55 protein-coding genes (2 of these 55 cut by a window edge) are annotated in these 57,671 nt (G+C 33.5%); 33 read left to right on the top strand and 22 right to left on the bottom strand.

The genetic code is table 11. The annotated features are described in order from the left end of the window. Nucleotides 1-196: the 5' end (the start) of an aldo/keto reductase gene (locus V6624_RS11420; RefSeq protein ID WP_111287255.1), read on the bottom strand. 680 nt of this gene lie to the left of the window's left edge; 196 of the gene's 876 nt are visible here — the first part of the coding sequence; its start codon is at nucleotides 194-196; the stop codon falls past the left edge of the window. Nucleotides 197-408: 212 nt separating this feature from the next. On the opposite strand from V6624_RS11420, the gene V6624_RS11415 reads away from it, so the two are divergent. From V6624_RS11415 to V6624_RS11380, 8 genes are all read left to right on the top strand, one after another. Continuing rightward, a complete protein-coding gene (locus V6624_RS11415; RefSeq protein ID WP_091494435.1) occupies nucleotides 409-1,413 on the top strand; it encodes an AAA family ATPase in 1,005 nt (334 codons plus the stop codon). 79 nt (nucleotides 1,414-1,492) lie between these two features. Further along, on the top strand, nucleotides 1,493-2,356 hold the full coding sequence (locus V6624_RS11410) for a DUF58 domain-containing protein (protein WP_338841800.1): 864 nt from the start codon (nucleotides 1,493-1,495) through the stop codon (nucleotides 2,354-2,356). A 64-nt stretch (nucleotides 2,357-2,420) separates the two neighbouring features. Then, nucleotides 2,421-4,058 (top strand): hypothetical protein, encoded by a 1,638-nt coding sequence (locus tag V6624_RS11405; RefSeq protein ID WP_338841799.1) that lies wholly within the window; start codon nucleotides 2,421-2,423, stop codon nucleotides 4,056-4,058. Continuing rightward, the gene (locus tag V6624_RS11400) at nucleotides 4,058-5,059 is read left to right on the top strand and encodes a VWA domain-containing protein (RefSeq protein ID WP_338841798.1); all 1,002 of its coding nucleotides are present in this window, start codon (nucleotides 4,058-4,060) and stop codon (nucleotides 5,057-5,059) included. The genes V6624_RS11405 and V6624_RS11400 overlap by 1 nt, the downstream gene beginning before the upstream one ends. A 79-nt stretch (nucleotides 5,060-5,138) precedes the next feature. After that, nucleotides 5,139-6,173 carry a VWA domain-containing protein gene (locus V6624_RS11395; protein ID WP_338841797.1) on the top strand — a complete coding sequence of 345 codons (1,035 nt, stop codon included), beginning with the start codon at nucleotides 5,139-5,141 and terminating at the stop codon, nucleotides 6,171-6,173. A gap of 39 nt (nucleotides 6,174-6,212) precedes the next feature. Beyond that, nucleotides 6,213-6,983 (top strand): tetratricopeptide repeat protein, encoded by a 771-nt coding sequence (locus V6624_RS11390; RefSeq protein WP_111287448.1) that lies wholly within the window; start codon nucleotides 6,213-6,215, stop codon nucleotides 6,981-6,983. Between the two features lie 99 nt (nucleotides 6,984-7,082). Continuing rightward, nucleotides 7,083-8,831 carry a BatD family protein gene (locus tag V6624_RS11385; RefSeq protein WP_338841796.1) on the top strand — a complete coding sequence of 583 codons (1,749 nt, stop codon included), beginning with the start codon at nucleotides 7,083-7,085 and terminating at the stop codon, nucleotides 8,829-8,831. An 89-nt stretch (nucleotides 8,832-8,920) separates the two neighbouring features. Further along, entirely contained in the window at nucleotides 8,921-9,667 is a 747-nt protein-coding gene (locus V6624_RS11380; RefSeq protein ID WP_338841795.1) for a tetratricopeptide repeat protein, read from the top strand. Between the two features lie 82 nt (nucleotides 9,668-9,749). On the opposite strand, the gene V6624_RS11375 is transcribed toward V6624_RS11380, so the two are convergent. The 3 genes from V6624_RS11375 to V6624_RS11365 all read right to left on the bottom strand — a co-directional run bounded on the left by V6624_RS11375 (nucleotide 9,750) and on the right by V6624_RS11365 (nucleotide 13,340). Continuing rightward, entirely contained in the window at nucleotides 9,750-11,300 is a 1,551-nt protein-coding gene (locus V6624_RS11375; RefSeq protein WP_422389341.1) for a vWA domain-containing protein, read from the bottom strand. A gap of 506 nt (nucleotides 11,301-11,806) precedes the next feature. Beyond that, nucleotides 11,807-12,376, bottom strand: a complete 570-nt coding sequence (locus V6624_RS11370) for a 5-formyltetrahydrofolate cyclo-ligase (RefSeq protein WP_111287269.1) — start codon at nucleotides 12,374-12,376, stop codon at nucleotides 11,807-11,809. Continuing rightward, nucleotides 12,363-13,340 carry a succinylglutamate desuccinylase/aspartoacylase family protein gene (locus V6624_RS11365; protein ID WP_111287271.1) on the bottom strand — a complete coding sequence of 326 codons (978 nt, stop codon included), beginning with the start codon at nucleotides 13,338-13,340 and terminating at the stop codon, nucleotides 12,363-12,365. The genes V6624_RS11370 and V6624_RS11365 overlap by 14 nt, the downstream gene beginning before the upstream one ends. Before the next feature lie 138 nt (nucleotides 13,341-13,478). On the opposite strand from V6624_RS11365, the gene uvrC reads away from it, so the two are divergent. The 14 genes from uvrC (at nucleotide 13,479) to V6624_RS11295 (ending at nucleotide 31,372) form a co-directional block, all read left to right on the top strand. Continuing rightward, on the top strand, nucleotides 13,479-15,272 hold the full coding sequence (uvrC, locus tag V6624_RS11360; protein WP_111287450.1) for an excinuclease ABC subunit UvrC: 1,794 nt from the start codon (nucleotides 13,479-13,481) through the stop codon (nucleotides 15,270-15,272). A 172-nt stretch (nucleotides 15,273-15,444) separates the two neighbouring features. Beyond that, nucleotides 15,445-17,637: a patatin-like phospholipase family protein gene (locus tag V6624_RS11355; protein WP_239455676.1), complete on the top strand. Its 2,193-nt coding sequence runs from the start codon at nucleotides 15,445-15,447 to the stop codon at nucleotides 17,635-17,637. A 317-nt stretch (nucleotides 17,638-17,954) separates the two neighbouring features. Continuing rightward, nucleotides 17,955-19,112 (top strand): homogentisate 1,2-dioxygenase, encoded by a 1,158-nt coding sequence (locus tag V6624_RS11350; protein ID WP_111287273.1) that lies wholly within the window; start codon nucleotides 17,955-17,957, stop codon nucleotides 19,110-19,112. 233 nt (nucleotides 19,113-19,345) lie between these two features. Next, on the top strand, nucleotides 19,346-20,506 hold the full coding sequence (gene hppD / locus V6624_RS11345; protein WP_111287275.1) for a 4-hydroxyphenylpyruvate dioxygenase: 1,161 nt from the start codon (nucleotides 19,346-19,348) through the stop codon (nucleotides 20,504-20,506). A 298-nt stretch (nucleotides 20,507-20,804) separates the two neighbouring features. After that, nucleotides 20,805-21,575, top strand: a complete 771-nt coding sequence (locus V6624_RS11340; protein ID WP_111287277.1) for a DUF3108 domain-containing protein — start codon at nucleotides 20,805-20,807, stop codon at nucleotides 21,573-21,575. Continuing rightward, on the top strand, nucleotides 21,575-22,516 hold the full coding sequence (locus V6624_RS11335) for a tryptophan 2,3-dioxygenase family protein (RefSeq protein WP_111287279.1): 942 nt from the start codon (nucleotides 21,575-21,577) through the stop codon (nucleotides 22,514-22,516). Before V6624_RS11340 ends, V6624_RS11335 begins: the two co-directional genes overlap by 1 nt. Before the next feature lie 25 nt (nucleotides 22,517-22,541). After that, entirely contained in the window at nucleotides 22,542-23,762 is a 1,221-nt protein-coding gene (locus V6624_RS11330; protein ID WP_111287281.1) for a M23 family metallopeptidase, read from the top strand. Nucleotides 23,763-23,814: 52 nt separating this feature from the next. Beyond that, nucleotides 23,815-24,423, top strand: coding sequence for a hypothetical protein (locus V6624_RS11325; protein ID WP_111287283.1), 609 nt, complete (start codon nucleotides 23,815-23,817; stop codon nucleotides 24,421-24,423). 9 nt (nucleotides 24,424-24,432) lie between these two features. Beyond that, nucleotides 24,433-25,053 carry a hypothetical protein gene (locus V6624_RS11320; protein WP_111287285.1) on the top strand — a complete coding sequence of 207 codons (621 nt, stop codon included), beginning with the start codon at nucleotides 24,433-24,435 and terminating at the stop codon, nucleotides 25,051-25,053. A 6-nt stretch (nucleotides 25,054-25,059) separates the two neighbouring features. Further along, a complete protein-coding gene (locus tag V6624_RS11315; RefSeq protein ID WP_111287287.1) occupies nucleotides 25,060-25,392 on the top strand; it encodes a hypothetical protein in 333 nt (110 codons plus the stop codon). Nucleotides 25,393-25,503: 111 nt separating this feature from the next. Beyond that, complete coding sequence (gene pgi, locus V6624_RS11310) at nucleotides 25,504-27,147, top strand: glucose-6-phosphate isomerase (protein WP_338841794.1); 1,644 nt, start codon at nucleotides 25,504-25,506, stop codon at nucleotides 27,145-27,147. Between the two features lie 333 nt (nucleotides 27,148-27,480). Continuing rightward, nucleotides 27,481-30,258 carry a TonB-dependent receptor gene (locus V6624_RS11305; protein WP_317048482.1) on the top strand — a complete coding sequence of 926 codons (2,778 nt, stop codon included), beginning with the start codon at nucleotides 27,481-27,483 and terminating at the stop codon, nucleotides 30,256-30,258. Nucleotides 30,259-30,366: 108 nt separating this feature from the next. Beyond that, nucleotides 30,367-30,789, top strand: a complete 423-nt coding sequence (locus V6624_RS11300; protein ID WP_111287293.1) for a hypothetical protein — start codon at nucleotides 30,367-30,369, stop codon at nucleotides 30,787-30,789. Between the two features lie 91 nt (nucleotides 30,790-30,880). Next, nucleotides 30,881-31,372, top strand: coding sequence for a septal ring lytic transglycosylase RlpA family protein (locus V6624_RS11295; protein ID WP_111287295.1), 492 nt, complete (start codon nucleotides 30,881-30,883; stop codon nucleotides 31,370-31,372). A 30-nt stretch (nucleotides 31,373-31,402) separates the two neighbouring features. On the opposite strand, the gene V6624_RS11290 is transcribed toward V6624_RS11295, so the two are convergent. After that, the gene (locus V6624_RS11290) at nucleotides 31,403-31,858 is read right to left on the bottom strand and encodes a DinB family protein (RefSeq protein WP_111287297.1); all 456 of its coding nucleotides are present in this window, start codon (nucleotides 31,856-31,858) and stop codon (nucleotides 31,403-31,405) included. A 79-nt stretch (nucleotides 31,859-31,937) separates the two neighbouring features. On the opposite strand from V6624_RS11290, the gene V6624_RS11285 reads away from it, so the two are divergent. From V6624_RS11285 to V6624_RS11255, 7 genes are all read left to right on the top strand, one after another. Then, entirely contained in the window at nucleotides 31,938-32,285 is a 348-nt protein-coding gene (locus V6624_RS11285) for an arsenate reductase family protein (RefSeq protein WP_111287299.1), read from the top strand. A 95-nt stretch (nucleotides 32,286-32,380) separates the two neighbouring features. Then, nucleotides 32,381-33,241: a YicC/YloC family endoribonuclease gene (locus tag V6624_RS11280; RefSeq protein ID WP_111287301.1), complete on the top strand. Its 861-nt coding sequence runs from the start codon at nucleotides 32,381-32,383 to the stop codon at nucleotides 33,239-33,241. Between the two features lie 31 nt (nucleotides 33,242-33,272). After that, complete coding sequence (locus V6624_RS11275; RefSeq protein WP_111287303.1) at nucleotides 33,273-33,677, top strand: hypothetical protein; 405 nt, start codon at nucleotides 33,273-33,275, stop codon at nucleotides 33,675-33,677. A 69-nt stretch (nucleotides 33,678-33,746) separates the two neighbouring features. After that, complete coding sequence (gmk, locus tag V6624_RS11270; RefSeq protein ID WP_111287305.1) at nucleotides 33,747-34,322, top strand: guanylate kinase; 576 nt, start codon at nucleotides 33,747-33,749, stop codon at nucleotides 34,320-34,322. Nucleotides 34,323-34,361: 39 nt separating this feature from the next. Then, nucleotides 34,362-34,721 (top strand): four helix bundle protein, encoded by a 360-nt coding sequence (locus tag V6624_RS11265; RefSeq protein ID WP_111287307.1) that lies wholly within the window; start codon nucleotides 34,362-34,364, stop codon nucleotides 34,719-34,721. Nucleotides 34,722-34,753: 32 nt separating this feature from the next. Next, complete coding sequence (nadD, locus tag V6624_RS11260; protein ID WP_111287323.1) at nucleotides 34,754-35,335, top strand: nicotinate (nicotinamide) nucleotide adenylyltransferase; 582 nt, start codon at nucleotides 34,754-34,756, stop codon at nucleotides 35,333-35,335. Then, nucleotides 35,336-36,040, top strand: coding sequence for a hypothetical protein (locus V6624_RS11255; RefSeq protein WP_111287325.1), 705 nt, complete (start codon nucleotides 35,336-35,338; stop codon nucleotides 36,038-36,040). Nucleotides 36,041-36,362: 322 nt separating this feature from the next. Here the strand turns inward: V6624_RS11255 and V6624_RS11250 are convergent, their stop codons facing one another. The 10 genes from V6624_RS11250 to V6624_RS11205 form a co-directional block, all read right to left on the bottom strand. Further along, entirely contained in the window at nucleotides 36,363-37,832 is a 1,470-nt protein-coding gene (locus tag V6624_RS11250) for a nicotinate phosphoribosyltransferase (protein WP_338841793.1), read from the bottom strand. A 7-nt stretch (nucleotides 37,833-37,839) separates the two neighbouring features. Further along, a complete protein-coding gene (locus tag V6624_RS11245; protein WP_338841792.1) occupies nucleotides 37,840-38,778 on the bottom strand; it encodes an ADP-ribosylglycohydrolase family protein in 939 nt (312 codons plus the stop codon). A 3-nt stretch (nucleotides 38,779-38,781) separates the two neighbouring features. Next, nucleotides 38,782-39,513 (bottom strand): metallophosphoesterase family protein, encoded by a 732-nt coding sequence (locus tag V6624_RS11240; protein ID WP_338841791.1) that lies wholly within the window; start codon nucleotides 39,511-39,513, stop codon nucleotides 38,782-38,784. A gap of 2 nt (nucleotides 39,514-39,515) precedes the next feature. Continuing rightward, entirely contained in the window at nucleotides 39,516-40,355 is an 840-nt protein-coding gene (locus V6624_RS11235; RefSeq protein WP_338841790.1) for an ADP-ribosylglycohydrolase family protein, read from the bottom strand. 19 nt (nucleotides 40,356-40,374) lie between these two features. Continuing rightward, nucleotides 40,375-40,923, bottom strand: a complete 549-nt coding sequence (locus V6624_RS11230) for an RNA 2'-phosphotransferase (protein ID WP_338841789.1) — start codon at nucleotides 40,921-40,923, stop codon at nucleotides 40,375-40,377. A gap of 48 nt (nucleotides 40,924-40,971) precedes the next feature. Then, entirely contained in the window at nucleotides 40,972-41,499 is a 528-nt protein-coding gene (locus tag V6624_RS11225) for an NADAR family protein (protein ID WP_111287337.1), read from the bottom strand. Continuing rightward, the gene (gene prs, locus V6624_RS11220) at nucleotides 41,496-42,329 is read right to left on the bottom strand and encodes a ribose-phosphate diphosphokinase (protein WP_111287339.1); all 834 of its coding nucleotides are present in this window, start codon (nucleotides 42,327-42,329) and stop codon (nucleotides 41,496-41,498) included. The genes V6624_RS11225 and prs overlap by 4 nt, the downstream gene beginning before the upstream one ends. 74 nt (nucleotides 42,330-42,403) lie before the next feature. Next, nucleotides 42,404-43,096, bottom strand: coding sequence for an NUDIX hydrolase (locus tag V6624_RS11215; RefSeq protein WP_111287341.1), 693 nt, complete (start codon nucleotides 43,094-43,096; stop codon nucleotides 42,404-42,406). Between the two features lie 113 nt (nucleotides 43,097-43,209). After that, nucleotides 43,210-43,566, bottom strand: a complete 357-nt coding sequence (locus V6624_RS11210; protein WP_111287343.1) for a PKD domain-containing protein — start codon at nucleotides 43,564-43,566, stop codon at nucleotides 43,210-43,212. 44 nt (nucleotides 43,567-43,610) lie between these two features. Next, entirely contained in the window at nucleotides 43,611-44,516 is a 906-nt protein-coding gene (locus tag V6624_RS11205; RefSeq protein ID WP_111287345.1) for a LysR family transcriptional regulator, read from the bottom strand. A gap of 85 nt (nucleotides 44,517-44,601) precedes the next feature. On the opposite strand from V6624_RS11205, the gene V6624_RS11200 reads away from it, so the two are divergent. The 3 genes from V6624_RS11200 to V6624_RS11190 all read left to right on the top strand — a co-directional run bounded on the left by V6624_RS11200 (nucleotide 44,602) and on the right by V6624_RS11190 (nucleotide 48,267). Beyond that, nucleotides 44,602-45,372, top strand: a complete 771-nt coding sequence (locus V6624_RS11200; protein ID WP_162614964.1) for a type 1 glutamine amidotransferase domain-containing protein — start codon at nucleotides 44,602-44,604, stop codon at nucleotides 45,370-45,372. A gap of 399 nt (nucleotides 45,373-45,771) precedes the next feature. Continuing rightward, a complete protein-coding gene (locus tag V6624_RS11195; RefSeq protein WP_111287349.1) occupies nucleotides 45,772-46,929 on the top strand; it encodes an iron-containing alcohol dehydrogenase in 1,158 nt (385 codons plus the stop codon). A gap of 342 nt (nucleotides 46,930-47,271) precedes the next feature. Further along, nucleotides 47,272-48,267: an NAD(P)H-dependent glycerol-3-phosphate dehydrogenase gene (locus V6624_RS11190; protein ID WP_111287351.1), complete on the top strand. Its 996-nt coding sequence runs from the start codon at nucleotides 47,272-47,274 to the stop codon at nucleotides 48,265-48,267. A 129-nt stretch (nucleotides 48,268-48,396) separates the two neighbouring features. Here V6624_RS11190 and V6624_RS11185 read toward each other — a convergent pair whose 3' ends face one another. From V6624_RS11185 to V6624_RS11170, 4 genes are all read right to left on the bottom strand, one after another. Then, nucleotides 48,397-48,804 (bottom strand): hypothetical protein, encoded by a 408-nt coding sequence (locus V6624_RS11185; RefSeq protein ID WP_111287353.1) that lies wholly within the window; start codon nucleotides 48,802-48,804, stop codon nucleotides 48,397-48,399. 79 nt (nucleotides 48,805-48,883) lie between these two features. Then, nucleotides 48,884-49,903 carry a phenylalanine--tRNA ligase subunit alpha gene (pheS, locus tag V6624_RS11180; protein ID WP_111287355.1) on the bottom strand — a complete coding sequence of 340 codons (1,020 nt, stop codon included), beginning with the start codon at nucleotides 49,901-49,903 and terminating at the stop codon, nucleotides 48,884-48,886. 84 nt (nucleotides 49,904-49,987) lie between these two features. Beyond that, nucleotides 49,988-50,437: a hypothetical protein gene (locus V6624_RS11175; protein ID WP_239455677.1), complete on the bottom strand. Its 450-nt coding sequence runs from the start codon at nucleotides 50,435-50,437 to the stop codon at nucleotides 49,988-49,990. 152 nt (nucleotides 50,438-50,589) lie between these two features. Continuing rightward, complete coding sequence (locus tag V6624_RS11170; protein WP_111287358.1) at nucleotides 50,590-50,946, bottom strand: hypothetical protein; 357 nt, start codon at nucleotides 50,944-50,946, stop codon at nucleotides 50,590-50,592. A gap of 243 nt (nucleotides 50,947-51,189) precedes the next feature. On the opposite strand from V6624_RS11170, the gene V6624_RS11165 reads away from it, so the two are divergent. Next, nucleotides 51,190-51,735, top strand: a complete 546-nt coding sequence (locus V6624_RS11165; protein ID WP_111287360.1) for a CvpA family protein — start codon at nucleotides 51,190-51,192, stop codon at nucleotides 51,733-51,735. 378 nt (nucleotides 51,736-52,113) lie between these two features. On the opposite strand, the gene V6624_RS11160 is transcribed toward V6624_RS11165, so the two are convergent. From V6624_RS11160 to V6624_RS11150, 3 genes are all read right to left on the bottom strand, one after another. After that, nucleotides 52,114-54,510 (bottom strand): glycoside hydrolase family 95 protein, encoded by a 2,397-nt coding sequence (locus V6624_RS11160; protein ID WP_111287362.1) that lies wholly within the window; start codon nucleotides 54,508-54,510, stop codon nucleotides 52,114-52,116. 285 nt (nucleotides 54,511-54,795) lie between these two features. Then, on the bottom strand, nucleotides 54,796-56,742 hold the full coding sequence (locus V6624_RS11155) for a sialate O-acetylesterase (protein WP_111287364.1): 1,947 nt from the start codon (nucleotides 56,740-56,742) through the stop codon (nucleotides 54,796-54,798). A gap of 114 nt (nucleotides 56,743-56,856) precedes the next feature. Then, nucleotides 56,857-57,671, bottom strand: the 3' portion of a protein-coding gene (locus tag V6624_RS11150) for a cellulase family glycosylhydrolase (RefSeq protein WP_111287366.1). Its footprint extends 676 nt past the window's final position; 815 of the gene's 1,491 nt are visible here — the last part of the coding sequence; the start codon falls outside the window, past its right edge; its stop codon occupies nucleotides 56,857-56,859.

Below are 57,671 nucleotides of genomic sequence, written 5' to 3'. Positions count from 1 at the left end.
TACTTGCGTGAAAGGCTTTTCCAAAATCGGCTTCGGTCGTATACGAACCGTAAATATCCGCGTGATCAAAAGTCGTAATTTTGTTTTCGATACACATTTGTATCATGTTTTCCATTTCTTTAGTTGTAAGGTTTTTATCCCAAACTCCCCAATTCATAGTGCCCGAAATTATAGGCGATAAGACTGTTTTGCTCATAATAGTTATGCGTTATTTTTGGTAATAATTATGCTTTCGTAAAACATAATCATCAAAGTTCTTAAAAATATAAAAATAGATTCACAATTAGTCCTTAAAATTAGGTTGTTGGTCGAAGTTTTAACCATTCTTTAACATCTTACTTCTCAAAAAATATTCAATTTGCACTCTCAAAAATTAGGCGTAAAAATCAAGGTTTTAAAAATATTTATATGGAAGAAAATACAACGACTTTAGACATTAGAGCGATAAATGAAAAAATTGAAAGAGAAAGTGCTTTTATAGACCTTCTTACAATGGAAATGAACAAAGTTATTGTGGGTCAGAAACATATGGTCGAGCGTCTATTGATCGGATTACTTGGACAAGGGCATATTTTATTGGAAGGAGTTCCTGGGCTGGCAAAAACTTTAGCCATCAATACGCTTTCACAAGCGGTTCAAGGATCTTTCAGCCGTATCCAGTTTACGCCAGATTTACTGCCTGCCGATGTTATCGGAACCATGATTTACAACATTAAAGCAAACGAGTTCTCTATTAAAAAAGGACCAATTTTCGCCAATTTCGTACTTGCCGATGAGATTAACCGTGCTCCAGCAAAGGTTCAATCAGCACTTTTAGAGGCGATGCAGGAGAAACAAGTTACTATTGGTGATTCTACTTTCAAATTAGATCGTCCATTTTTAGTATTAGCAACTCAAAACCCTGTTGAACAAGAAGGAACTTATGCGCTTCCTGAAGCACAGGTTGACCGTTTTATGTTGAAAACTGTTATTGATTATCCAAAAATTGATGAAGAGCGTTTTGTAATTCGTCAAAACTTAAAAGGGACTTACGAAAAAGTAAATCCAGTAGTTTCTGTAGATCAGATTTTACGTGCTCAGGAAGCTGTTCGTGAAGTTTATATGGACGAAAAAATTGAGAAATACATCTTAGATATTATTTTCGCTACGCGTTACCCAGAAAAATACAAATTAGCCGATTTAAAACCACTTATCAGTTTTGGAGCTTCTCCTCGTGGAAGTATCAACTTGGCTAATGCTGCTAAATGTTATGCTTTCATCAAACGTCGTGGTTATGTAATTCCAGAAGACGTTCGTGCAGTTGTTCACGATGTTTTACGTCACAGAGTTGGAATCACTTACGAAGCAGAAGCAGAAAACATTACTTCTGTAGACATTATCAACAAAATCGTTAACGAGATTGAAGTACCTTAAAAAGTTGATGGTTGATAGTTTTTTGTTGATGGTACATTCGCCATCAACCAACAACCCTAAACCATAAACCAAACAAAAAATGGATACAAAAGAGCTTTTAAAAAAAGTACGGAAAATAGAAATCAAAACGAAAAGACTGAGTAATCATATCTTTTCGGGAGAATACCACTCTTCATTTAAAGGACGAGGAATGACGTTTAGCGAGGTGCGTCAATACCAATACGGAGATGATATTCGTAACATCGATTGGAATGTAACCGCACGCTACAACGAAGCTCATGTTAAGGTATTTGAAGAAGAACGCGAATTAACCATGGTTTTAATGGTCGATATTTCGGGTTCGGAATCTTTTGGTTCTAAAAATCAATTCAAGAAAGACATCGTAACCGAAATTGCGGCAACGATGGCTTTTTCGGCTACACAAAATAATGATAAAATTGGTTTAATCTTATTTTCTGATACTGTAGAATTATATATTCCGCCAAAAAAAGGACGTTCGCACGTGCTTCGCATCATTCGTGAATTAATCGAATTTGAACCAAAAAGTCACAAAACAGACATTGCACAAGCTTTAAAGTTTTTGTCTGGAACTCAAAAAAAGAAAGCCATAATTTTTATGATTTCAGATTTTATGTCTGATTCTTACGAGCAAACTTTAAAAATTGCTTCTAAAAAACATGATATTACTGGAGTTCGCGTTTACGATATGCGTGAAGAAAAAATTCCAAATTTAGGAATGGTTTCTATGCTGGATTCGGAAACAGGAAAAATACAATTGGTTGACACAAGTTCTAAAACAGTTCGTCTGAATTACGAGAAACATTATCAAGAAAAATTGAATTATTTTAAAGATACATTCCGTAAATCTGGAGCAGGAATTGTCAACACCAGAGTTGACGAAAATTATGTAACTAAACTATTAGGCTATTTCAAATCACGATAAAAATCTGGCAATTTTGATTAACAAATCAAAAATCGTTAATCTAAAATCAACAATCGTTAATCAAATGAAATTTAAACTTTATATATTTTTATTGCTTTTTTCTACTATGATTTTTGCTCAGCAGAAACAAGTAGAAACGAGTATTGACACCACCAAAAATAAGATTGGTGCTGAGTTCAAACTGACCCTTAAAACAGTTGTGACTTCAACAGCAAAAGTTGAATTTCCAAAACTTAAAAACATTGGCCCGTTAGAAGTTATCCAGTCTTATCCAATTGACACGGTTAAGAAAGATGCCACTAATTACGAACTTATAAAAAAATATGGTCTAACTCAATTTGATTCTGGCCGATATACAATTCCGAGCATCAAAATTTTAATTGATAAAAAACCTTTTTACTCTGATTCTATTAAAGTTGAAGTTGCCGCTGTGAAAGTCGATACTTTACAGCAGAAAATGTACGACATCAAAGATATTTCTTCTGTTGATGAAGGAATGGGAAATTGGTGGATTTACGTTTTAATTGCTTTAGTTATTATCGGAATTGGCGCTTTTGTTTATTGGTACGTTAAAAAACGTCAATTGAAAAAGATTGAAGAAGAGGTTTATAAAACTCCAATCGAAAAAGCCACAAGTTTATTAAACAACTTAGAGAAAAAAGAACTAGTTCAAAAAGGTGAAATCAAAGAATATTATAGTGAATTAACCGATATAGCCAGAAATTATATCGAAGAAGCAATTCATATTCCGGCGATGGAAAGTACGACTTCTGAGTTAATTGCTGCAATTAGAGACGCTTCTACTAAAAAGAAAATGACGCTTACACCAGAAACCGTTGAAAATCTGGAACGCGTTTTACGTCAGGCCGATTTAGTAAAATTTGCAAAATCTAAACCGCTTGATTTTGAAATTAAAGAAGATAAAAATAAAATTCAAAAAGTAATTTTAACTCTTGACAATGCTATCCCAACTGAAGTTCCAGAAGACATTGAAGATCAGTTATTGAACGAAGCGCAAAGACAAAAGCAAATTCAGGCACAACTAAAAAAACAGCGTAATGCAAGAATTGGTTATTCTGTTGCAGCTATCATACTTTTATTGTTTGCTACAACAACTTTCTTTGTTGTTACCAAAGGTTTCAATTACGTAAAAGACAATATTATTGGTCATCCGTCTAAAGAATTATTAGAAGGCGAATGGGTAAAAAGTGCTTACGGAAATCCAGCTGTTCTTATAGAAACACCAAAAGTTTTAAAAAGAATGGATGCAGAAAAAGTACTCCCAAAACAAACTATGGCATTAATTAAAGAAATGCAGCTGTTTGCATACGGAAGTATGATTGATAATTTCTACATTACGGTTTCTACAACTAAATTTAAACAGCCAACTGATATAGATTTAGCTAAAGCTCTTGAAGGATCTTTAAAAGTAATGGAAGCTCAAGGGGCACAAAATATAATTGTAAAACAAGAAGATTTTCAAACTAATGAAGGTATTCAGGGTGTAAAAGGTTACGGAACAATGTCTATTTTGAACCCAGCGACTAAAACGAGCACGAAAGCATATTATGAATTACTTCTTTTCAAACAAGATCAAGGTTTACAGCAAATCCTGATTTTACATGAAGAAGGTGACACTTATGCAAATGACATCACAACCCGAGTATTAAATTCTGTTGAACTTCAAAGAGCAGGCAACTAATGAGCAAGATCAGTTTTTTAAATCCAGAATTTCTTTGGTTGTTTCTATTAATTCCGATTGCGATAATCTGGTTTTTCTGGAAACGCAACCAGCAGTCGGCTACCTTAAAAATGAGTTCGACAACAGGGTTCCAAAATAGCGAATCGTTTTGGACAAAGTTCAAACCTGCTCTATACGTTTTCAGAGTTCTTGCTTTGTGTTCGTTGATTATAGCATTGGCAAGGCCAAGAACAGTTGATATTAGCAACCAAACTAAAACTACAAAAGGAATTGATATCGTTATGGCAATTGACGTTTCTGGATCTATGCTGGCAAAAGATTTAAAGCCAAATCGTATGGAAGCTCTGAAAAGAGTTGCTGCAGATTTCGTTGAAGAAAGACCAAACGATAGAATTGGGTTAGTTTTATATGCTTCTGAAGCCTATACAAAAACTCCCGTTACTAGCGATAAAGCAATTATTTTAGAAGCTATAAAAGGAATCAAATACGATAACGTTTTACAAGATGGAACTGGAATTGGAATGGGATTGGCAACTGCTGTAAATCGTTTGAAAGACAGTAAAGCAAAAAGCCGCGTTATCATTCTGCTTACCGATGGTGTAAATAATGCTGGATTTATCGAGCCAGAAACCGCTGCTGACATTGCAAAACAATACGGCATAAAAGTTTACACAATTGGTCTTGGAACAAACGGAATGGCAGAATCTCCATACGCATATGCTCCAAACGGAGGTTTTTTATTCAAAATGCAAAAAGTTGAAATCGATGAAAGACTGATGAAAAGTATTGCCCGCAAAACAGACGGAACATACTTTAGAGCCACAAGCAACGATAAATTAGCAGAAATATACAACTCGATTAATAAACTGGAAACAACAGAAATTCAAGAATTGAAATTCTACGATTATGATGAAAAGTACAGAGCTTTTGTTTTATTTGCAGGCTTTTTGCTGTTATTAGAAGTTGGATTAAGAAATACGGTTTATAGAAGCTTTATTTAATATTTTAGTCGCAGTCACATTTACAGTTAACAACCGAAAACTGAGACTGAGAACCGCGACTGAGAACTAGAATTAAAAAATGGAATTAGACGAAAAAAAATATTTATATCTCTTACTACTTGTCCCGATTGTGGTGTGTATTTTTCTTTTCAATATGTATTGGAAAAGAAGAACGCAACGCGAGTTTGGTGATTTGGAAATGGTAAAAAGGCTGAGTCCTGAGAAATCAGTTTTTAAACCTGTTTTAAAAATCGTAGTAATTCTTTTGGCACTTATCTGCTTGATTATCGGTTTGGTAAATCCAAAGATTGGAACTAAAATGGAAACCGTAAAACGAGAAGGTATTGATATTGTTTTTGCTGTCGACGTTTCTAAAAGTATGCTTGCAGAAGACGTTGCTCCTAGCCGTCTGGACAAAAGTAAACAGTTGGTTTCTCAGATCATTAACAATTTAGGAAGCGATAGAATTGGAATTGTAGCTTATGCAGGAAGTGCTTTTCCCGTTTTACCTATTACATCAGATTATAGCGTTGCTAAAATGTTCTTGCAAAGCATGAGTCCAGGAATGGTTTCATCTCAGGGAACATCTTTGGATGAAGCGATTAGATTGTCTTCGACTTATTTTGATGAAAAAAGTAAAACTAGCAAATTATTAATTCTAATTTCTGATGGAGAAGATCATTCTGAAGGTGCAGCTGCTGCGGCAGAAGAAGCTAATAAATTAGGAATGAAGATTATTACAATTGGTGTTGGAACAGAAAAAGGGGGAACAATTCCGTTAAAGGAAAATGGCGTTGTAAGAGGATATCAAAAAGATCAAAACGGAGAAACGGTAATCACCAAATTAAATCAAGAAGATTTAAAAACGATTGCCAAAGCAACAAAAGGCGGTTACGTTTACGGCGGAAGCACTAAAGAAGTTTTAGAATATGTAAAAAATGCTTTAAACAATATTCAAAAAACAGAGTTTGAAGCTACACAAATGGCCGAATTCCAATCGCAGTTTCAATGGTTTATTGGGTTTGCCTTTTTATTACTGTTCCTAGATATTTTCTTATTAGAGAGAAAAACAAATTGGATCAAAGAGTTGGATTTATTTAACGAAAAGAAATAAATGTTCAGATTAAAATTCGGGACAGAAAACAAAATTAGAATGAAAAATTTACTTCTTTATATTTTACTAACGGTTTCTTTTGCAGTTTCTGCGCAAGAAAAAGACAAAACATTGCCCGCTGGTAATGAAGAATATAAACAGAATAAATTTGTTGATGCTGAGGCAAACTATAGAATTTCGGAATCAAAATTTCCTAAACGATCAACAGCGCCATATAATTTAGGAAATACTATTTATAGACAAAATCAAGTTTCGGAAGCGAAATACGCTTACGCGAAAGCGATAAAAAATGCCAAAACAAGACCTGAAAAACACAAAGCTTTTCACAATCTTGGAAACGTTTTCATGAAAGAGAAAGATTATACGCAAGCAGTTGAAGCTTACAAACAGGCATTACGTAATGATCCAACCGATGATGAAACGCGTTACAACTATGCTTACGCAAAACAAAAATTAAAAGAAAATCCTCCGAAAAACGACCAAAATAAAGACAAGAATAAGGATAAGGACAAAGACAAGGATAAAAATAAAGACAAAAACAAAGATCAAAATAAAGACAAGGATAAGGATAAAGATAAAAAAGACGACAAAGGCGATAAAGACAAGGATAAAAAAGATGGTAAAAACGATCCTAAAAAAGACGACAAGTCTGATAACCAAGGAGAGCCAAAACCACAGCCTGGAGGAATATCAAAAGAACGTGTTCAGAATTTGTTAGATGCGGTTAACAATGAAGAAAAGAAAATTCAGGACAAAGTAAACGCTCAAAAAGTAAAAGGTAATCCTAAAAAAACAGAAAAAGACTGGTAAAATAATTTGAATCGTTTAATCGTTAATTTGTTTATTAGAAGAAATATTCAAAAGACGATTAAACGATTAAACAGTTAAATAACAACGATTAAACATTAAATGAAAAGATATTTAATTCTATTTCTACTCACTTTTCAAGGACTTATGGCTCAAGTACAATTTGAAGCCAGAGTCAGCAAAAACACGCTTGGAGTAAACGAAAGACTTCGCATAGATTTCATCATGAACGTTGACGGAGACAATTTCGAACAACCTTCTTTTGAAGGTTTCAAACTTGTTGCAGGGCCAAGTCAGCAGATTAGTCAGTCTTGGATAAATGGACGAAGCTCTTTTCAAAAAATCTATTCGTATATCTTACAGCCTGAAAAAAAAGGTGCTATCACTATTAAACAGGCGGCAATAGAATTCAATGGTCAAGTTTACAAAACAAACCCAATAAAAGTTACGGTAACTAATGCCGTGGCTCAAGAAAGAGATCCAAACGACAGACCTCCAGGATCTGGAAATGAGTTATTGACTCTTGTTGCTGAAATTTCAAAAACAAATCCGTACCTAAACGAACCAATTACGGTTGTCTACAAATTGTATTTTAATAATATTGGAGTAACTGGTTTTAAAGAACTGGCAAAACCAAAATACAATGATTTTTGGAATCAAAACATTGAGATCAAACAGCTTGCAATTGAGGAAGGTAATTTCCAAGGACAAAGATGTTATTATGTGATCTTGAAAAAAGCGATTTTATATCCGCAAAAATCTGGAAAACTAACAATTGAACCTCTTTCACTCGATATTGGGGTGCAATTACCAACAAATCGTCGCGACATGTTCGGCCAGATGATTACTGTTGAAGACAATAAAGTAGTTTCTGCTGGAGCAAAAACGATCAATGTAAGACCACTTCCTGAGAGCACAAAACCAGAAGGATTTACTGGCGCTGTCGGCAGACTTAATTTTACAGTTACACCTTCGAAAACAACACTAAAAAATGGCGAAAGTCTGGATTTAATTGTTAGTGCTCAAGGAACAGGAAATATGAAGTTATTTACGCTTCCAAAACCTGTTGTGCCAAATGCGCTTGAAATGTATGATCCAGTTCATGACGAAAATGTAACAACGTCATTGAGTGGAATGTCTGGAAGAATTACAGATAAATACACGATCATTCCGCAATACAGAGGAAAATATGCAATAAAACCAATGCAGTTTTCTTATTTCGATTTGAGTACAGGTACTTATAAAACCATTACTTCTAAGGAAATTATGGTTGATGTTTTAGACGGACCAACACCTGCAGAAGCAAATACGGGAGAGAAAGCTTCTAAAAATGCAATTGCAAAAACAGATCAGTTTAGACACATCAGAACTAGAACGGCTTTAATTCCTCTTGCAAAAAACGATTTCTATGGCTCGAATTTGTATTTAGGTTTACTGCTTGCTCCATTTGTTATCATTCCGCTAATTATTTTAGCTAGAAAAAGAAAAGAAGCTATTGATAGTGATGTTACTGGAAATAGAATTAGAATGAACAATAAGCTGGCGAAGAAATACTTATCGCAAGCGAAGAAACATCTTAACAATAAAGAGCCTTTCTATATCGCACTGGAGAAAGCAATGCATAATTTCTTGAAAGCAAAACTGCATATTGAAACTTCAGAAATGAGTAAAGACAATATTAGAGAATTGCTGTTATCTAGAAAAGCTAATACAGAAACCGTTCAGAATTTTATTGCCCTAACTGAAAACTGCGAGTTTGCACGTTATGCACCAGCATCAAGCGCTTCGATTCAGCAGGATTATGATAAAGCGGTTATGATTATTTCTGAATTAGAAAAACAGATTGCTTAATTTTTTTTACCGCAAAGTTCGCTAAGAAAATTGATTTAGATTGAGTCGAATTTAAGTTCGCAAAGTTTATAATCTTATTATAATAGAAAATGAAAAACATATTATATCTCTTTTTATTAATTTCGCAGGTTTTCTTTGCGCAAGGGCGCTTTGAATCGGCTAATGCGTTGTACCAAAAGGGACAATATAAAGAAGCTGCGCAGGTTTATGAAAACATTATAACAGAAGACAAATTACATTCTGCTGAAGTGTATTTTAATTTGGGTAACTGTTATTACAAACTAAATCAGGTTGCGCCTTCGATTTATAATTATGAAAAAGCTTTGGTTCTTAAACCAAATGACCCAGAAACTTTAAACAATTTAAAATTTGCTAAAAAGCTAACGATTGACGAGATAAAAGAAGTTCCTAAAGTGGGGTTTGCAAAACTAATTCAAAACTTTACTTCTATTTTTGATTACAATACTTGGGCTAAAATTTCTATTGCGCTTGGTTTTGTATTCTTATTGAGTTTTATTGGTTATTATTTTTCAAACGCTACACTTGCAAAAAGAATTTATTTTGTTGGGATGTTTATTGTTTTAGTTGCTTTTGCTTTAAGCATTTCAGCTGGAATGTCTGAAAAAAACCATTTTGATAATGATCGTGTTGCTATCGTTTTTTCTGAATTAAGCCAAGTTCGACATGAACCTCAAAAATCTTCAAATGGAATTATTTTATTGCACGAAGGAGCAAAAGTTTATGTATTGGAAAGTGTTGCAGGTTGGAAAAAAATCGAATTAACAGATGGAACTCAAGGCTGGATAGAATCTTCGACAATCAAAGAAGTAAAATAAAGTTTTAAAATATTTAAATATAGAAATCCCAAATTCCAATCTTACTTTGGAATTTGGGATTTTTTCATTTTTGAAATTTGAATTAATTTACGGCATCAACCAATCTTACAAACTCAGATCTATATCCTTCTTCGTCATTCGACAAACCAGATTTTGCTAATCTTTTGATATCCGAACTTGAACTGTTTGCTATATATTTTGATTCACGTAATTTTAATCCGAACCAAGAAACAGCAGTTGTAAATTTGAAATCTTGAGAACTATTTTCTAAGTCCGTTTTCTTATCTGCAATAATATTTACAATTTCAATACTTTTGTTGCCATCAGGTTTTTTATATCTAAATTTTACTGTAGCTAATTCATCACTATGATTTCCAGCCACTTTCTCCGTTTTAGTATATTTTAAATCTGAAGGAACATAATCACTCTCTACACCAATCGGAACAATCTCGTACAAAGCCGTAACCGAATGTCCGCTGCCCAATTCTCCTGCATCAATTTTATCATTTTTAAAATCTTCTGCATTTAATTTTCGGTTTTCATAACCGATCAATCGATAAGCTTGAACATGATTCGGATTAAATTCGATTTGGATTTTTACATCTTTCGCGATAGCAAACATTGATCCTTTAAATTCTTTTCCAAGAAAACGATTTGCTTCTTGAATGTTATCGATGTAAGCATAATTCCCATTTCCTTTATCAGCAAGAATTTCCATTTTACTGTCTTTGTAATTCCCCATTCCAAAACCTAGAACAGTTAAGAAAACACCCGATTCTCTTTTTTGTTCAATCAATTTCAGCATATCATCATCAGAAGAAGCTCCAACATTAAAATCACCGTCAGTAGCTATCACTACTCTATTGTTTCCTTCTTTGATAAAATTCTGCTGTGCTAGTTTGTATGCTAGTTCAATTCCTTCTCCTCCTGCAGTGCTTCCGCCTGCGTGTAAATCATCAAAAGCATCCATAATTTCGTCTTTATTATCACCAGAAGTTGGTTCCAAAACTACTCCCGCAGATCCTGCATAAACCACAATCGAAACTTTATCAATGCTTCTAAGTTCTTTTACCAAAACTTTCATCGATTCTTTCAGCAACGGCAATTTATTCTGTTCATCCATCGAACCAGAAACGTCAACTAAAAAAACCAGATTAGAAGCCGGCAAATTTGCCATTGGAATGTTTTTTCCCTGCAAACCGATCTTTAACAATCGGCTGTTTTTATTCCAAGGACAATCACTGTATTCTGTGTTAATGGAAAACGGATGCTCACCATCTGGCTGTGGATATTTGTATTTAAAGAAGTTGATCATTTCTTCAACACGAACTGCGTCTTTTGGAACTTTCTGTCCTTCGTTTATAAATCGGCGGATATTGGTATACGATGCATTATCAACATCGATAGAAAAAGTAGATAAAGGTTCTTTTAGCGGAGATTCAAACGGATTCTCTTCTAATTCTGCGTAGCTTTCTGTATTGGCCTCTGGAATGTAATTTTCCTCTTCGACTAAATCTGTTGTTACTGCAACCGCAGTAGAATCTGCAGTCTCCACTGCAGAGTAATCAGCTTTCTTACAGCCGAAAATAGTAAATACGAGGAATGCCATCATAAAGAAATTAAGATTTCTCATAAAGTAAGTTTTTAAAAAATTAATAAAAGGTTATAGGCTTCAAATAAGGACTAGCATTCCGGATTTACTAGAGGCGATTATTTGCATTTTGTCGAGTATCAAAATCGTGCCAAATTTTTTACAAATATTTTTCTTACCTGAAAATAAAATGAGAAACCCTTATTTTAAAGGTGTTTCTAGCTGAAAATATTTTTTTGATTTCTGTAAAATGAGAAATGTGAGAAGTGAAATGTAATCCTATCTTTTTGTCCATACAGAATTGTAGAGACGCACCGCAGTGCGTCTACGTCCAGCATATCCACAACGATTGTATTAGATGTACTGAAATGAATATTTATTTTTTGCCACAGATTTTAAGGATTAATCATTTGGAATCTTTTTAATCTTTGGTATTGTTTTTTACATCCAATTAATCGGCAAACGTTGTGTTAGACGCACTGCGGTGCGTCTCTACAGTCTCTACAGTAAAATGAGGTGTAAAAAAAATGTGTTTTTTTGCAGTTAAATTAAAACTGATAAATCTTCTCTGGCGTAACGCAATAATCCAATTTGATATCAGATTCAAAAACATCATCAATCTGGTTTACCGCTTCAAAGAATGAAAGTCCAATTTTGATAGTTTCAGGTTTGCATTCGGCAAGGAATTTATCATAAAAACCTTTTCCGTAACCAATTCGGTTTCCGTGAATATCAAAAGCTAAAAGCGGTGCAAAAACCACTTCCACTTTAGACGAAGGAACTTCAATTCCGTCAACTGGTTCAGGAATATTGTATTCGTTTTTTCTGATTTTAGTATTATCCGTTAAAAGAAAATGCGTCATTTTTCTGGTTTCGAAATCACTTTTAGAAACTAAGATTTCTTTATCTTTTCCAGAAAGCAAATGCAGAACAAATTCTGTATTGACTTCTTTATGCTCTTCGATAGGAAGAAAAACATGGTAATAAATTTTATTCCAAATGGGCATTTGGATTAATTGGTTTGCAATTGCCAAACTCTTTTCTTCTACTTCATCAAAAGAAAGAGCTTTACGGAAATTTTTATATTCTATTCGAAGTTCTTTTTTACTCGTCGGCATTGTCTGGGACTTTAGATAAATGATAAATTGCATCGCCTTCGTAAACAATTGGCGAATGATTGGCATTAATTACAAAACCATCATGTGGAGCTTTGACTTTTTGCTCAAATTTCCCAAACGGATCTGTAATAATAGCCAAGATAGTCCCTTTGGTTACATATTTTCCAACCAAATTAAAATCGTGCAGCAATCCCGAACATTTTGCGCGAAGCCAAACCGATTGTTTAATGTAAATTGTAGGAGTTAAGGCAGGTTCCATAATTTGTTTAGAATCGAGCATTCCTAAATAATCAAGCAAACGTTTAGTTCCCAAAACGCCTTGATTTGCAATTTCGTTATTGATATCTAAAGATTTTCCCCCTTCAAAAAGCAGCATATTCACGTTGGCACTTTCAGAAGTTTTTCTAAAAGACCCATTTATGTTTTTAGAATAAAGCGTAAAAGGCGCATTAAAAATATCAGCCAGAACTTTCAGTTCAGGATTATTTTCGGTGATTCTGATTTGCGGCGCGTTAAAACGGCTTGCGCCACCGGCATGAAAATCGACAGCATAATCTAAAATTGGCAGAATTTCTTCTACAATATGATACGCAAATCGACTGGCAAGCGAACCTTTTTTACTTCCTGGAAAAACACGATTCAAGTCGCGTCCGTCTGGAAACTCGCGAGATTTATTCACAAAACCGTACATATTGATCACAGGAATGCAGATTATTGTACCGCGAGCTGGTCTATTTATTTTTTTACTGATTATCTGACGGACAATTTCAACACCATTAATTTCATCACCGTGAATTCCCGCAGAAAATAAAACAGTTGGGCCTTCATGCTTGGAACGGCGTACAATAACAGGAATATTTAGTTTTGTTGTAGTATGAAGCCGAGCAATTTCGACGTTTATGGTTCTGTGTTCTCCCGGCAAAATCGATTCGCCGAAAATAACCAATGGAGCACTATTTTTCATGTAGAATTATAAAATCTAAATATAGAAATTATTCTTTTGATTTTGTAAATTTGAAACTAATTCAATGTTAAGCTTCTTTTAGAAATCGGAATGGTTTTTGAAAAAAGCTTTTCGAGTATCTTCAGACATAAAAAAAGAATGCAAAAACCAGCCTTAGATCTTCAAATTTTAACTTTACCAGATAATCCTGGCGTCTATCAATATTATGATAAAGACGGGAAAATCTTGTATGTGGGAAAAGCTAAAAATTTAAAAAAAAGGGTTTCTTCTTATTTCAATAAAATTCATGATACTGCCAAAACTAATGTATTGGTAAAAAAAATCGTGACTATAAAACACATCGTAGTCCCAACAGAAACCGATGCGCTTTTATTAGAAAATAATTTAATTAAAACACTTCAGCCGAGATACAATGTTTTGCTGCGCGATGATAAAACGTATCCATGGATTTGTATCAAAAAAGAACCTTTTTCTAGAATATTTTCAACTCGAAGAATGGTCAAAGACGGCTCGGAATATTTTGGCCCGTACACCAATTTCAAAACGGTACATACGATTTTAGATTTAATCAAAGAATTATATCCGCTTCGAACTTGTAATTTCGACTTGAGTCAATCGAATATTAATTCAGGAAAATTTAAAGTTTGTCTGGAATATCATATTGGCAATTGCAAAGGTCCTTGTGAAGGTTTAGAACCTTTGGAGGAATACCAAAGACAAGTCAATGCGATTCGCGAAATCCTGAAAGGAAATTTCAAAGAAAGTTTAAAGGATTTCAAAAAATTGATGAACAATTATGCGCAGAATCTTCAGTTTGAAGAAGCGCAAAAAATAAAAGAAAAGATTGAGGTTTTAGAAAACTACCAATCCAAATCGACGATCATTAATCCGAAGATTACCAATGTTGATGTTTTCTCGATCGTTTCTGATGAAAGTGCGGCTTTTGTCAACTTTCTTCAGATTTCGCACGGTTCGATTATTCGTTCGCACACTTTAGAAATGAAGAAAAAGCTGGACGAAAGTGACGAAGAATTATTAGAATTGGCAATTGTAGAACTTCGTGAGCGTTTTCAATTATTATCAAAAGAAATTATCGTACCTTTTGAAATGGATTTGGGAGAAAATATCAAAACCACAGTTCCTCAGCTTGGAGACAAAAAGCAGATTTTAGATTTATCGATTCGAAATGCCAAATTTTATCGAATAGAACAATTGAAGCAATTGCAAATTGTAGATCCAGATCGTCATGTTAATAGAATTATGGCTCAGATGCAGAAAGATTTACGTCTTCCTTCTGAACCTCGACATATTGAATGTTTTGATAACTCAAATATTCAAGGAACAAATCCTGTTGCGGCTTGTGTAGTTTTTAAAGACGGAAAACCAAGTAAAAAAGATTACCGTCATTTTAATGTCAAAACCGTTGAAGGTCCGAACGATTTTGCTTCGATGACCGAAATTGTTTATCGCCGTTACAAAAGATTGCTGGACGAAAATGAACCTCTTCCGCAATTGATTATTATCGACGGAGGAAAAGGACAACTTTCAGCGGCACTAAAAAGTATCGATGATTTAGGATTACGAGGAAAAGTTGCCATCATCGGAATCGCAAAACGTCTCGAAGAGCTTTTCTATCCTGGAGATTCAATTCCGTTATATTTGGATAAAAAATCAGAAACTTTAAAAGTAATTCAGCATTTAAGAAACGAAGCGCACCGATTTGGGATCACTTTTCATAGAGATAAACGAAGTAAATCGGCGCTTAATTCCTCGGTAGAAAGCATTCCTGGAATTGGCGAAAAAACCATGACAACATTAATACAACATTTCAAAAGTGTTAAAAGATTAAAATTAGCCACAGAAAAAGAAATTTCAGACGTTATAGGTGTTTCTAAAGCCAAAAAAATTGTCGATTTTTACAAAACCAATTAAAAATTGTATGCGCCCATTCCAGCTGTCCATTTCAAATACTCGGTCAAAAGGATTTTTTTCTAAGTCCAAAAAAGGAGCTTCTTGGGTCGCTCTTTTTTGGCAAGAAAAAATATCCTTTTGTCTCTCGCAGTTTTCCATTTCCATCTGGGGCGTGACAACACTCTTTTTTGTAATGACCTTTTTGTTTTCGCAAAAATCATTTTCTCAGGAAATAAAAAAAGACAGTGTCAAAAGACCTAAAATTGGATTAGTTTTAAGTGGCGGCGGCGCCAAAGGTTTTGCGCACATTGGAGTTTTAAAAGTTTTGGAAGAAGCCGGAATCAAAATTGACTACATTGGCGGAACCAGCATGGGATCAGTAATCGGCGGACTTTATGCTTCTGGTTACAATGCTTCGCAAATTGATTCCATTTTCAAACAAACCAATTTCGACGAATTAATAAACGATTATATTCCGCGTTCTTCTAAGAATTTTTATGGCAAAAAGAACGACGAATTATATGCTGTCGTTTTGCCTTTTAGTAATTTCAGAGTAGGCATTCCAGAAGCACTTTCAAAAGGAATGTACAATTATAATTTATTGAGCAGTTTAACTAGAAATGTGCGTCATGTTCGCGATTTCAATAAACTGCCAATTCCCTTTTTATGTATCGGAACTAATATTGAAACGGGCGAAGAAGTTTTATTGAATAAAGGAAATCTCGTTCAGGCCATGATGGCGAGTGCCGCTTTTCCTTCCCTATTTACTCCTGTAGAAATTGATGGAAATTTGGTAGTTGATGGTGGTGTGGTAAACAATTATCCAATACAAGAAGTTCGAAATCTTGGTGCTGATATAATTATTGGTGTGGATGTTCAGGATGATTTGATGAAAAGAAAAAACCTGAAAAATGCTACGAGAATTTTGGTTCAGATTACCAATCTGCAGTCTATTGAAAAAATGAAAAGCAAAATAAAAGACACAGATATTTACATTAGACCCGATATTCGTGATTTTGGAGTAATTTCATTTGATAGAGGTGAAGAAATCATCCGAAAAGGAGAAGAAGCTGCTTTTGCTGTTTATGAAAAAATCAAATCATTGACAGATGAAAATAATTTTTATAAAAAACCGAAACTGAAAATTAGCACAGATACTCTTCAAATCCAGAATATTAATACAGATAAATTAGAAAATTATACCAAAGAATATATTCGCGGAAAACTTCGTTTTAAGCCTGGAAGCACTATAACTTACGATGGTCTTAAAACCGGAATCAATAACTTAAATGCTACGCAAAACTTTAGCACTATTTCATATTGTCTTCAGCCAAACGGAGACAAAGATGATCTTGATTTGGTTCTAAGAGAAAATCCGACACAAACTTATTTAAAACTGGGACTTCATTATGATGGTCTTTACAAAAGTGCCGTTTTATTAAATCTTACCCATAAAAAGACTTTCTTAAAAAACGATGTTACCTCTCTGGATATCATTTTAGGTGATAATTTTAGATATGATTTTAATTATTATGTTGAAAATGGTTTTAATATCAGTTTTGGTTTCCGTTCTAGATTGAATCAATTTAATCGAAATGTAACTACTAGTTTGAGTGGCGTTCTTAAAGAGAATCCAAACGTCAACCTTATTAATGTTGACTTTATGGATGTGACCAATCAGGCTTATTTCCAGACTATTTTTGTGCAGAAATTTTTAATGGGCGGTGGATTAGAATATAAGTATCTAAAAATTAGTTCGCCAACCCTTACCAACGAAGACAACATAATTGAAAAAAGCAATTATGTTAGTGCCTTTGCCTATTTAAAATACGATTCGCTAGATGAAAAATATTACCCAAGTTCTGGATTATATTTCTCTACAGATTTGCAAACTTATATGGCATCATCAGATTATACTCAGCAATTTAAACCTTTTTCGATTGCGAAAGCCGAAATATCAGTTGTTAGACCACTATTTAGAAAAGCAACTATAAAATTTGGAGCCGATGCTGGATTTAACATTGGCAGTGACAGTGTTCCGTTCTTTGATTTTATACTTGGAGGTTATGGCTACAACAAAATAAATAATTTTAATTATTTCTACGGATATGATTTTCTAAGTATTGCTGGCAACAGTTATATTAAAACTGATATTAATATTGATTACGAAATCTTAAAAAAAAATCACATCAATTTATCTGCTAATTTTGCCAACTTAGGAGATGATATTTTTTCTTCTGTCGATTGGGTCTCTATGCCAAAATATACAGGATATGCAATTGGTTATGGTTTAGAAACCATCATTGGTCCTATAGAAGTAAAACAATCTTGGTCTCCAGAAATGTCAAAAAGTTTTACGTGGTTTAGTATCGGATTTCAATTTTAGTATTAAAATCGAGAATACTTCAATAAAATCTTCTTATTTTTTTACTTCATAAAATTTATATCAAAAAAACTAAGTTATTTTATAGTTATAAATAATATAATTTTTATTTTTACTTCGAAAAAATTACGACATTTGTTATAATGAAAACAAATTGGACAGGTTTATTAGAGTATCTTCAATTCCTCATCAAGAGAAATCCTGAGTAATGGCTCTATCGAATTGAAATAATCAGTCAATTGCAAAAATTGAACTGGTTATTATCTCTGCAATTCAAATTTTCGAATTATCTAATTTACTAATTATCTAATTGAAAAGCCATGCCACTATATCATAAACTTGGGGATTTTCCTCAAAAGCGACACACCCAATTTGAAAAACCAAATGGAGGTTTTTATTACGAACAATTGTTTGGAACCGAAGGTTTTCACGGACATTCGTCGCTATCTTATCACGTACACAGACCAACACAGGTCAAAGAAATTTTAAACTCTTATTCCGTTGAACCAAAAATTGCAATCGGAAAAAATATAAAATCACTTCTTTTTAAAGGTTTTGAATTAAAACCTGAAAATGATTTTCTGGACAGCCGAAAAGCAATGCTTGTCAACAAAGACTGCATTATTGGTTTGGCCGCGCCAAAAGAATCGCTTCGAAATTATTTCTACAAAAATGCCGATGCCGATGAAATGCTTTTCATCCATAGAGGAAAAGGGAAATTAAGAACCATGTTAGGAAATATTCCGTTTGAATATGGCGATTATTTAATAATTCCGCGCGGTATCATTTACCAGATTGATTTCGAAACAGAAGACAACCGATTATTTTATGTAGAATCGTATTCTCCTTTTTATACTCCAAAACGTTATAAAAACCAATCTGGACAGCATTTAGAGCATTCTCCATTTTGCGAGCGAGATTTTATTCTGCCAAACGAATTGGAAACGCATGACGAAAAAGGTGATTTTTTAATTAAAATCAAAAAAGAAGGAATGCTTCACGAAGTGGTTTACGCCACACATCCGTTTGATGTTGTAGGCTGGGACGGCTACAATTTTCCGTACGGATTTTCAATTCACAATTTCGAACCTATAACGGGGCGTGTTCATCAACCGCCTCCAGTACATCAAACTTTTGAAACGGCAGCTTTTGTCGTTTGTTCATTCTGCCCAAGACTTTACGATTATCACCCGAAAGCAATTCCGGCGCCATACAATCACAGCAATATAGATTCTGACGAAGTTCTGTATTATGTAGATGGCGATTTTATGAGCCGTAATAATATTGAGCAAGGTCATATCACTTTACATCCAAAAGGAATTCCGCATGGTCCCGCGCCAGGCGCAATGGAACGTAGCATTGGTCACAAAGAAACTCAGGAATTAGCCGTTATGGTTGATACTTTCAGACCTCTTATGGTTACGGAAGAAGCTATGAGTCTTGATGATGGGAAATATTATAAATCTTGGACGGAATAATTTCAATTTTCTAACGCATTTTTAACGCAAAGTTCGCAGAGGATTTTTCGCAAAGTTTGCAAAGATTTTTGATGGCGTTTTACTCAAATGAGTTCACAAAGCTTTGCGTTCTTCGCGATTTATAAAATCTTACTAATAAAAATCTTTGCGCTCTTTGCGGTAAAAAACAAATTTTAAACACAACATTTCGGAAATATCAGTTATACGATTAACCGATTAAACAAATAAACATCATGAGCAAAGAAGTAAAATCAGTAGAATACGGATTAGAAAAAATATTTGAAGGAGCACAAGATTTCCTTCCGTTATTAGGAACAGATTATGTAGAGTTTTATGTGGGGAATGCAAAACAATCTGCGCATTATTATAAATCTGCATTCGGATATCAATCATTGGCTTATGCTGGATTGGAAACTGGAGTAAGAGACAGAGCATCTTATGTTTTAAAGCAAGACAAAATTAGAATTGTTTTAACTACGCCTTTAACGGCTGATTCTCCAATAAACGAACATTTGAAAAAACATGGTGACGGAGTAAAAGTTGCAGCGCTTTGGGTTGAAGATGCTACAAAATCTTACGAAGAAACGATGAAACGCGGCGCACGTTCTTTCATGGAACCAACTGTTGAAGAAGATGAATTTGGTCAAGTTATCCGTTCGGGAATTTACACTTACGGAGAAACGGTTCACATTTTTGTAGAAAGAAAAAACTATAATGGTGTTTTCTTGCCAGGATATAAAGAATGGAAATCAGACTATAATCCAGAACCAACGGGATTAAAATATATTGATCACATGGTTGGAAATGTGGGCTGGAACGAAATGAATACTTGGGTAAAATTTTACGAAGACGTAATGGGATTCGTGAATTTCTTGTCTTTTGATGACAAACAAATTACTACAGAATATTCTGCATTGATGAGTAAAGTTATGTCAAACGGAAATGGAAGAATTAAATTCCCTATCAACGAACCAGCTGAAGGGAAGAAAAAATCTCAGATTGAAGAATATTTGGATTTCTATGGCGGACCTGGAATTCAACACATTGCCATTGCAACAGATGATATTATTAAAACAGTATCGCAACTAAGAGCACGCGGCGTTGAATTTTTATCAGCTCCTCCTCATACTTATTACCAAGCAATTCCAGAAAGATTGGGTGTTCATATGGACATGATGAAAGAAGATTTAAATGAAATTGAAAAATTAGCTATCATGGTTGATGCTGATGAAGACGGTTACCTTTTACAAATTTTTACGAAGCCAGTTCAGGACAGACCGACACTTTTCTTCGAAATTATTCAAAGAATGGGTGCAAAAGGGTTTGGTGCAGGTAACTTTAAAGCGCTTTTTGAGTCAATTGAAAGAGAGCAAGAATTGCGAGGAACACTGTAAACTGTTAATTTTCATATACAAAACAGTATAATTCTCTAAAAAACGATGCTTTTTTTGCAAATGTTATGTTAAACTTGACTTTGGCTATTTGTTTTTTGAACTTTCTATCTATCTTTGCACTCGCAAATCAGGAAGGGGTGGTTTCCTTCCGAATTGATATAAATTTCATAATTTATAGTTTTTTGGTTAGTTAATAGCATAAAAACTCAGTCATCTTTGACTGAGTTTTTTTGTTTTGGTACATTTGGAATAGAATTTGCATTTATTTACCTTTATAATAAAACGTAAAGATTATACTATGAAAAAGTTCATCCTCATTATATTAGCACTAACAATACTCTCTTTTGCGCCTCAAAAAGAAGATGCTTTCGATACTGGAGAATATTTCAAATTTAGAATACATTACGGAATCGTGAATGCTGGCTACGCAACTCTTGAAGTTAAAGATGCTACCATAAATAATAAAAAAGTATTTCATTCTGTTGGAAAAGGTTTTACAACTGGTATGTCTAAGTTTTTCTTTAAAGTAGAAGATTTATACGAAAGTTATTTTGACAAAGAAACGGGGAAGCCTTATCGTTATGTTAGAAAAATTGACGAAGGCGGTTATACCAAAAATCAAGAAGGCTTTTTTAATCAAAATGAAAATCGAGTTTTAGTAAAAGACTATAAACGTAAATCCGAAAAAACGATTCTAGTATCAGAAGAAGTACAAGACATTGTATCGGCGTTTTACTTTTTGAGAAACCATCCAAATATTGATAAACTAAAATCTGGAGAAGCCATTACAATCGATATGTTTTTTGATGAAGAAATCACAAAATTTAAGTTAAAATTTGTAGGCCGTCAAGATATTACGACTAAATTTGGCACGGTTTCTACTATGGTCTTCAAACCTCTGGTACAGACAGGTAGAGTATTTAAAGAAAAGGAGAGCTTAACACTCTGGATAACAGATGACGTAAACAAAGTTCCTATTAGAATTAAAGCAGATTTAGCTGTAGGTTCACTTAAGGCTGATCTCGATGAATATAAAGGATTAAAAAGTCCACTTAAAGTAAAAAAATAATGAACCCTACAGATAATTCTGAAGCAATTTTAAAAGAAATTGATCTTAAATTTCAAGCCATAAATCAAAAAACTGATGTTCAATTGGAAGGATTGCTTTGGGCTAAACCAATTACATATTGGGATTATATTCAAACTGATGCACTTTTAAATTTACAAATACAACGCACCACACTTCCTGACGAAATGGTTTTTATCATGTATCATCAGGTAAACGAATTAATTTTCAAAATGATTCTGTGGGAAATTGACCAAATTGCAGAAACAGAAAACATCCAAGTAGATTTTTTCAGCGAAAGATTATCAAGAATCACTAGATATTTTGATATGCTTACCAATTCGTTCAGCATAATGGAAAACGGAATGGAAGTAGATCAATACATGAAATTCAGAAATACACTTACTCCTGCAAGTGGTTTTCAGAGTGCACAATATAGAATGATCGAATTTGCTTCGACTGATGTTATCAATTTAACCGACAGAAGATACAAAGCTAACTTTGACGAAAACACTGATTTAGAAACTAGTTTCGAACATCTTTATTGGCAAGCAGCCGGAAAAGATTATCATACAGGTGAAAAATCATACTTGTTAAATGAGTTTGAGAAAAAATATAAAGGGCAATTTTTAAGACAAATGGCTTCGTTTAAAACGAAAAATATTTGGCAAAAATTCACGCAATTACCAATTGAAGATCAACAAAATACAGCATTAATCGCAGCAATGCGTCATTACGATCAAACGGTAAATATTACTTGGGTAATGCAACACCTAAATACTGCTAGAAAATACATTTTAGAAAGCGGAAAAGGAAATGGTGAAGCAACTGGAGGAAGCGACTGGCAAAAATATATGCATCCAAAATACCAAAGACGCATCTTTTTTCCTAAATTGTGGACCGAAGAAGAATTGTCCAATTGGGGGAATGAAAACGAAGAATAATTTCTCCACCAAAAAATCATAAAGTTTGAAAAAAGCAGTCGTAATTTTAATTGTCTTGTTTTCTATTTTTTCTTGTAAAAAAGAAGAAGAAAAAGTAGAAGCCAAAATCACTAAACCAGCAACCAAAAAAATAGAATTCGGTTTTAATTACGCAGATTTTAATGTTGTAAATGATACTATTTCGAAAGGAGATTCTTTCGGTTCGATCATTCAAAGTCAAAATATTGGAGACAAAAAAGTTTTTGATATTGTAGAACAAGTTAAAGATTCTTTTAATGTAAGAAGTATTCGTTACGGCAAGCCTTTTACTTTACTTCGTTCAAAAAACAAAACTAATGATTTACAGGTTTTTATTTATCAGCCAGATGCTTTAAGCTATTATGTTATTGATTTAAGAGATAGCATTGCAAAAGCTTACAAAAAAGTAAAACCGGTTACCTTAAAAAGAAAAATTATTGGAGGCGTTTTAAAAACTTCATTATCTGAAACTTTAGGAGGTGAAGATGTTGAAACAGCATTGGCTGGCAGAATTACAAAAGTATTTTCATGGTCTATTGACTTCTTTAAACTTAAAAAAGGAGATCGCTACGGATTAATTTTTACTGAAAGATTCATCAACGGAAAAACGTATGATGGTGTTGAAGATCTTGAAGCTGCATTTTTTGAATATAAAGGTAAAATCGTTTATGCTTTTCCTTTTGAAAAAGACACTACTTCAGGAAAGATTGAATACTATGATGACGAAGGAAAAACACTTAAAAACTTCTTCTTAAAAACTCCAATCAAATTTAGCCGAATCACTTCAAGATTCACGATGAATAGATTCCATCCTGTACAACATACTTGGAAAGCACATAAAGGAACCGATTATGCAGCGCCAACAGGAACGCCAATTTCTACAACCGCTTCTGGAGTTGTTGAAACTACTGGATATACTGCAGGTAACGGAAATTTCGTAAAAGTAAAACACAACGGAACCTACTCTACTCAATATTTACACATGTCTAAAATCTTGGTTCGCCGCGGGCAGCGCGTTACTCAAGGACAGACAATTGGTTTAGTTGGAAGTACAGGTCTTGCTTCTGGTCCGCATGTTTGTTACCGTTTTTGGAAAAATGGAGTTCAGGTTGATGCTCTTAGACTGAATCTTCCAACAGGAGAATCTTTGACAGGAGGCGACAGGACTCGTTTTATGAAACAGATCGAACCTTTGAAAAGAGAGTTGGATAGTATTGGGAATTTGTAAGAATAAATCTTTATTTTAGCAAAATAAAAATAAAACCAACAACCAATTCTATATGAAATTTAAAAACTTACTTCTGCTTCTTACTTTGGCAGTAAATTTTTCTTTTGCCCAAAACAACATTATAGTAACTAACAATTACGGAAGTAAGAATAGTGAAATTCAGAATTTACTTGATTTTGAAAAAATATATTTTGAGCAGTTCAATTTTGAAGGAAAAGATTTAAAAGGAAAACAATACGTTATTAATCTACAAGAATTTTCAGATGGCAAACTTGTAAATACATCTTTACTTTTTGACGGCAGAGAAACCGATTATTTCAAAATAAAATCGAATAAAGAATCGCTTACTTTTCTATTTAAGATAGCTGATGGAAAATTAAAAACTTATATCAGAGGTGTGAGATTTGGAAGTAAAAAATCGTACTTTAACCTAAAAAGTGATTCTGACGATTATACCTTAAAAGATTTTTTTGGAAATAAAAGAGAATTGAATATTGACGCCAATCAAGAAACACCAATCCTTGCTATTATTACTCCAACCAAACATGCAGATGGAAGTACTTCTTACTGCGAAGTAGTTCAGTCAAACGTTAAACCAGAAAATCTTGGAACACATTTTAGTATTCCGCATTATTTCTTAGTTACAATTCAATTCAAATAAGAAACAGTCATGAAAAATGCGCGTCTTAAAACCATTTACCATGAAACTTTTTCTGGTTTAAAATTATTTTACAGAGACACTACCCTTTCTGAAAATTTGATTTCAAACTATAAAATTGGACAAATAATTCAAGAAAAAGGTTTTACCGATATGACTTCTATGAGCGGCGGTCTTTCGGGAAACTTCAGATATTTGATTGCAAGCGCACATGCTAAAGATTTATCAAAGTTTAATCCTGATTCGGCAAAAATTGGTCATTTTCTTTTAGATTCAATTGCCTATTTTAAAGTATTGGACATGCAGAAAATTGGCGATAAAACACAAATTTTTCTTTTAAATATTCCAGACAACTCGATTTCACTTTTCAAAAATTCATCTTCAAACTTAGAAGAAGAAATTACTGAAAAAGCTCAAAAACGCTTTCGCGAAAAGATCGATGCTGTTTTAATTCCTGAATTACAAACTGAAAATTGGAAAGAAAGAACCAAACTTCCTCTCGGGATGGACGAAAACGGAATTCTATTTTTTGATGATTCTAAAATTAAAATAGAATATCCAAAAAGAATTGATATTGACGTAGCTAAAAAAACTATAGCAATTAACAAGAAACCTTGGTGGAAATTTTGGTAAAACTTAATGAAACAAATTTTATTACTATCTCTCTCGGCAATTACAATTGGATGTTCTAAACCAAAAACTTTTCTCTTAAATGATACTGGGAAAAACAAAAATTATGTTTCAGAATTCGTAAATAATGCTTTTGAACAAAATGAAATAGGCGCTTCACCTATAATTGTAATTAACGGAAAACCTTTAATTTACGATAAAAGCAAAGACACCATAATAGTACCTTTAAAGAAAACAGACATATCTAGTTTAGAGTTTTTAAACAAAAATAGCAGCCGCATAATATATAATGAAAAAGAAAATGATGGCGCAATAATCATAACCAGTAAAATTCAACCTTAGAATCTATAAAACGTTTTCGTAACTAATTGTTATATAATCGCAAACCGTTCTCCTTTTAAAAGTTATTTCAGTATTTTTGTGTTTCAAAAAACAAACTCAATTATAGATCAAATGGCTTTAAACACAACAAACCCAACTGGGACTGAAGCGTGGAAAAATCTACAAAACCACTATAACGCAATTCATAAAACTACAATACAAGAATTGTTTCAACAAGATAGTGCTCGTGCTGAAAAATTCAATTTACAATGGAATGACTTTTTAGTAGATTATTCGAAAAATAATATCAGTCAAGAAACTATTTCTCTTTTATTAGAATTAGCAAATTCAATAGGAGTAAAAGATGCTATCGCACAATATTTTGGAGGAGAATTAATCAACCAAACTGAAAATCGTGCTGTTTTACATACTGCTTTACGTGCTCCAGAATCGGCAGTGATTAAAGTTGATGGAGAAAACGTAATTCCAGAAGTATACGAAGTAAAAAATAAAATTAAAAATTTCACTGACGAAGTAATTTCTGGTCAGAGAAAAGGTTACACAGGAAAAGCTTTTACTGATGTTGTAAATATCGGAATTGGAGGTTCTGACCTTGGTCCTGTTATGGCTGTTGAAGCTTTACAATTTTACAAAAATCATTTAAATCTTCATTTCGTTTCAAACGTTGATGGTGATCACGTAAATGAGGTTATCAAAAGACTAAATCCTGAAACTACTTTATTTGTAATTGTTTCTAAAACTTTTACTACTCAAGAAACACTTTCGAATTCAGAAACTATTAAAGAATGGTTTTTGAAATCAGCAACTCAGGAAGATATCGCAAAACACTTTGCAGCGGTTTCTACAAACATTAAAAATGTAACAGAATTCGGAATTAATCCAGACAACGTTTTTCCAATGTGGGACTGGGTTGGAGGAAGATTTTCTCTTTGGAGCGCAGTTGGTTTGAGCATCGCTTTAGCAATTGGTTTTGAGAATTACAACCAATTATTAGTTGGAGCAAATGAAATGGACGAACATTTCAAATCGGCAGAATTTGACAAAAACATTCCAGTAACTTTAGCTTTATTAAGTGTTTGGTACAACAATTTTTATGGCGCTGAAAGTGAAGCTTTAATCCCATACACTCAATATTTATCAAAACTAGCTCCGTATTTGCAGCAAGCTACAATGGAAAGTAACGGAAAGAGTGTTGGACGTGACGGAAAACCTGTTAATTACCAAACTGGAACAATTATTTGGGGAGAGCCAGGAACAAATTCGCAACACGCTTTCTTTCAATTAATTCACCAAGGAACAAAATTAATTCCAACAGATTTTATTGGATTCGTAAAACCACTTTACGGAAACGAAGATCATCATGATAAATTAATGTCGAACTTCTTTGCACAAACGGAAGCATTAATGAATGGAAAAACAGAAGCACAAGTTCAGGCTGAATTTGACAAACAAGGACTTTCTGCAGAAAAAGCATCTTATTTAAGACCTTTTAAAGTTTTTACAGGGAACAAGCCTACTAACACTATTTTAATTCAAAAACTTACACCAAAAAGTTTAGGTTCTTTGATTGCATTATACGAACATAAAATTTTCGTTCAAGGAGTAATTTGGAACATCTTTAGTTTTGACCAATGGGGAGTTGAATTAGGAAAACAATTGGCTAATTCTATTTTAGATGAAATCAATTCTAAGACTGTTAAAAATCATGACAGTTCAACTTCCTTTTTGCTGAATCATTTCTTGAAAAACAAATAAAAAACAGAAAATTAAATTTTTCATAACATTCTGAAACGCCTTGATTTAACTCAAATTAAGGCGTTTTTTTTACTAAAATACCGACAAAAAGCATAAAAAAACCGCTTAATTGCACGTTTTAGCTTACAAGATAATTAGAAAAATTATATTTTTAACAAAAAACAGCCGAATAAATTTAATAAAACGACATTTTATTTAAAGAAAAAAGAATAATTCATTTTAATACGCAACACAAAAGACAAAACTTTGTTTTCTTAACATTTCGATAACATTATCTGAGTTATTTGTTATAATTTTGCCAAAAACAATTAACTCAATAACAAAATGAAGAAAATGAAAAATTGGTTACTGACCGGACTATTTTTTATGATAGTTTCAACCGTATTTTCTCAAGGAAAAGTTACTGGTACTATTACCGACGGAACAGGTTCATTACCAGGAGCAAATGTAGTGATCAAAGGATCTACTACAGCAACTTCAACAGATTTTGATGGAAAATTTACTCTTAATTCTACATCAAGCACAGGAGAGATCGTTGTATCTTTCTTAGGTTATGACAACCAAACTGTAAAATTTACAGTGTCAAATGGTGCAACTACAAACTTAGGAACTATTACTTTAGTAGCTTCAAATTCTAACGAATTAAGCGAAGTTGTAGTTACAAGTAGCGTTATTGACGTAGCTAAAGACAGAAAAACTCCTGTTGCAGTTTCGACAATTAAAGCAGCTGAAATTCAATCAAAATTAGGATCTCAAGAGTTCCCTGAAATCTTAAAAAGTACTCCATCTGTATATGCTTCAAAAGCAGGAGGTGGATATGGAGATTCAAGAATTGCGATTCGTGGATTTGACCAAAAAAATATTGCAGTTATGATCAATGGAGTTCCAATCAATGATATGGAAAATAGCTCTGTTTACTGGAGTAACTGGGCAGGTATCTCTGATGTAACATCTGCTATGCAGGTTCAAAGAGGTCTTGGAGCTTCTAAATTAGCTATTTCTTCTGTTGGAGGTACAATCAACATTGTAACTAAAACATCTGATATGAAAGAAGGAGGATCTGTTTCTTCAAGCTTTGGTAACAATAATTACTTAAAAACACAAGCTTCTTACAACACAGGAGTTATGAAAAACGGACTTTCAGCTTCTGTTTTATTTAGTAGAACAGCTGGAGACGGATACGTTGATGCTACTGAATTTGAAGGATACAATTATTTCATTGCTTTAGGTTACAAAGCTAGCGATAAGCATAACTTCCAATTTACATTCACAGGAGCACCTCAATGGCACGACCAAAGATCTACATCTCCACTTTTAAGTGATTACATTAAATACGGTAATGGTACTGATCCAAACATCAAATACAACTCTGATTGGGGAATGAGAAATGGTGAAGAATATAATTTAAAAACAAATTATTACCACAAACCAGTAATGTCTCTTAACTGGGATTACGATATCAACTCAACTACAAAATTATCTACAGTAGCTTATGCTTCATGGGGACGTGGAGGAGGTACTACTACAAATGGTGGTATTAGAGGAAACAACGCTTACTCAACAAACAACTCATTAAGAACACCTGATGGTCTTGTGAATTTTGATTTAATCGAAAACTGGAACTCAGGACAAGCTACAACTTTAGGAACAAGAGTTCCAGTAAACGGACAATACGAAAACAGTGCTGATACAGGTAGTAACAGAGTAAATGGTGCAACAGTTATCAATAATACAGCAGGTATTTCTCAAATTGCTTCTGTAAACTCTCACAACTGGTATGGTACAGTAATCAATTTAGACAAAAAATTCTCTGAAAACCTTACATTCGATTTTGGAGTTGAAGGAAGAATGTATCAAGGTATTCACTTTCAAAACTTAATTGATTTACTTGGAGCTGATGTTTACAAAAACACTGCTGACGTAAATAACAATCCTGGTTATTTTAGCACTACTTATGCTCCAAGACCAAATGGAAATCCATTTATTAGTACAGACTACCAAGATAGAATTAACTACTGGAATGACAGTAAAGTTAATTACTATGGAGCTTTTACACAATTGGAATATACTACTGGTAACTTGACGGCTTTCCTTCAAGGAGCTATATCTCAACAAGCTTACCAAAGAATTGACCACTTCAAGTATGCTTATGATAATCCTCTTGCTAAAACAGGTTTCAAAACTATTACTGGTGGAGATATTAAAGCTGGAGCTAATTATAACATTGACGAACACCATAATGTATTTGTAAATGGAGGTATATACTCAAAACAACCGTTTTTCAATGCAGTATACCCTAACAATGCTTCAATTGTTAACCCGAACCTTACAAACGAGAAAATCAAAGCAATCGAACTTGGTTACGGTTTCCGTTCTGGAATCTTTAATGCTAACTTAAATGCTTATTATACTACTTGGGATGACAGATTTACAACTGCAACTGACCAAGCAGCGACTAACCCTAGCGGATATTATACTTTCCAAGGTGTTAATGAAATACATAAAGGTGTTGAGTTAGATGTTACAGCTAAACCAATTGACAAGTTAAAATTAAACGGAATGATCTCTATTGGTGACTGGAAATATAGCGGTAATGCTACAAGTAGCCGTTTTGATGTTGCTAATAACCCAATTGATGGAGACCAACCTTTATACTTGGATGGAGTTAAAGTTGGAAACAATGCTCAAACAACAATGGCACTTGGTGCGGCTTATGAGATCTTAAACGGTCTTAATGTTGATGCAAACCTTAACTACTCAGAAAAATTATACGGAAATATCGATGTAGCTAAATTCTCTGCTGTTGATAACAAAGGCGCTATGGAATTACCAGGTTTCGCAACTACAGATGCTGGTGTATCTTACAAATGGAACATTGCTCCTAAGTTAGGTTCATTAAACTTCAGATTAAATGTAAACAACGTTTTTGATAAAGTTTTCATCAACGAATCATTTACAAACATCTTTGCTGATGACAACATAAGCACTTCAAACCCAGCTTTAGGAACTTATGCTTCTAACGGTCAGCTTTACAACGGAGTTGCTACTGCAAACAAAGTTTACTTTGGTTACGGAAGAACTTGGAACTTAAGCGTTCGTTACGATTTCTAAGAATTTAGAATCTAAATAAATAATAAAAACGGCATTGACTTTTAAGTTTGATGCCGTTTTTTTATAGCCTTTTTTGCTATATTTGTTTTTAAACAAAAAACAAAGTTTATGTATAATTTTCTACAAAAATTCCACTCTGGTTGGGCGTACTTAGCATTGCTTCTTTTACTTGTTGCAGTGGTTAACGCAATTCTCGGAGTAACATCAAAAAAAGAGTTTACTGCTAAAGATCGTAAAATCGCTTTATTTGCCTTAATTGGAACTCATACTCAGTTATTAATTGGTTTAATCTTATATTTTGTTTCTCCTCTTGGAAAAGCCGCTTTTGGACAAATGTCTAATGCAGAATTAAGATTAACATCATTAGAACACCCTCTAATTAATATTATCGCTATCGTCCTAATTACAATTGGATGGTCTAAACATAAAAAACTAATCAATAGTGAAGCTAAATTTAAAACCTTTGCTATTTTTTACGGATTAGGATTACTGCTTATTTTAAGTAGAATTCCTTGGAACCTTTGGTTCTAAAAAAATACCAATTAAAGCCCTCCTACAGGGCTTTTTTTATCTCGGCATATTATTTGTACAAACTCCCCCCAAGTCTGAAAAAGAATAACCCATGAGAAATAAAAAAACCATTTTATTCGCCACAATTGCTCTAACGTTACTTAGCGGCTTTACCTATGTGATAAGCCAAACCAAACCTACAACAGAACCTAAAATTGTTCAAGACACTGTTAAAAATGTAAAACCAACTATTGTTCCCTTACCAGAGGACTCAGTTTTTACAGATAAAGGTTTAAAACTTAGACCATACAAGAAAAACGCTCATGCATCCTACTACGCAGATCGTTTTAACGGAAAAAGAACCGCTAACGGAAGCAGATTCAACAACAACAGTTACACTGCTGCCCACAAAAAACTTCCTTTTGGAACTAGGGTAAAAGTAACAAATGAAGCCAATGGCAAATTCGTTATCGTAAAAATTACAGATCGCGGACCTTTTGTAAAAACCCGCGAAATCGATTTGTCTAAAAGAGCTTTTATGGACATCACAAAAAGCAAAGGTGCCGGAGCAATGAAGGTTACCATTGAAACCATAGTAGAATAAAAAAATCCCGCTTAAAGCGGGATTTTTATTTTAAACCAATTTTCTTAGCGCCATTGCGATTCCGCTATGAAGTCCTTCATGATAATTATTAAAATCTAAAGCACCTTGGACATGACGAAGCGTGAATCCGATGCTTGTAGTATATTCATGGTAATCAACAAAAAGACCACTTTCAAAATCATTTTTTGTTTTTTCTAATGTTGTCGAAAGCAATGTTCTAATTTCGTCGACCTCAGCCTGAGAAACATCTCCTTCAGGTTTGGTTCCCTTTCTGTATTTGTTAATGAAATCTTCAGAAACCATTGTTGGAAGACCTGATAATTTATAAACCAAAACCTGTTGCGAAGAAATACAATGGCCTATATTCCAAATAATATTATTGTTAAAACCATCTGGAATTTTGTTTAATTGTTCTAATGAATGACCATCTAAAATTTTCAAAAGAATTTCTCTAATCGTTTTTTGTACATCAAAAACTGAACTCATAATTTTATTTTTTTTCTAAAATTAGGCATTTTTAAGTTTCAAATGAATTTTCTTTGTATTCTAATAAAATTCAAAAATCATGAACAAAATATATTATTTATCATCTTGCGATACTTGCAGAAAAATCATTAAAAGTTTACCCGAAAACAATTTAGTTTTTCAAGACATAAGACAAGATCCTATTACAGAAGATCAGCTTGAAGAAATGTACAACCTTTCAGGAAGTTATGAAGCGTTATTCAGTAAAAAAGCTCAATTATACAAATCAATGGACTTAAAAAACAAGTCTTTAACTGAGGCTGATTTTAAAAAATATATTTTAGAACATTATACTTTCTTAAGTCGCCCAGTTTTTATCATTGACGGAAAAATTTACATTGGCAACAGCCAAAAAAATGTAGCAGAAGTCATAAATGCTCTAACGTAAGAATAACCGTAAATTTTGACCTACAAAACTGATTCACAATTTACAACACAAGGCATCAAACTTTTAATTATCTTTGCGCCTTTATACTCAATTATATGATACAATCTATGACAGGGTTTGGCAAAGCTTCTTTGCAATTGCCTACAAAAAAAATTACCGTTGAAGTAAAATCCCTAAACAGTAAAGGTTTAGATTTGAATGTAAGAATGCCATCGCTTTATCGCGAAATGGAACTTGGATTACGAACTCAGATTTCGACTAAATTAGAAAGAGGAAAAATTGATTTTGCGATTTACATCGAAAATACCGCAGAACAAACTTCAACTAAAGTAAATGTGCCTGTCGTAAAATATTATATCACACAGTTAAAAGAAGTTAATCCTGATGCAGATGAAACTGAATTAATGAAAATGGCGGTTCGTATGCCAGATACATTAAAAACAGAACGTGAAGAAATTGACGAAGATGACTGGGATCAAATTCAGGTTATTATAGATGAAGCGCTTCAAAACATCTTAAGTTTTAGAAAAGACGAAGGCGAATCTCTTGAAAAAGAATTCAATTTACGAATTGGAAATATTCGCCAATTTATGAACGATACGCTGGCGTTAGATCCAGAACGTGTTCAAGCTATTAAAGATCGTTTGCAAACGGCAATTTCAGAACTGCAAGTTAATGTAGACGAAAACCGTTTTGAACAAGAATTAATCTATTATTTAGAAAAATTAGATATCACAGAAGAAAAAGTGCGTTTAGGAAATCATTTAGATTACTTTTTAGAAACTTTAAATGGTTCTGAAGCTAACGGACGAAAACTTGGCTTTATCACTCAAGAAATGGGACGTGAAATCAATACAATGGGATCTAAATCGAACCATGCTCAAATGCAGAAATTGGTCGTAATGATGAAAGATGAATTGGAGAAGATTAAGGAACAAGTATTGAACGTTCTTTAAATTAAAAAATCCTTTATTGATCTTTTTAAGCATGAAAACTATTTTTAAAATCATAGAGAAAGTTTTCCTGCTAATTTGCATAACGATTCTCGCAGATCGCTCTAACTTCCCTCCTAAAGAATTTACTCTTATAGGAAAATGGAAAGAAATAGAATCAAGTGGTAGTGATGTAAACAAGCTGTTTCAAATCAGTATAGAAGATGGAAATGAAATAACTTTTGAGAAAGGAAATATTGCAATAGATAAATTAAAGAATAAAGGCACTTATGAAACTTTTGGAGATAATCTTCATATCTCCTTTCCAAAAGAAGAATACTATTACATCATCAATCGTCATAAAACTGACCCTGAAAAAATGTATTTAACACCAGCAGATGAATATTATAGCATTCTTTGTGATGAAGGTTGCGCTTTTTTATACAAAAAAATACAATAAACAATTTCAATATAAATAAAATATTGAGTTAAGGCTTAAGCTCAAAAGCCTAAAATAAAAGCACATATAATGAACAAAGGAAAATTAATTGTTTTTTCGGCACCTTCAGGCTCAGGAAAAACAACTATCGTAAAACATTTATTAGGACAAGAAGATTTAAATCTTGAATTTTCTATTTCGGCAGCATCGCGCGCACCACGAGGTGAAGAAGTACACGGAAAAGATTATTATTTCATTTCGTTGGAAGAATTCAAAAAGCACATTAAAGCAGAAGATTTCTTAGAATGGGAAGAAGTTTACCGTGATAACTTCTACGGTACTTTAAAATCGGAAATTGAAAGAATCTGGGCTTTAGGGAAAAATGTCATTTTTGACATTGACGTAGTTGGTGGTCTTCGTATTAAACATAAATTTCCAGAAGAAACTCTTGCTGTTTTTGTTAAACCTCCAAGTGTTGACGAATTAAAACGCCGATTAAAACAACGTTCTACAGAAAGCGAAGACAAAATCAATATGCGTATTGCAAAAGCTTCTGTAGAATTGGCAACTGCTCCTCAATTTGACGTAATCATCAAAAACTATGATTTACCAGTTGCCCTTGAAGAAGCGCATCAACTGGTTAAGGATTTTATTTCTAAAAAGTGATTAGTGAATAGTAATTAGTCATTAGCTTAAAAAACAAGTATGATAAAGTCTTATAAAGATTTACTGGTTTGGCAAAAAGGAGTTAAAATAGTTTCTTTAGTTTACCAGTTAGTAAAATCATTTCCTCAAGAAGAATTATATGCTTTAACAAGTCAGTTAAAAAGAGCTTCCGTTTCAATTCCCTCAAATATAGCAGAAGGTTATGGCAGGAATACAGATAAATCTTTTAGCCATTTTTTAAACATATCAAGAGGTTCTTTGTTCGAAATCGAGACTCAATTATTAATTGCTAATGACCTTGGTTTTATAACCAATCAAACTCTTTATGCAGAAATTTTAAATCAAATTGAGGAAGAATCAAAAATGATTAATGCCTTTTCAAAAACACTAAAAGACTAATCACTCTTTACTAATCACTAGTTACTACAACTATGAAAATAGGTCTTTATTTCGGAACATATAATCCTATACACGTTGGTCATTTAATCATTGCCAATCATATGGCAGAATATGCTGGTTTAGATCAGATTTGGATGGTTGTTACACCTCATAATCCGTTAAAAAAGAAAGCGACTTTATTAGACGACCAACAGCGCTTGCAAATGGTTTTTCTGGCAACAGAAGATTATCCGAAAATAAAACCGTCTGACATTGAATTTAAATTACCTCAGCCGAGTTATACCGTTATCACACTCGCTCATTTACAAGAGAAATATCCAAATCATGAGTTTTCATTGATTATGGGCGAAGACAACTTGAAAACGCTTCATAAATGGAGGAACTATGAAGTAATCCTCGAAAATCATGATATTTATGTGTATCCAAGAATTTCTGACGAACCAGAAAATGTCGAATTAAAATCGCATCCAAAAATTCATGTAATCGATGCGCCAATTGTAGAAATCTCTTCGACTTTTATTCGAAATAATATTAAAGAAGGTAAAAATATTCAGCCTTTATTGCCTCCAAAGGTTTGGGAATATATTGATCATAATAATTTTTATAAGAAGTAAATGCTTTTTTCTGCTTCGATTTTTATTCCTGAAAAAACTAAATTCTTCAATTTAACCCTATCAGAGAAATTATCTTATTTTTCTCTAGGAGCAATGATGTTTTATGCTTTAACACTTGTAATAATTGAATATTTTGTTGGTTATCAACTATCTCAATATTTCTACTATCCATTACCTGTGATTTTACTACCACATCTTGCGGGATTATTCATTAGATTTACAGAATTCGAAAATCTAAATGGCTGTTTTGAAGGAACAATTTCATTACAGGAAGATTTCTTAATGATAAATGAAATTGAATATAAATATACAGAATTAGAGAATTTAGTAATTTATGGAAACTCATTTTCTGGAGAAAAAACACAAAACTATAGATTCGGTCCAATGTATGGGAATGGCATCCAAAATCTAATTTCATTTACTCATAACGGAATTAAAATTGAAAAACATTTTCAATTAAATTCAGAACGCCATCTTGATGAATTGCAAAATGCTTTAATTCATATTATTACTGAGGAAAAAATTCCTTTCAAAAAAGAATATCTAAATTTTATCAATGAAGAACATCGTTCCTATATTCTTTTCGAATTTTTAATTGGAAAATTAATACGAGAAAAGCAAATTAGCAACAAAGAAGGTCTTAGTTTAATAAAATTTAATTCAAACAAAGATGCTCAGGAATTTAAAGCAAAATATTGCAGTTAAATTTTTGAATTGCCTCCAGTTTTAACTGGAGGTTTTTTATTTTCAACAATACATGGCTTTAGCCAAAATACAATGTTTGGCTAAAGCCGATATTGGGATATTTCTTTTAACCTCCAGTTAAAACTGGAGGCAATTCATTCCAACCATACACAATCTTGTCATTTCGACGAAGGAGAAATCTTCGTTAGAAACTCTACAAAGATTGATTTACTATATGGAGTTACTTGTGAAGATTTCTCCTTCGTCGAAATGACAAACAGAACGTAAAAAAATCAAATCACAAAAAAAGCCTGAATTTTAAATTCAGGCTTTCATTTTATAACTAAACTTCAACGCTTACTTCGCTTTTTACTCTTGTTCTGATTTCACTCAGCGATTGATCAACCAAAAGTTTTCCATCTCTGAAAACTTCTTTCAATTCACCTTGTTTTTCTTCTTCCCAAGAAACATTATCAGTTAAATGATACTTGCCATCGATTAAATCGATTTTCATTAATCCTTTAGCCGATTTTTTAGTTCCGTCATCTGTAATTGGATCTTTGAAGATCGCTCTTCCTTCTCCGTTTACTTCTCCGTAAGTTGCTTTCATCGCAAATCCGAACGTATCTCTCGTGTTATATTGATAAGTGAAAGATCCTATTCCTAAAACAACATTGGTAGAAGCAAATCCTTTTTCTTTTAATCTTTCGCAGATTTGAGTTGCTCTTGCTACCGTAATACTATCTCCGTAAATAGCTCCAATTTGCGGAACTAATTCTTTGAAACCTTTAGTATTTGTAGTTCCTCCAAAAACATCCCAAAGCAATTCGATAACACCTTTTTTCTCTTGTTCCGTTTTTCCGTTTGGATTTCCGCAGATAATATCTACTGGGTCACCGCTATCAGGACGAATTACGACTTTACCTTCTCTTGAAACAATTTCTTCTTTTAATCTCGGAAGATAATCTGTTAAAACTTTCCATAAATCCCAAGTATCAGAAACGATAGAAACAATTCCTTTTGGATACACTTCTGTGATTAATCTTTTGAAAGTTTCGTACTCGCCTTCTGTTGTTCCCATACACATAACAGAATGTTCTGTTGCTGCTACTGAACCTGCAACAAGTTCCTGATCTGAATTGGCATTGTAATATTCTTCTAAGAAATCAATTGCAGGAATTGTGTCAGATCCTGTAAAACTCAATAAATGTCCAGCTGCAGAAGTTAGAGCCGCTTCTATTCCGCCCATTCCTCTCATTGAGAAATCGTGTGCTTGCCAGTCTACAAATTCTGGAACAGAAGACGTTTCTACTGCATATTTGTCTAATACTTTTCTATATTCTTTTGCAATTGTAGCTGAATTACAAGGCAACCAAACTACTGCAGAAAGTAACGTTTCGAAATAATTCGTCAACCAGAAAAACTCTGGAATTGTATTGTACATCGTAAACATTGGAACTCGCAACGGAACACTCGCACCTTCTGGCAAAGCTTTAAATACCATCGGAATATATCCTAAATCGTGCAAATCTTCGATATGTTTAATTCCAACTTGGTTTTCGCCCAAATAATTATTGATTCTGCGAGCGTATTTTTTAACTACTTCTTCTTTTGATTTTTTGAAAAAATACTCTTCGAAGTCATGAATAATATATTTTTTGATGAAGTACTGCAATCCGAAAAAGATCACTTCATCAACTGTTTCAATTCTTGATTTTCTTGGTGTCCAGTTAGAATATACAATTGTCGTTCCGTCTGGGTATTGTCTTCTGTGGTCAACTTTGTAACCGTCGGTTAATAGTAATGGGTTCATATTTTTTTTATTTATATTTAATAGACAATCGATCTGTCAAATCTTTTATATCTTTTACTCTAGCTAAATTATTAATCCATTTTTGAGGGATATTTTCAAGTCCGAAATAAATTCCTGACAATCCTCCCGCAATTGCACCTGTTGTATCTGTGTCTTGCCCTAAATTGACTGCTTTTAAAACAGTTTCTTTATAAGAATCCGTATTCAGAAAACACCAAAAGCTTGCTTCTAAACTATGAAGCACATAACCCGAAGAATGTATTTCGTTTTCATTATACTTAGAAATATCATTTTTTAAAATTCTATCAAACAATCCTATTTCAACAGAATTAAAACTTTTATCTTTCAAAAACTGAGAAAGAACGAACTGCATATCTTTATAAGCTTCGAATTTATCTTTGTCTTTAAGAATTTCCAAACAATATATTACGTAAATAAAACAAGCAAATACCAATCTGAAATGTGCGTGCGTAATAGACGAAACTTCTTTTACTTTTTGGTAAATAACTTCAATATCATTTTCTTTTTGAAGATAAAAAACCAATGGCAAAATACGCATTAATGAACCATTTCCGTTATCGCTTTCAGAAAATCCTCCACATAAATCAGGCTGATGTCCTTTAGCAATATTAAGAATTGCATTTCTAGTTGCGATTCCAATATCAAAAACTTGTCCGTGTGGTGTCCACAAATCTGCAGAATACCATTTTACAAAATTCTTAGCAATATCATTTAAATCATAACCTGCACACAAACTTTCTGCTAAACAAAAAGCAAGAGAACTATCGTCGCTCCAGGTTCCTATTGGCTGATGATGTGTTCCAAAACCAAACATTTCAGTAACTGGATTTTCTTTTAAATAAGCTCTGGATTGAAATTCGACTGGAACGCCCAATGCATCACCAACCGCTAATCCAAATAAACCAGATTCTATTGTGTTTTTCATTTTTTACTTATTTCTTCCTTTTTCGTTAGGATAAAATGTCTGTACGACATCGCTCTGCCAAAATTCTTTCGTTTCAACTTCTATGCAGGTTAATTTTCCATAAAAACCTGCTCCAGTATCAATATTCCAAACATTACATCCTTGCATCGGGATTTCGACATCATAATGAAGTGTCGGTGTGTGACCGATATAAATTTCATTAAAAAGCAGTAATCGTTTTGGATAAGAAAGCGAATCTTTCTGAATTCTTTTATCCATCGTCAAAGCCATTTCCCACAATGTTCTATCCCATGAATAATTGGTTTTGTAATGTTCTTTGTCTGGACCGTGCATCGATGAAAAACCAGCGTGAATGAACAAATTGTTATTTTCGTCTACAAAATAATCTTTCATCGAGCTAAAAAAAAGACGATGCTTTTCTTTTTCTGAAAGATCAATATTGGCATAACTTTCAATAGTCGATTTTCCTCCGTGCAAGAACCAAATATCATTTATAACATCCTTTTCTAACCATTCTTGACACCAGGCATCATGGTTTCCTTTTATAAAAATGCATTCTTGTTTTTGGGATAATTCAATAAGAAAATCAATTAATTGTTTCGATTCGCTCCAGCCATCAACATAATCTCCCAGAAAAACAAATCGGTCATTTTCTGAACAATCAATTCTTTCTAATAACTGAATTAAAGCTTTTAATCCGCCGTGAATATCTCCAAAAACTAAGGTTCTTTTCATGATTAACTAAACTTGTTATTCAGAGCTACATCCAGTTTTATGAGAAAATCTTTTCCGAATTTATCATTTTCCAACTCTTCATATAGAAACAAAGGCAATGTCTTCTCACAATTTTGCTTCTGACTTAAAATTGCCATAGACAATGCTGCAACTGTATCAGTGTCTCCACCATAACTAATTCCTGTTTTTAAGCAATCTTTCATAGAAACAACTTCAGAAACCATTTTAATTACAGCTTGCGTGGTTGGATATCCATGCATATCAATTGGAGAAGTAATTCTATAATTTTCATTCTCCCTTAAAGCCTCGTTTAAAAAATCTATCAAAGTAGATCCATCACCAAGATTATATTTAAAATAATGAACTGCCAGCGCAATACGTTTAGCACAGCTTATTCCTTCAACTGTATTATGTGAAGTTTTCGCCTGAATCTCACAGAACTCGAGTATTTGTTTGATATCTTTAAGATGTCCAATTGAATATGCTCTCATGGCAGAGCCATTTCCACTGCTTCCATTATCGATTATTTTGATAAAATCGGAGCCATTTTTACTGGCATCTAAAGCATTGTAAACTCGGTCTGAATAACCGCGTCTTTTATCTCTATGAAATACCTCAACAAACTTATCTGCTACTTTAATCTCATTCCAATTATCATCTTCTAAAAGCAATTCTGAAATCGCAATTGCCATTTGAGTATCATCGGTATATTTTTTGTAAATCTCTGTATACATTCCGTGTTTATCATACTGAGTCAGATTGTTGTTTTTAGAAATAAAATCTAAATCTCTAAATTCAAAACCCGCACCGTATGCATCGCCTATTGCTGCTTCTAAAATCATAATTGTTACTTTTGATTATTTAAGATTTGAATTCGATATACTTTGCTGGAACTTCATCTGTAAGCCAAACATTGTTTTCAGACAAATAAAATTTAAATCCGTCTCTGTGCATTGCTCCGCTTCTAACGGTTAAAATTTGCGGAACACCTCTTCTACTTCCCACTTTTGTTGCGGTTTCTTTGTCTTTGGAAAGATGTACATGCTGACGGCTCATTTTTTTCAAGCCCTCTTTCTGAATGTTTTCCATGAATTTTCCAACAGTTCCGTGATACAGATATTCTAAAGGTTCTGTTTCTGCTAAATTCAATTCAACTGAAATCGAATGTCCCTGACTTGCACGGATTCTGGTTTTATCTTCGTTATAAGCAAAACGCTTTTTATCGTTATTTTCTACTACGTAATCTAAAAGTTCAGCATCGAGACGATTCCCTTTTTTAGTACATTTTTCTATTAATTCGTCAACATCTGCCCAACCATTTTCGTCTAGTTTTAATCCGATTTTTTCTGGCGAATGTCTGAGCACCAAGCTCAAAAACTTGCTGACACTCTTTGCTATTTGTTCATTCATTACCTATGATATGTTCCTATTGAACATCTTTTTTTTTATAATTTCTAATTATTTTAATTCATCCCGAACTTCCATCAAAGCAAAACCTAAAAGATTCAATCCTTTCCAAGCTTTCGGATTTAAAACATCTTTGTGGTCACTTGCCATTCCGATTCCCCAAATTGGATCTACGGGACTTGCCTCAACAATAACTCGTTCTTTAGTGTTTAGTAAGAAAGTTTTCAAATCAGCATTTTGACTGAATTTGTGATAGTTTCCTTCTTTTACGATTTCATATCGGTTTTCTAACCAGACTTTGTCATCATAATTTCTCACTTCACGACCTAGTTTCTTAGCTTCTGCAGGAGAATCGGCTTCAAGGATTTTTTCTAAAATTTCCTGATCTTGAAACAATTCTGCTTTTTTGGCCATCATCCAGTGTTCGGCAGTTTTATAAGTAACTTTATCTACTTTAAAAGAACTTAACCACCACTGACTGAAACAGGTTTTGGTAATTTTTCCGCTTTTATCGGGTTGATGTCCCCAGAAAAATAAAAACTTACTTTCCGGAACTACATCTCCTATATTGTATTTCATATTAATTGATCTAATTTGATTTGAACAACGCTTTGGTCTTCAAAATCTTTTACTGAATTGGTTGTGAAAATTTTATCGAAACAATCTAAAACTTCAAAACCTTTATTGAAAATTCCGTGGCTTACCGCTAAGTATAATTTGCCTGCATTTTTATTTTTTAATTCTTCAGCTAATCCTACGAAAGTTCCTCCTCCGTCGCAGATATCATCTACAATTAAACAATCCATTCCTTCCAAATCATCTTCGTAAACTTTAAAACCAGATAATTTTCCCGTTTTTACATCACGACTTTTACTGCATTCTACCACTTCAACACCGCCTAAAAACTCAGAAACTTTGTAGATTTTTTTCAAAGCCCCGCCATCTGGAGAAATTAGTTTTACATTATTTCCGATATTTTCTAGAACTTCTTTGATAAAAGTATAGTTCGGAATCACAGTACTATTATTCAATAAAGCTGGAGTAACTTCTGAATGCGCATCAAAAACAAAAACTTTTTTCAATTGCATTGCATTAATAATATCTGCATACACTTTTACAGATAAAGGCTCGCCAGGAATCATAACACGATCTTGTCTTGCAGCTGGAAAATACGGAATAAAAAGATCGATGATTTTAACATCCATTCTGCGTAAAGCATCAACTGTAATGCACAATAATCCTAAATCGTTGAATGAATTTAATCTATGCGTAATTGTTATTTTCTGATTACGATCAAAATCTGGATTGATTTTAATGTGTGGTTCTCCTCCAGAGAAAGTAAAACTTTGAAATTTAATTTCTTCCTGATTTTGAAATGGAGTGAATTTTGGGTCGAGATTTAGTATCATAGTTTTTTAGTTTGCGTTAATTATACGCAAATGTAGAATTTAATTTTAAATAAACAATTTATTTTGTGTAAAAATTACGCAAACTTTATTTCGAAGTGAAAGCCTTTTTTAATTAACTCGTTATATTTCAACTTATTAAACTTAAAAAGTTTTGCCGGACGGCCCGTTTTTATTGGTGAAAATTTTTCTGTTTCTTCTAAAATACCATAACTAAGTATTTTCTTTCTGAAGTTTCTTCGATCAATTTCTTTTTCTAAAAGGGTGCAATAAAGGTTTTCAAGATCTGAAAATAAAAACTCTTCTGGAAGTAAATCAAAACCAATTGGTTCGTAAGTCAATTTTGCTTTTAATCTCTCAATACCTTTTTCTAAAATCAAATTATGATCGAATGCCAGAGGCGGAATTTCATCTATTTTAAACCATTGTACTCTTTCTGCATCTGTGTCGGCTTTGATTTCTAAATTTGAAGCATCGACCAAAGCATAATACGCAACCGAAATAACTCGGTTTCTAGAATCTCTGTGAATATCATCTCCAAAAGTGTACAATTGTTCCATAAAAGTTAATTGCACATTGGTTTCTTCATGCAATTCACGAATAACGGCATCGTTTAATGATTCTTCATCTTTAACCAAACCGCCTGGCAAAGCCCAATATTTTTCGGAAGAGCCAAATTGCTGTTCAATCAATAAAACACACAAACCACTGCTTTTGTAACCAAAAACAATAGCATCTACAGCAATTCTAATATTTTGCAATTTTTCCATATTTAAAAATCCTATCAAACAAATATAAAGAAAGAGAGCCAATTTTGTGATCAAATGCACAAGCATAAATCACATAATTGACTCTCTGATATTTTTTTTCTTTCTGTTCTTCTCTACTCTATTGTAACAGTTCGTTTTGGGCTTGAAGTACATTCTGATCCATCTTTTTTAATTGTTACTTCGGCTGTTGCTGTGTATTCTCCAGCAGCTGCATAAGTATGAGTAACCGTTGTTCCTGTTCCTGTTGTTCCGTCACCAAAATTCCATTTTACAGAACTTAGAGTTCCTGTTCCAGAATATTCAACAGAATAATTCATCAATTTCGGGTTTGTAGCATCTGTAGAATTATGCAATTTGATATAAACTGCTTCGGCCAAACAATCTACCACATCTTCAGCATCACTCTTGCTACACGAATTACCAGTAAATAAGGTTGTAAATAAGATTAAAAACATTGCAATTCTTTTCATAACTGATATTTTTAAATTAACACCTTAAATATATAGAATTTTTACTACAATCTATTACCGAAAAACAGTTTTAATTCTTTTGAAATCGTCTCAAAAAACGAGTTCGTATTGCTATTTTTTGCAGTCAATAAATACACAAATTGTTCTGGTACATGAAAACTATTCCATACCAATTGCAGTTTATTCTCTTTTATCAATTTTCTTGCATTACAATTCCAAGTTATCGCTACTCCTTCATTCTTAGACAATAATCTCAGCATTTCAGATTCTGAAGGAATAATATAATTTGGCACCATAGATGGTCTTTTTTTATTAAAGGCATGAAGCCAGAATAATTTTATATGCGGAATTCGTGCATCATGGCTATACCATTTTTGCTCATTCAGCCATTGTTCGATTTCTGTATAATTGTCTGCTTTTAATTTGTGACGGAAATCGGTAATATCTAAACTAGTTGGCGCAACCATTATCAGTTTGATTTTTCCAACCACTTCATATTTGGTATCGAAAGTTTCATAACCTTTCGTGACAATTGCAAAATCAAGTTTTTTAGAATCTACTAATTCAAATAAAGCGTCGTTTTCGGCGAAAGTAAAATCGATCAATTCGAACTTTGAAATCAAAAGATTACCAATACAACTAAAAAGATGCTGCGAAACACCAACAGAAATTAATCGATTTGCATCTTCTGCTTTAGTTCTAAAACTAGTTTCTACATTTTCAAGTCTTTCTAACGCATCTATTATCAGATTATTCAGTAACTTAGCGTATTCGGTCGGCTCTACTCCTTTGGATTTCCGATTAAACAATTTATTTCCCACGTGTGCTTCAAGCATTGATATCTGCTGACTAACCGCAGGCTGGCTCATAAATAATTCCTTCGCAGCCACTGAAAAATTACCGTTTTTGTAAACTGCCTTAAAAGTTCTGTACCATTCTAGATTTACCATGTCATAAATTTATTTATAACAAACATAGTTTATTTTATTTTTACTGATATCACTTTAGCCGTAAATTTGTTCAAAATTTAAAATTATGAAAAAAATAGCACTATTCGCAATAACTGCATTTACAGCTGTAAGCATTTCTGCTGAAGCTCAAAAATCTAACAAAAAGAGTATGAAAAAGGTATTATTTGTTGTTACCAGTAATGATAAACTGGGCAATACAGGAGAAAAAACAGGATTTTGGTCAGAAGAATTTGCTGCACCTTACTATGAATTATTAGATCAAGGCGTTGAAATTACAATTGCATCTCCGCTTGGAGGTCAGCCGCCAATTGATCCAAAAAGTGCCGATCCAGCTTCAGCTACTGAAGACACAAAACGTTTTGACGCTGATAAGGTTTTACAGGAAAAGCTAAAAAATACTTTGAAGCTTTCTACAGTTAACCAAAAAGATTACGACGCTGTATTTTATCCAGGAGGTCACGGTCCGCTTTGGGATTTAGTTGAAGATAAAAGTTCAATCGCTTTAATCGAATCTTTTTACACGCACAATAAACCAGTAGCTTTTGTTTGTCACGCACCTGCTGTTTTGAAAAACGTAAAAGTAAAAGGGGAATATTTAGTAAAAGGTAAAAAAGTAACTGGTTTTACAAATGAAGAAGAAGAAGCAGTTGGTTTAACTAAAGTAGTTCCATTTTTATTGGAAGATGCTTTGGCATCAAATGGAGGAATTTTTTCTAAAGGTCCAAACTGGCAACCGTATGCAGTTGAAGACGGACTTTTAATTACAGGACAAAATCCAGCTTCATCTAAATTGGTAGCTGGCAAGTTGTTACTAGAGCTTAATGGTAAAAAATAATTATAGTTTATTTTGAAAGAAACTAAAGTACAATACTACAATCAATTTAAGAAAACATTAGAAGATTGTGAATCTGAATTTTTAATAAATGAAGAATCTTCATTATTTAAGATGTTGGATTTATATGAAAAACTTCATGAAACAAATTATCATGACCTTTCTGATAGTATAGAGCTTTGGATTTCCGAATATCCTAAAAAAACATTATTGGAATATATTAGATTGAAACAATATCCAAATTACGTAAGAATAATCGAAATCTTGGAAAACAATAATCTATGATTCTTTCAATATTATAGATCATCAAAATTAATATAAACAAATGCTGAGATTCTAAGATCAAGTTAAAAAAACTTAATCTCTTAGAATCTTAGCATCTTAGAAACTCTAAAAAAAATCATGCTCAACTTTGAATTATACAATCCGACTAATTTAGTTTTCGGAAAAGGACAAATTGAAAAACTTTCGACTTTAGTTCCAAAAGACGCAAAAGTGCTTTTGGCTTATGGAGGCGGAAGTATATTTAAAAACGGAATTTACGATCAAGTAATCAATAATCTTAAAGGTTTTGAAATTGTAGAATTTGGCGGAATTGAACCAAATCCGAGATTTGAAACTTTAATGAAAGCTGTTGATGTGATCAAAGCTGAAAAAATCGACTTTATTTTGGCTGTTGGTGGCGGATCTGTAATTGATGGCGTGAAATTTATTTCGGGCGCTGTTCATTATGAAGGAAATCCGATTGACATTTTGCAGAAACGTATTTTGATTAAAGAAAATGCAATGCCATTTGGAACTGTTTTAACGCTACCGGCAACAGGAAGTGAAATGAATTCTGGATATGTGGTAACAATTGAAGCAACTCAAGAAAAATTATCTTCTGGCGGAAGCGCTTTATTTCCTCAATTTTCAATCTGTGATCCGACAGTAATTTCGTCTTTACCAAAAAGACAAATCGAAAATGGTGTTGTAGATGCTTACACACACGTTATGGAACAATATTTAACGTATCCAACTGATGCTTTTCTTCAAGATAGAATTGCCGAAGGTGTTCTTCAGACTTTAATTGAAGTTGGTCCTGGAATCGTAGAAAACCCAACTGATTACACTTTGGCTTCTAATTTTATGTGGAGCTGTACAATGGCTTTAAACGGATTAATCCAAAAAGGTGTTCCAAGTGATTGGGCAACTCACATGATTGGTCACGAATTGACAGCGCTTTACGAAATTGATCACGCAAGAACTTTGGCGATTATTGGCCCAAGTTTATACCATGTAATGTTTGAAACTAAAAAAGCAAAACTAGCGCAATACGGAAGAAGAATCTTTAACTTAACTGGTTCTGACGAAGAAGTGGCGAAAGAAGCGATCAACAAAACCGTAGAATTTTTCCATAAAATGGGAATGGACACGAAACTTTCTCAATATACAAAGGAATATTCAAATACAGCAGATTTTATCGTAAATCGTTTTGAAGAAAGAGGCTGGAAAGGTTTAGGAGAAAATCAATTAGTGACTTTAGATAAAGTAAGATCAATTGTTGAACTTTCATATTAATCGGAGTATTCAGCGACATTACCGTTTTGCATATAACTGAAAACTGGCACTGTGACTGAAAACTAAAAATAAAAAAGGCGTTCTTAATAAATTTAGGAACGCCTTTTCAAAATACTAAAACAAAACTAACTAACTCAATTTTTTCTAAATTCATTAAAATTCTAATTTATAAAATGTTATAACGCACAACGATTTATTTTATTGTACAGCATTTAAAAAAACATTTTTAAACTTAAACATCTTGAAAGTCATTGCTATTAAAGTGTCTTTTCAAAATTTCTTAAATCAGGTTTTGCTTTATTAGCACATTATTAAGTACTTTTGTTTTAAATTATTAAAATAATGAGCGAAAATTTAAAATTTGCAGTGATTGGTGGTGGAAGCTGGGCAACGGCAATTGCAAAAATGTTATGTGTAAATCTTTCTGAAATTTCGTGGTACATGCGCAATGATGCCGCTATCGAGCATATCGAGAAATTCAAACACAATCCGAACTACTTAAGTTCTGTTGAATTTGATACCAAAAAACTCAAATTAACCAACAATATAAACGAAGCGATAGAATATGCAGATTATATCATTTTTGCAATTCCATCTGCTTTCTTAGATGCCGAATTAAAAAACATGACGGTTTCTTTATCAGATAAAATTATTTTTTCTGCTATTAAAGGAATTGTTCCTGAAACTAGTTTAATTGTTGGAGAACATTTCCATATTCAATACGACATTCCATATTACAATATTGGAGTAATTACAGGTCCGTGCCATGCAGAAGAAGTTGCCTTAGAAAGACTTTCCTACTTGACAATTGCTTGCGGTGATCCTGATAAAGCTAAAACTGTAGCTAAAACACTTTCTGGAAATTATATCAAAGCCAAAATCTCAGACGATATTATCGGTACTGAATATGCTGCAATGCTAAAAAACATTTACTCTATCGCTGCCGGAATTGCTCATGGTTTAGGTTATGGCGACAACTTCCAATCCGTTTTAATGAGTAACGCGATTCGTGAAATGAAGAAATTCATTCGAAAAGTGCATAAAATGAAACGTAACATCAATGATTCAGCTTATTTGGGCGATTTATTGGTTACTGGATATTCTGTTTTCTCTAGAAATAGAATGTTCGGAAATATGATTGGAAAAGGTTACACCGTAAAAAGTGCCATGATGGAAATGAGTATGGTTGCCGAAGGTTATTACGCAACAAAAAGTGCCTATAAACTAAATCAAGGTTACGGAGCGAAAACGCCAATTATAGACGCTGTTTATGCTGTTTTATACGAAGGAAAAGATGCTAAAACGGTTTTCAAGAAATTGACTGAATCTTTGGATTAAGTATTCAGTGGTCAGTTTTTAGTGATCAGTTACAATAAAATAAAAAGTCCGAAAAAATATTTTTTCGGACTTTTTTATTTTAACGCTTAATTTCAATTTTAAACTGAATACTGCGACTGCGACTGAAAACTATTTCACCATAATTCCTTCAACAAACAAAATCGGCACTTCTTCCGTTTTATTTTCGTCAAGAGAATTGGCTTTAAAAATGAACTTCTTATCGTACAAAGTATTTCCAATGAAGAAAGTCACCATGAATTCGTTGTTAAGTGCTAAAAGGCTTTTTTCTACCAATTCTATTTTTACAACAGAGACAGAAGGAACCTCAACAAAAGCATGACGCAGAATTGACGTTTTTTTCATTTCGCCGTCAATAGTTCCAAAAGCTTTCGAAACCACCATTACGCTGTCTAAATTAAAATCGCTGTCATTAACTAAATAAGCGTACCATACTTTTTCCATAAAATCGTCGCTCCATTCCTGCACTGCGGCAAGAAATACGTTTTCGACTTCTGGAATTATTATATCTTTTTTCATAATCTAGTAATTAGTAAAAAGTAAATAGTGATTAGAAAGAAAACTTCTCACTAATCACTATTTACTAATAACTTTATTTTTAAATATTTGCTTTGAACTGCTCTAAGAAACGAACATCGTTTTCATAGAACATACGGATATCGCCAATTTGGTATAAAAGCATTGCAATTCGCTCTACTCCCATTCCGAAAGCGAAACCATTATACTCTTCAGGATTGATGTCGCAGTTTTTAAGAACATTTGGATCTACCATTCCGCAGCCACCAATTTCTAACCAACCTGTTCCTTTTGTGATACGGTAATCAGTTTCTGTTTTTAATCCCCAATAGATATCAATCTCAGCACTTGGTTCTGTAAATGGGAAATATGATGGACGAAGACGAATCTTAGATTTTCCAAACATTTCTTTAGTGAAATAAAGCAAAGTCTGTTTTAAATCGGCAAAAGAAACATCTTTATCAATGTATAATCCTTCCACTTGATGGAAAATACAGTGCGAACGAGATGAAATCGCTTCGTTACGGAAAACACGTCCTGGAGAAATCGTACGGATTGGCGGTTTATGATTTTCCATATAACGCACCTGAACCGATGATGTATGCGTACGCAATAAAACATCTGGATTTGTCTGAATAAAAAATGTATCCTGCATATCACGCGCTGGGTGATATTCTGGTAAATTCAATGCCGTAAAGTTATGCCAGTCGTCTTCGATTTCTGGACCTTCAGATACGTTGAATCCGATATTAGCAAAAATATCTATAATCTGATTTTTAACGATAGAAATAGGATGGCGAGAACCAATAATTACTGGTTCTGCTGAACGTGTTAAATCACCAAAAACGCCTTTAGATTCCTCTTTGCTTTCAAGTTCTTCCTGAATAACTCTTACTTTCTCTTCAGCAACGGCTTTTAAAGTATTGATTACTTGTCCAAAATCCTTTTTTTGGTCGTTTGGAATATTTTTAAATTCGGTAAAAAGTTCTTTCAACAAACCTTTACTTCCTAAATATTTAATACGGAATTGTTCTAACGATTCTTTATTTTTCTCATTAAAGGCTTTAGCTTCCTCTATATGCTGTTTAATCTTATCTATCATTTTCCTTCGATAATTGAGAGTACAAATTTAGTGTTTTTAGTTGAAAGTGTGCGGTCACCGTCGCAGTTTTAGGTTTTCTGTAAATTATTTTATCAGATTTAACTTTTCTTCAACTTGTTTAATCTTTACATGCCAATAATCTAAACCTTTCTGATTGGTTACTATTTCCTTTTTGTAATTAGAAGAAATACTGCTTAGTTTATTCCAATTTTTATTTAAATCCCGTTCTTTTTCTTGTTTATTCGTTGGTTCGATTCTAGTGCGCCAAAAGCCCATATTTTCAAGATATCTTTTTTTTATCCCTTCAAAATATTCCACTAATTTTTCTTTAGAATTCGGAATATAGCCTGGCCCACTGCAACTGCAGGAGTGAAATGTAATACCTACAGAAAACAAACTTTTAATATGTTCCCACTTTTTGACATCGTCTTTTTTAGGTGATTCAAAATCTAGTCCCATATTTGCCATAAATTCTCCGCATTGCGGGCATTTGGCTTCAAAAACCGATGTTTCTCCTTTTTTCACATCAACCATCAATCTTCTTTTAAAGGTCTTTCGACAATTAAAACAAGCATAATGAGGCTTATAAGATATCATTGCGTATCTGCACATTTTCTTTAGTTTTCAGTATTCAGTCGCAGTCGCAGTCCAAACTGTAAACTGAGACTTCGACTGTAAACTAGACTCTAATCGATAAGTTTTCGTTCTAAAAAATAATTTACAATCGCTTCTTTCATTAAAACCGATTGTTCACCAGCTTTTAGCGGTGGCAAATTTTCTTTTACTTTGTAATGAGGCCAGCCTTCATCGTCGAAATATTCGAATTCGTAAAATCCGTATGGTTCTAGCAACCGGCAGATTGCAATGTGCATTAAATTCAGTTTTTCGTCTTTCTTGTATTCACGGTGCACTTTTCCGTATTCCTGAACTCCGATTAGGTAAATTATGGCATCCAAATCTAAGTCTTCGCCTTGCGAAAACTGATTGGAAAGTATATCAACGAGCTTTTCCCATCGCTCTTTTAATTGTGTATCTCTAGACATTTAATTTATGTTTTTTGATTGTAGATCTTAGATTGCTGATTTAAAAATCTATTCTGAAGGGGGCAGAATCGCAATCTATACTCTAAATTTTGATTTGCAAAGATACATAGTTCAATACATTGCACCTAAAAAAATAAACGTATACCAAAGAGCATTACAAAAAACCTCTGAACCTTCGCCTCTCTGAACCTCTGAACCTAAAAAAAATCTATATTTGCGCCTCATTAAACACCAAAACAAAACATGAGTTTTTTTGATATTATCGTAGGTGCACTTTTGTGTTACAGTTTATACAAAGGCATTAAAAACGGACTTTTTGTAGAAGTTGCTTCTTTCATTTCATTGTTATTAGGAATTTATCTTGCGATAAAATTTTCTTCATTAATGACCGAAATGATTTCAAAGCATGTTTCTTGGAATCCTACAAATATTCAAATAACGGCTTTTATCTTAACTTTTATTCTAGTTGTGATAGGCGTATATTTCTTAGCCAAAATTCTAACAGGAATTGCCGATTTTGCCATGTTAGGCTGGATAAACAAACTCGGTGGTGGCTTCTTTAGGATTTTAAAAACCATTCTAATTCTGAGTATTTTTATTGCTTTGTTCGAAAAGATAAACTTCAATAATACATTCGCAAAAAAAGAAACTTTAGACAATTACATTTTTTATAATCCGGTAAAAAAAGTTGCTGCTTTTGTGTATCCTTCCATCGAAAAATGGTACGAGACTTTTAAAAAAGAACATTCTGAGAAACCAGAAGAAGAACAAACTGCAGACAAGGAATAATTCATTTTGTCAGGCTGAGCGAAGTCGAAGCCTCTTGTTTTCAAATCAACAAACCCGACAGGTTTTTGAAACCTGTCGGGTTTGTTATTAAAAAGCCTCAGCGAGGCGATATATTTATAGAAATTAAAAAGTACGATCCCAAAGCGAGCTCCAGCGGAGCGACATATATTTCGCTCCGCTGGAGCTTTATATTGTAAATGTTCATTATTTCCTATAAATATTTCGCTTCTCCGAAGCTTGCCTAAAAACACAAAACCCGAGAGGTTATAAAAACCTGACGGGTTTACTATTCGTTTGTCAGGCTGAGCGAAGTCGAAGCCCTTATATGCAAAATGAGCCTTCGACTACGCTCAGGATGACATTCATTTTCATAATTATTTAGAACTTTACTTCTAATTTTTCTCCTTTTTTCAAAACAATCTCTTGTTTTTTATCGCCAAAAATCAAAGTTGTTTTCCCTCCATTTTTAGAAGAAACAATTACTTTTTCTGTTTTTTTATTATTCCACGTCATTTCAATTTCAAATCCGCCGCGAGCGCAAATTCCTTTCACTGAACCTTCTGCCCAGGCATCTGGCAAAGCAGGTAATAATCGAATTTCATTTTCATCTGACTGAACTAACATTTCTGCAACCGCAGCTGCGCCTCCAAAATTACCATCAATTTGAAATGGCGGATGCGCATCAAATAAATTCGGATACGTTCCTCCTCCTCTTCTTGGTTTGTCTGTTTTCTTTCCGTCAGGATCTACGTAGCGCAGTAATTCACGATACATTTTATAAGAGCGATTTCCGTCCCAAAGTCTCGCCCAAAGATTGATTCTCCATCCTTTTGACCAACCAGTGGTTTCGTCGCCTTTTATTTCTAATGTCTTCTTTGAAGCTTCCGCTAAATCAGGAGTTTTTAAAGGTGTAATATGATCACCAGGGAAAAGTCCGAATAAATGTGATTGATGACGGTGTTTTGGATCATTATCTTCCCAATCAAAATACCATTCCTGTAAATTTCCTTTTTTACCAATTTGATACGGATGCAGTTTTAAAAGTGCTGTTTCCAATTCTTTTCTGAAACCAGCATCCGTATTCAGCACTTTTGAAGCTTTTATGGTTTTATCAAAACATTCGCGAATCATGGCTAAATCGGCAGTTCCACCATAAAGTGTTGCGCCCACAAAACCATCTGCCAGTTTATATTGATTTTCTGGTGAAGTCGATGGCGAAGTGATTAGGTTTCCGTTTTTATCCGCGACAAGCCAGCCTAAACAAAATTCGGCTGCGCCTTTCATTAACGGATAACCTTCTTTTTTCAAATAAGCTAAATCTTGTGTAAAAGTATAATGTTCCCAAATATGTGTACTCAACCACGCTTGCGCCATTGGCCAGCACGCCCACATAGGATCTTCTTTTCCGAATTGTCCAACCGGATTAGTCATTGCCCAAATATCTGAATTATGAGCCGCCGCCCAGCCTTTATCTACTCCGTAAAAAGTTTTGGCTGTAACTTTTCCTGTTACCGAAAGGTTTTTAATAAAACTCAAAAGTGACGAATGCATTTCGGAAAGATTGGTGTTTTCTGCCAGCCAGTAATTTTCTTCCAGATTGATATTCATCGTATAATTACTGCTCCAAGGCGGACTTAAATGCGGATTCCAAAGTCCTTGTAAATTGGCAGGAACGCCCAAAGTTCTTGACGAACTGATTAATAAATAGCGTCCGAAATTGAAATATAGAATTTCGAGATTTTTATCTTCGCTTCCATCTGCGTAACGTAATAAACGTTCGTCTGTTGGCAAATCTGGAGCGGTTGTTTTTCCTAAATCTAAATTGACACGATTGAAGAATTTTTGATAATCGGTAATGTGAGATTCTTTTAATTTATCGAATGCTTTTGCGTAGGCGTTATTCAGATTCTGCAAAGCAATTGAAACATCGTCTAAACCTTCTGATGCTGGATTTTTGTCAAAACCATTAAAGCTTGTTGCGACAGAAACAAAGATTATCGCTTCTGTAGCATCTTTTAAAGTCAACGTTTCTCTAGAACTTGTAATCGTCCCATCAGTTTTTTTAATTTGGACTAAACCAGTAAATTTCGTTCCTCTATCTTTTAAATTCAGATATTTTGGCAAAACATTATATCCTGCATTTTCATGAATTGGTGCAGAACCTCTCAATATCAAAATATTGTTTCGGACTTCGACATTTGATTGTAAAAGGCTTTTCAAATTGATATCAAAGTTTAAAGCTCCTTTTTGATCGGCTGTTAATTTGATAATCATAACCTTATCTGGAGCCGACACAAAATATTCTCGTGTATATTTTATTCCCGCCATTTCGTAGCTTAATTTTGAAATAGCGTTCGAAAGATCCAATTCACGATGGTAATTTACTGCTTTTCCCTTTTCAGAATTATTGATTTCTAATGTTCCTAAAGGCGCATACGATTCGGAATTTTTCCCCTGAACTTTTTTATTCAGTTCTTCTGCCAGTTTGTAATTTTCATTCTGCAAAGCTTCGCGAATTGCTGGGATGTTTTTATAAGCGTCTGGGCTCATATTAGCATTTACGGGTTCACCTGACCAAAGCGTAATGTCATTCAAATAAATTTTATCTGAATTGGCGCCTCCAAAAACGGTTGCTCCCATTTTTCCGTTTCCTAAAACTAAGCTTTCTTCAAAGAATTCTGCGGGTTGTTTGTACCATAAAACATTCTTGGATTGCGCCGAAATGTTTGTGTAGCAAGACGTGAGAAGTAAGAGGAGAAATGTTTTTTTAATCATATTTGGTTATATTATCCTAACAGGTTTCCAAAACCTGTTAGGTATTTATTTTTTATCTAAACTAATAAAAAAATCTAGTGATACCTAACAGGTTTTGGAAACCTGTTAGGATAAAAACCTATAATCAATCAGATGTTCCTATGGAACATTATTATGGGACGTTTATTTTTTCATCAACGGATTTCATCCGTTGCTACCGATGAAATGTTCCTAGCGGAACATATATCGTTGCGAATTATTTAGCTATTTACTGGGGACTGAGGACTAATCACTAACGACTAATAACTATTTACTCACTTTATATTTCTCATTCGCCGTCAGCATTTCCCAATTATCAGTTCTAAATGGCGATGCTGGAAATTTTTCTTTATTAAAAAGATTAATTGTTGTATCGTCGTCTGCCCAGCCGTAATGCACTGCAACGGGATTTTGAACATTATCGCTTGAAACGATTATTTTGTTGTCTTTAATGATCGCTTTCGCGGAATGAAAAACTTTGTCTGCACCAGCGATCTCGAAACCTTTTAATTCTTCATTATCTGAAGTTGATAATCCGCTGCCGATGTTATCGAAAGTAAGGATAATTTGGTTTCCTTTTATTTGTTGAGATTTATAAGTTGGTCCGCTGTGAACTTGTTTTTTGCCGTAAATATTATTCATCGCAATCGCTGCCAGACGCAAACCAATGTCTTGTTTGTTGGTTGGGTGAATGTCTTTTGCATTTCCAATATCGGTTGTTACGGCCATTCCAGTATTTGGCAATTTTAAAGTTTCAGATTGTGCTTCGCGAAGTTCTGCCCAACGGCTTCCTTTTTGGCTGTTTCCTCCAAATTCATCGAAAGTGGATAATTGAACAAAATAAAAAGGGAAATTACCTTGTTTGAATTTTGTTCTCCAATCGTTTATCATTAATGGAAATGACTTTTTGTATTCTGCCGCTCTCCAAACATTGGCTTCTCCTTGATACCATAAAACTCCCTGCATCGCATAAGGCACTAATGGATTTACCATCGCATTGTACAACAAGGAAGGATAACTGTTTGGCGAAACTTCAATTCTCACTTTTACTACGTTGAATTTCCAAAGTCCTTCTAACGGAAGACTCGAATCTTTAAAGTCGATTTTTAAATCTTGCGGATCGCCGTAAATTCCGCCGCCGCCGCTGTAATCTGTAATTCTTACTGCGATTACGTTTGTTCCTTCTTTAAGAACATTTGCTGGAATTTTGTAAATTCTTTTGGCATCCCAAAGATTGTTTGTTCCAATTTCTACTCCGTTTACAAAGGTTTTGTCTTCGTCGTCAACTTTTGCTAAATGTAAAGTAGCTTCTTTTTTGGCTTGTTCTGCTGTTAAAACAATGGTTTTTCGCATCCAGACAATTCCGTCGATATTGCTGATTTGCTGATTTTCCCAAAGTGAAGGCACTTTTATTTCTGGCCAGTTTTTATCTTGGTAATTTGCGTTTTTAAATTGATCTTCGTTTTCCATTGAAACATCAAAACCTTGTACCTTTTTCAGATTGTCTAAAACTGATTTTTTATAGGTTTCAAAAATGGCATTGATATCTACGGTTGGAACATCAGCAATCATGGCTTTAAAATCAGGACTATTTTCAAAAGCTTCACGGCTTGTCCAAGTTTCAACATTGGTTCCGCCCCAAGAAGTATTGATAATTCCGATTGGGATTTTTAATTCTGAATACAATTTTCTAGCGAAATAATATCCAACTGCTGTAAAGTTGCCTACATTTTCTTTATTTGCTACTTCCCATTTCCCTTGTTTTAAATCGTCTTTTGGAGTTCCGCTTAAATCTTGCGCAACGCCAAAATGACGAATCATTGGATAATCTGCACTGCTAATTTCTTTTTCAGAATTCATGGTTTTGAAAACCTGAAATTCCATATTCGATTGTCCGCTGCAAATCCAAACTTCGCCAACCAAAACATTTTTGATCGTGATTTTATTTTTTCCGATAATGAGTAATTCGAAAGGTCCACCGGCTTTTTCTGGACTTAAATTTACCGTCCATTTTCCGTTTTTATCGGCCGCTGTTTTCTTAATTTGTTTATTAAAATGAATTTCTATACTTTCATTTGCATCGGCAAAACCCCAAATCGGAATTTGCTTGTCTCTTTGCAAAACCATTCCGTCAGAGAATATTAAAGGCATCCTTACATTAGCGCTAGATATCGCACTAAATATCAATAAAATAAAAACTATTGATTTTTTCATATTTTCTAATTTAAATATTTTTGAACCACATAAGTGATATAAGAGATTTTAAGTTTTAAATTTATTCATTTCTAAAATTTACTTATATCACTTGCATGATTTAAAGACTTATTTCTATTGTAAACCTTCGATTAAAGCATTTAAAGCCTGTGTATCGAAGACGGTATTATTGCTTCTATTTATAATTCCAAAACCGTTATTTCCTGTACTTCCTTCGTCCCAATAAAAAGGTAATAATCCGTTTGCTTTTGCTGTTTTGACTACCGTTTTTAAATAATATGCTCTCGAATTTAAATGTAAAGTCAAAGCATCTCCTGTCAAAGTTGTTCTTCGAATTGCTCCAAATTCTCCTAAAAGAACTGGAATTCCTTTGTCTACAAATTGGGTTTTCATCAATTTGAAACTTTTCTCTAAATCAGCTTCTTCACCCCAACTTGCATTTCGTTCTGTATCTGTTGTTGAGTGAAAACCAACTCCCCAATAATAGAACATTTTACCCCAAGATTCGTCTTTGGTTAAACCAGCAAAATTCCACGGAGAATAATAATGTACTTCGACCATCATTCTGCCTGTAACTTTATCTACTGGCAATGTAGTCATTAATTTGTTTGTTTTTTCAATATCTGTAGTTGGACCTTGAACTACTAAAACACGAGTAGCGTTTTTCCCTCCTGTTGAACGAACGGCATCAATAAATGTTTGGTGATATGAAGTTAAAACTGCCATTTGTGCTGCATCTTCAACCGCTGGTTCGTTGGCGCTTGCAAAAAGTAAATGCTCATCGAAACCTCTTAAATGCGTTGCGATTTGTTCCCAAAAAGCTTTTTGTTTCGCATTATTTTCATCTTTTTTAGCTTCGGTAATATTGTTTTCCAGCCAGCCTCCATCCCAGTGAATATTGACCACAACATACATATCATTGTCAACAC

The organism is Flavobacterium ginsenosidimutans (assembly GCF_037478105.1).
In the GTDB taxonomy this organism is placed as follows: Bacteria; Bacteroidota; Bacteroidia; order Flavobacteriales; family Flavobacteriaceae; genus Flavobacterium; species Flavobacterium ginsenosidimutans.
The sequence above is the reverse complement of the archived record's forward strand: the minus strand, read 5'-3'. Positions and strand labels throughout refer to the sequence as shown.

Excerpts from the sequence above, each read along its gene's own strand:
- V6624_RS11230 (WP_338841789.1), bottom strand. The coding sequence starts at position 40,923 with ATGAATGAACAAATAGCAAAGAGTGTCAGCAAGTTTTTGAGCTTGGTG.
- V6624_RS11380 (WP_338841795.1), top strand. The coding sequence starts at position 8,921 with ATGAAAAACATATTATATCTCTTTTTATTAATTTCGCAGGTTTTCTTT.
- V6624_RS11385 (WP_338841796.1), top strand. The coding sequence starts at position 7,083 with ATGAAAAGATATTTAATTCTATTTCTACTCACTTTTCAAGGACTTATG.
- hppD (WP_111287275.1), top strand. The coding sequence starts at position 19,346 with ATGAGCAAAGAAGTAAAATCAGTAGAATACGGATTAGAAAAAATATTT.
- V6624_RS11205 (WP_111287345.1), bottom strand. The coding sequence starts at position 44,516 with ATGGTAAATCTAGAATGGTACAGAACTTTTAAGGCAGTTTACAAAAAC.
- V6624_RS11305 (WP_317048482.1), top strand. The coding sequence starts at position 27,481 with ATGAAAAATTGGTTACTGACCGGACTATTTTTTATGATAGTTTCAACC.
- V6624_RS11175 (WP_239455677.1), bottom strand. The coding sequence starts at position 50,437 with ATGGTTGATGTGAAAAAAGGAGAAACATCGGTTTTTGAAGCCAAATGC.
- V6624_RS11365 (WP_111287271.1), bottom strand. The coding sequence starts at position 13,340 with ATGAAAAATAGTGCTCCATTGGTTATTTTCGGCGAATCGATTTTGCCG.
- V6624_RS11170 (WP_111287358.1), bottom strand. The coding sequence starts at position 50,946 with ATGTCTAGAGATACACAATTAAAAGAGCGATGGGAAAAGCTCGTTGAT.
- V6624_RS11415 (WP_091494435.1), top strand. The coding sequence starts at position 409 with ATGGAAGAAAATACAACGACTTTAGACATTAGAGCGATAAATGAAAAA.
- nadD (WP_111287323.1), top strand. The coding sequence starts at position 34,754 with ATGAAAATAGGTCTTTATTTCGGAACATATAATCCTATACACGTTGGT.
- V6624_RS11395 (WP_338841797.1), top strand. The coding sequence starts at position 5,139 with ATGGAATTAGACGAAAAAAAATATTTATATCTCTTACTACTTGTCCCG.
- V6624_RS11240 (WP_338841791.1), bottom strand. The coding sequence starts at position 39,513 with ATGAAAAGAACCTTAGTTTTTGGAGATATTCACGGCGGATTAAAAGCT.
- V6624_RS11375 (WP_422389341.1), bottom strand. The coding sequence starts at position 11,300 with ATGAGAAATCTTAATTTCTTTATGATGGCATTCCTCGTATTTACTATT.
- V6624_RS11200 (WP_162614964.1), top strand. The coding sequence starts at position 44,602 with ATGAAAAAAATAGCACTATTCGCAATAACTGCATTTACAGCTGTAAGC.
- V6624_RS11225 (WP_111287337.1), bottom strand. The coding sequence starts at position 41,499 with ATGAAATACAATATAGGAGATGTAGTTCCGGAAAGTAAGTTTTTATTT.
- V6624_RS11255 (WP_111287325.1), top strand. The coding sequence starts at position 35,336 with ATGCTTTTTTCTGCTTCGATTTTTATTCCTGAAAAAACTAAATTCTTC.
- V6624_RS11370 (WP_111287269.1), bottom strand. The coding sequence starts at position 12,376 with ATGCCGACGAGTAAAAAAGAACTTCGAATAGAATATAAAAATTTCCGT.
- V6624_RS11195 (WP_111287349.1), top strand. The coding sequence starts at position 45,772 with ATGCTCAACTTTGAATTATACAATCCGACTAATTTAGTTTTCGGAAAA.
- pgi (WP_338841794.1), top strand. The coding sequence starts at position 25,504 with ATGGCTTTAAACACAACAAACCCAACTGGGACTGAAGCGTGGAAAAAT.
- V6624_RS11235 (WP_338841790.1), bottom strand. The coding sequence starts at position 40,355 with ATGATTTTAGAAGCAGCAATAGGCGATGCATACGGTGCGGGTTTTGAA.
- V6624_RS11400 (WP_338841798.1), top strand. The coding sequence starts at position 4,058 with ATGAGCAAGATCAGTTTTTTAAATCCAGAATTTCTTTGGTTGTTTCTA.
- V6624_RS11160 (WP_111287362.1), bottom strand. The coding sequence starts at position 54,510 with ATGATTAAAAAAACATTTCTCCTCTTACTTCTCACGTCTTGCTACACA.
- V6624_RS11210 (WP_111287343.1), bottom strand. The coding sequence starts at position 43,566 with ATGAAAAGAATTGCAATGTTTTTAATCTTATTTACAACCTTATTTACT.
- V6624_RS11350 (WP_111287273.1), top strand. The coding sequence starts at position 17,955 with ATGCCACTATATCATAAACTTGGGGATTTTCCTCAAAAGCGACACACC.
- V6624_RS11265 (WP_111287307.1), top strand. The coding sequence starts at position 34,362 with ATGATAAAGTCTTATAAAGATTTACTGGTTTGGCAAAAAGGAGTTAAA.
- V6624_RS11355 (WP_239455676.1), top strand. The coding sequence starts at position 15,445 with ATGACCTTTTTGTTTTCGCAAAAATCATTTTCTCAGGAAATAAAAAAA.
- V6624_RS11165 (WP_111287360.1), top strand. The coding sequence starts at position 51,190 with ATGAGTTTTTTTGATATTATCGTAGGTGCACTTTTGTGTTACAGTTTA.
- V6624_RS11335 (WP_111287279.1), top strand. The coding sequence starts at position 21,575 with ATGAACCCTACAGATAATTCTGAAGCAATTTTAAAAGAAATTGATCTT.
- V6624_RS11290 (WP_111287297.1), bottom strand. The coding sequence starts at position 31,858 with ATGAGTTCAGTTTTTGATGTACAAAAAACGATTAGAGAAATTCTTTTG.
- V6624_RS11390 (WP_111287448.1), top strand. The coding sequence starts at position 6,213 with ATGAAAAATTTACTTCTTTATATTTTACTAACGGTTTCTTTTGCAGTT.
- V6624_RS11295 (WP_111287295.1), top strand. The coding sequence starts at position 30,881 with ATGAGAAATAAAAAAACCATTTTATTCGCCACAATTGCTCTAACGTTA.
- V6624_RS11185 (WP_111287353.1), bottom strand. The coding sequence starts at position 48,804 with ATGAAAAAAGATATAATAATTCCAGAAGTCGAAAACGTATTTCTTGCC.
- V6624_RS11405 (WP_338841799.1), top strand. The coding sequence starts at position 2,421 with ATGAAATTTAAACTTTATATATTTTTATTGCTTTTTTCTACTATGATT.
- V6624_RS11410 (WP_338841800.1), top strand. The coding sequence starts at position 1,493 with ATGGATACAAAAGAGCTTTTAAAAAAAGTACGGAAAATAGAAATCAAA.
- V6624_RS11320 (WP_111287285.1), top strand. The coding sequence starts at position 24,433 with ATGAAAAATGCGCGTCTTAAAACCATTTACCATGAAACTTTTTCTGGT.
- pheS (WP_111287355.1), bottom strand. The coding sequence starts at position 49,903 with ATGATAGATAAGATTAAACAGCATATAGAGGAAGCTAAAGCCTTTAAT.
- V6624_RS11280 (WP_111287301.1), top strand. The coding sequence starts at position 32,381 with ATGATACAATCTATGACAGGGTTTGGCAAAGCTTCTTTGCAATTGCCT.
- V6624_RS11215 (WP_111287341.1), bottom strand. The coding sequence starts at position 43,096 with ATGGAAAAATTGCAAAATATTAGAATTGCTGTAGATGCTATTGTTTTT.
- V6624_RS11340 (WP_111287277.1), top strand. The coding sequence starts at position 20,805 with ATGAAAAAGTTCATCCTCATTATATTAGCACTAACAATACTCTCTTTT.
- V6624_RS11275 (WP_111287303.1), top strand. The coding sequence starts at position 33,273 with ATGAAAACTATTTTTAAAATCATAGAGAAAGTTTTCCTGCTAATTTGC.
- V6624_RS11325 (WP_111287283.1), top strand. The coding sequence starts at position 23,815 with ATGAAATTTAAAAACTTACTTCTGCTTCTTACTTTGGCAGTAAATTTT.
- V6624_RS11315 (WP_111287287.1), top strand. The coding sequence starts at position 25,060 with ATGAAACAAATTTTATTACTATCTCTCTCGGCAATTACAATTGGATGT.
- V6624_RS11285 (WP_111287299.1), top strand. The coding sequence starts at position 31,938 with ATGAACAAAATATATTATTTATCATCTTGCGATACTTGCAGAAAAATC.
- V6624_RS11155 (WP_111287364.1), bottom strand. The coding sequence starts at position 56,742 with ATGAAAAAATCAATAGTTTTTATTTTATTGATATTTAGTGCGATATCT.
- gmk (WP_111287305.1), top strand. The coding sequence starts at position 33,747 with ATGAACAAAGGAAAATTAATTGTTTTTTCGGCACCTTCAGGCTCAGGA.
- uvrC (WP_111287450.1), top strand. The coding sequence starts at position 13,479 with ATGCAAAAACCAGCCTTAGATCTTCAAATTTTAACTTTACCAGATAAT.
- V6624_RS11250 (WP_338841793.1), bottom strand. The coding sequence starts at position 37,832 with ATGAACCCATTACTATTAACCGACGGTTACAAAGTTGACCACAGAAGA.
- V6624_RS11190 (WP_111287351.1), top strand. The coding sequence starts at position 47,272 with ATGAGCGAAAATTTAAAATTTGCAGTGATTGGTGGTGGAAGCTGGGCA.
- prs (WP_111287339.1), bottom strand. The coding sequence starts at position 42,329 with ATGATACTAAATCTCGACCCAAAATTCACTCCATTTCAAAATCAGGAA.
- V6624_RS11300 (WP_111287293.1), top strand. The coding sequence starts at position 30,367 with ATGTATAATTTTCTACAAAAATTCCACTCTGGTTGGGCGTACTTAGCA.
- V6624_RS11245 (WP_338841792.1), bottom strand. The coding sequence starts at position 38,778 with ATGAAAAACACAATAGAATCTGGTTTATTTGGATTAGCGGTTGGTGAT.